The organism is Protofrankia sp. BMG5.30, from assembly GCF_001983005.1.
Classification (GTDB): domain Bacteria; phylum Actinomycetota; class Actinomycetes; order Frankiales; family Frankiaceae; genus Protofrankia; species Protofrankia coriariae.
Map to the genome: position 1 here is coordinate 115343 of NZ_MOME01000011.1, position 57671 is coordinate 173013.

Below are 57671 nucleotides of genomic sequence, written 5' to 3' on the forward strand. Positions count from 1 at the left end.
CGCTACGGCGTCGAGGTGCAGATCATGCACTCCGACGACGGTGTCGTCGCGCGGATCCCGGACGCCGACCTCGCCCCCACCGCCGACGTGGTCGTGTTCGACCCCGACGAGATCGACGCGCTCGTGCGGGCCGAGGTCGGTACCAGCGCGCTGTTCGCGAGCCGGTTCCGGGAGTGCGCGGGCCGGTCGCTGCTGCTGCCGCGGCGCACCCCCGGCCGCCGGACGCCGCTGTGGCAGCAACGGCAGCGCAGCGCCCACCTGCTGGCGGTGGCGGCCCGCTTCGACGACTTCCCCGTGGTGCTGGAGACCATGCGGGAGTGTCTGCAGGACGTCTTCGACGTCCCCGCCCTGACCGGGCTGATGCGTCAGATCGCGGCCCGCACGCTGCGCGTCGTCGAGGTGGAGACCGCGGCGCCCTCGCCGTTCGCCCGCTCGATGCTGTTCGGCTACGTCGCGGCGTTCATGTACGACGGGGACACCCCGCTGGCCGAACGCCGGGCCCAACTGCTCGCGCTGGACAGCTCCCTGCTCACCCAGCTGCTCGGCCAGGCCGACCTGCGGGAGCTGATCGACGCGGCCGTGCTCGCCCAGGTGGAGGCCGAACTGCAGCGCCTGGCACCCGACCGGCGGGCGCGTGACGTCGAGGACGTCGCCGACCTGCTGCGCGTGGTCGGCGACCTCAGCACACCGGAGGCGCTGGCCCGCGGCGCGACCCCGGCCCACCTCGCCGAACTCGCCGACACCCACCGCGCGCTGCGGGTGCGCGTCGCCGGCGAGGAACGCTGGGTGGCCGTCGAGGACGCCGGCCGGCTGCGTGACGCCCTCGGCATCCCGGTGCCGGTCGGGGTGCCCACGGCCTTCACCGAAACGGTCCGCGACCCGCTCGGTGACCTGCTCGCCCGCTACGCGCGCACGCACGGCCCGTTCGACGCCGAGGCGGTCGCCGACCGCTTCGGACTGGGTGTGGCCGTGGTGACCGCCGGCCTGGAGCGGATGCTCGCCACCGGCCGGCTCGTCCGCGGCGAACTGCGCCCGGGTGGCACCGGCGAGCAGTGGTGTGATGACACGGTGTTACGGATACTGCGCCGACGCAGCCTCGCCGCCTCCCGCCGCGACGTCGAGCCCGTCCCGGTGACGGCCCTTGCCCGTTTCCTGCCCGCCTGGCAGGGGCTGTCACGCGGCCGGGACGGCAGCCACGGTGGCAGCCACGGCGTCGACGCGGTGGTGCGGGCCGTCGAGCAGCTGCAGGGCGCGCTGATGCCGGCCAGCGCCTGGGAGCAGCTCGTCCTGCCCGCCCGGGTGGCGGACTACCAGCCGGGGATGCTCGACGAGCTGTGCGTGTCCGGTGAGGTGCTGTGGGCCGGCGCGGGCGGGCTGCCCGGCAACGACGGCTGGCTGACCCTGGTCCTCGCCGACAGCGCTCCCCTGCTGCTGCCACCGCCCGTCCCGGACGCGGCGAGCACCCCCCTGCACGCCGCCGTGCTCGAGGCCCTCGACGCGGGGGCCGCCCTGTTCTTCCGGTCCCTCTCCGACCGGGTCGGCAGCCTCGACGACACCGCGCTCGCAGCCGCGCTGTGGGATCTGGTGTGGGCGGGCCTGGTCACCAACGACAGCCTCACCCCGCTGCGGACCTCGCTGGCCGCCCGCCGCGGCAGCCATCCGACCGCTCGGCGCAGCCCCCGGCTGCGCCCGGTGCGCTACTCCCGTCCGAGCATGCCGTCGCGGACCGGCCCGCCGACGGTGGCCGGCCGCTGGTCACTGCTGCCAGCGCGGGATCCCGACCCGACGCTGCGCGCCCACGCGCAGGCCGAGATGCTGCTCGACCGGTACGGGATCGTCACCCGCGGCACAGTCGCGGCCGAGGGGATCCCGGGCGGTTTCGCCGGGGTGTACCGCCTCCTGTCCGCCTTCGAGGACAACGGACAGTGCAGACGTGGATACTTCGTGGAATCCCTCGGCGCGGCCCAGTTCGCCGTCCCCGGTGCGGTCGACCGGCTGCGGGCGATGCCGGCGACGTCCGGCGCACTCGTGCTCGCCGCGACCGACCCGGCGAACCCCTACGGCGCCGCCCTGCCCTGGCCGGCGGCCCAGCCGGCCAACTCTTCGGGACACCGGCCGGGACGCACACCGGGTGCGCTCGTCGTGCTCGTCGACGGCGAACTGGTGCTCTACGTCGAACGCGGCGGCCGGACGTTGCTGACCTGGACCGACGACCCCGAACGGGTGCAGCCGGCGGTCGACGCCCTCGCGCTCGCCGTGCGGGACGGCTGGCTGGGACAGCTGTCCGTGGAGAGGGCCGACGGCCAGGCCGTGCTCACCAGCGAACTGCGCACCAGCGAACTCGGCCAGGCCCTGGAACGCGCCGGCTTCCATCCCACACCGCGCGGCCTGCGGCTACGGGCCTGAACCATCCCGCATGAGTTCGCGCAGGCCGTCGGCGAAGCCGCGCAGGGCCGCGGTCCCGCGTTCGAGCTCACCGTCGCGCCCCGCCACCGCCCCCGCCGGCGACAGTGCCGACGACAGCGCCGACGGTGTCGAGGCGAGCAGGTCACTGGCCGCGGCCAGCATCTCGTCGAGGGCGTCCGCGGCGGTCGTCATCGAACTCACCAGGCCCGTGATCGTAGTAGTGATCTCCGCTCGACGGCCTGGGTCGACGACCGTACGCGCCGCCGACTCACAGGCCAGCGCCCGGGCGGCCTGGCCGCGCAGACCATCGACCACCTGGGCGGCCGACGCCATCGCCGCGCGGACCGCCTCGGCGGCGGCCCCGGGCGGCAACGACCGCAGCATGGCTGCGAGCGCGACCACCGCCGCCTCGCCGCGATGCAGGGGCTCCGCGGCGGCCGAGCCCCGTATCCGCAGCCGCGAGGGCAGCGGCGCCGTCGGCAGCGGCAGAGCCGCCGGCAGCGCCGGAGCCGCCCGCGCCTGACGCCAGGACAGACCGGCCCGCACGAGCGCGCCGGCGCCCACGACCAGCCAGCCCCACGTCCCGTCGAGCACCGCGACCGCCGGGGTGAGGACCGCGACCCCGGACCACGCCCGCGCGGATGCGGCCGCGCGGCGGCGCTGCCGGGCCTGGGCACGGATCAGCCGCTGCTCGCCGCGCAGCAGGTTCCGGCGTTCGATATCGGCACGCAGCCACTCCGGCAGGCGGCTGCTCGGCCCCGTCCCGCGTGCCGGCAGCATCGTCAGGCGTCCGGCCGATCAGCCTGTCCCTTGTCCAGGGACAGCGTGCCGTCGGATCCGCCCACCGCTGGCCCGGCCGACAGGGCCGTGCGGATCTCGGCGAGACGGTTGGACGCCTTCGCGTCCAACGACGCCCTACGAATCTCCAGCATCCGCGACTCCACCCCCTGCGAGGACAGTTCGTGCCGTCCCAGGGCGATCGCGTAGCGCTGCTCGACCTTGTCCCGAACCTGCCCCAGCGTCGGGGTGTCGCCTGGCGGGGTGAGCCGGGACATGCCGTCGAGCGCCTTGCTCATCTGCTCCTGCATGGCGGCGTGCTCGATCTGGGTCAGCAGCCGGGCCCGCTCGGCGAGCTGCCCCTCCAGCCGCAGCGTGTTGTCCTCCACCGCGCGGCGGGCCTGCTCGGCGGAGAGTGCGGCCTGCTGGTGCAGGGCCTTGAGGTCGTCGAAGGAGCTCTCCGCGGCGACGAGCTGGCTGGCGAACGCCTGCGCGGTCTGCTCGTAGCGGGCTGCCGCGTCCGCCTCGCCCTTCGCGCTGGCCGCGTCCGCGAGCAGGATGGCCTGGCGTGCGGAGGCGGTCAGGCTCTCGACCTCCTCGATCTGGCGCGCCATCCGCATCTCCAGCTGCCGCTGGTTGCCGACGACCGCGGCAGCCTGTTGCACGAGCGCCTGGTGTTGCCGCTGCGCCTCGGTGATCGCCTGGTCGATCTGGACGCGCGGATCCGCCTTCTCGTCCAGCTTCCGGTTCGCCGACGCGGACAGATAGCGGTAGAGCTTGCGGACGACGTTCGCCATACCCCGATCGTCGCACGTCAAGCCGGACATCGGTGCCCCCCGGCCCACTAAAACGGACGTCGGCTAGACGGCACCGCCGTCGACAGTCGGCTCAGGCGGCACRGTCGACCACGGCGGTGGTCGCGCCGCCACGGGACTGCATGGCGGGAGGCTGCATCGCGGGGGGCTGCATGGCGGCCATCGGCGGCATCCCCGCCATCGGGGCGCCCACCCGGGYCGGACCGCCGGCCGCGAGCTCGGCGAGCTCCAGATCGTCGCTCACCTCACGCAGCAGGTCGGCGAGCCGGACGCCGAGCGCGTCGCAGATCGACGCGAGCAGCTCGGAGCTGGCCTCCTTCTGTCCCCGCTCGATCTCGGAAAGGTATCCGAGCGAGACTCTCGCGTTGGAGGACACCTCACGCAGGGTCCGGTGCTGATCCTGGCGGCGGCGGCGCAATGCCTCGCCGAGCATGCGTCGGAGCAGGACCATCGTGCCTCCTCCTTCGTCCTCGGGCTGGGCCTTACCGTATACCTGCTGTCCACCGTGATGGCTGGCCGTTGATACGACTGTAACCATGTAAGCAACACGCGTCCGGCGGTTCATCCCAGTCAACAAGTATGAACAGTCAGGGTACGCCGAAGAGCGTCCAACGCCTGGACGACCGCATAGATACGGTTCGTACGACGGTCACCGGGGAGGCGCAGGGACCTCGTCAGCGTGCCGAAGGCACCAACCATACCGATGTGCAGCGTCCCGACGGGCTTGCCCTCCTGCTCGTCGGRACCGGCCACCCCGGTCACCGCCAGCCCGTTGCTCGCCCCCAGCAGGTCCCGTACGCCCGCGGCCATCGCCGCCGCCGCCTCCGGGGACACCGCGCCGGACGTCGCCAGCACGTCCGGGTCGACCCCGAGCACGTCCCGCTTGGCCTCGGTGGCGTAGGAGACCACCCCGCCGCGCAGCACCGCGCTGGCACCGGCGACGTCGGTGAGCCGGCCGGCGAGCAGCCCACCGGTCATCGACTCGGCGACGGCGAGCGTCTCACCGCGCTCGGCGAGCAGCCGCAGGACGGTCCCCTCCAGCGAATCGTCGTCGACGCCGTAGAGCGCGATCCCGAGCGCGTCGCGGGCCGCCTTCTCCACCGGCTCGATGAGCCGGTGGGCCTCGGCCCGGTCGGTGGCGCGGGCGCTGACCCGCACCCGGGTCTGCCCGCCGCTGGCCAGAAAGGCAATTGTCGGGTTTCCGACCGGGGCGAGCCGCTCGACCTCGCCGGCCAGCGCCTGGGCCACCGCCGACTCCCAGATCCCGGCGGTGCGCAGGACCCGGTGCACCACGACCGCCGGCTCCCCGGCCCGGCGCAGCAGATCCGGCAGGACCGACCCGGTGAACATCGCGTACATCTCGTTGGGGACGCCAGGCAGGGCGTACACCACGCCACCGGCTGTTTCCAGACGGACGCCGGGGGCGGTGCCGACCTCGTTCGGCAGCGGTTCGGCGCCCTCGGGAAGATCCGCCTGCCGGTAGTTCATCTCCGGCGCCCCCCGGCCCGTACCGCCCGGCGCGTCCCGCCGCAGCGCCTGGAACCAGCGGCGTAAGGACGCCTCGAGGAAGGGATCCCGGCGCAGGGCCACGCCGGCCGCCAGGGCGATCCCCTCCCGGGTCAGATCGTCCTGGGTCGGCCCGAGCCCGCCGGTGAGGATGACCGCGTCCGCGCGGCCCAGCGCCGCCCGGATCCCGGCCGCGATCGTTTCGACGTTGTCGCCCACCACCGTCGACATCGTCAGCCGCACGCCCACGTCGGCAAGCTGCCGCCCGAGCCACGCCGCGTTGCCATTGACGATGTCCCCGAACAGCAGCTCGTCACCCACTGCCAGCAGTTCAGCCCGCATCGCTCTCCTCGGAGATCGCGGGAACCGGCCGCGTCGCCTGCCGTCGCAGGGCCACCGCCCGTCCCACATAGTCAAGACCGGTGACCACCGCCACCAGCACCCCGGCGGCGAGAACGACCGCCCGCGCGGAGGCGGCGATCCCTTCCAGCGGGAGCACGTAGAGACCGATCGCGCAGTTGAGCAGCAGGGTCTTCAGCTTGCCCCCGCGGCTGGGTGCCATCACCTCGTAGCGGATCATCCGTAACCGCAGCAGGGTGACCCCGACCTCCCGGACCGCGACGACCACCGTCACCAGCCACGGTAGGTCATCGAGCAGCGACAGGGACAGCAGCGCGGCGCCGGTGAGAGCCTTGTCCGCGATCGGATCGAGGATGATCCCGAAATCCGTGACGATCCCGCGGCTGCGGGCGACATATCCGTCGACCTGGTCGGTGACCGCCGCGAGCRCGTAGACGGCGAACGCCGCCACCCGCCAGTCGGAACCGTCCTGCCCACCGGCGAACATGAACACCACGAACACCGGGACGAGYGCGACCCGCCCGACGGTGAGCGCGTTGGCAAGATTCAGCCGGCTGACGGCGGCCCCGCTCATGCCACAGGGTCGACTGTCACAGGGTCGACGATGTTGAGGAGCTCGGCGACCAGGTCCACCCCTTCGGACGCGACCACCTTCGCACTCACCAGATCGCCCACCCGCACCCGCGCGGCCTCGGCCGCTGGCAGGCGGACCGTGCACGCTCCGTCGACCTCGGGCTGCTGGTGCGCGGCCCGTCCATGTGCCAGCCCACCGTCGACCTCCTCCACCAGGACCTCGACGACCGAGGAGAGTCGCTGCTGCGCGCGGGCGGCGGTCAATTGCTCGACCAGGTCGGTCACGCGCGCCTGGCGCCGGCGTACCGTGGCCGGCGTGACCTTGCCGGGCAGGGTGGCCGCCTCGGTCCCGTCCTCGTCGGAGTATCCGAAGACCCCGACTGCGTCGAGGTCGGCGTCGGTGAGGAAGCGCTCCAGCAGCGCGACGTCCGCCCGGGTCTCGCCCGGGAAGCCGACGATCACGTTCGAGCGGGCGCCGACGTCCGGGGCCAGCGCGCGGGCCCGCGCCAGCAGATCGAGGAAGGCGTCCGCGCCACCGAAACGGCGCATCCGCCGCAGCACCGACGGACTGGCGTGCTGGAACGACAGATCGAGGTAGGGGGCGACTCCCGGAGTCGTCAGCACCGTCTCCAGCAGGGACGGGCGTACCTCGGCGGGCTGCAGGTACACCGCTCTGACCCGGACCACACCGGTGATCGCGGCCAGTTGGGGCAGCAGTTTCTCCAGCGCCCGCAGGTCCCCGAGGTCCTTGCCGTAGGAGGTCGAGTTCTCGCTGACCAGGACGAGTTCCCGCACGCCCTGGCCGGCGAGCCACTCGGCCTCGGCGAGGACGTCCTGCGGTGGCCGGGAGACGTGTGCCCCGCGGAACGTGGGGATCGCGCAGAACGCGCAGCGCCGGTCACAACCACTGGAAATCTTCAACGACGCGACAGGTCCCCCGAGCAGGCGCTGGCGCAGGACCGGCGGGCCGGAGGCGGGCCCGGTCCGCTCCGCCCGTCCCGTCCGCTCCGCCTGGCGGTCGACCGGTGTGATCGGCAGCAGGGTCCGCCGGTCACGCGGAGTGTGCGCCGCGGGTTTCTCGCCACGCAGCACCGCGTCCAGATGGCTGCCGAGCGTCGGGTAGGCGTCGAAACCGAGGACGGCGTCGGCCTCCGGCAGACTGTCGGCGAGCTGCCGGCCGTACCGCTCGGCCAGGCAGCCGACTGCGACCACGGCCTTCGGGCCCCCGGCGTCCGTGGCGGCGTCGCGCAGATCGGCGGCGGCGAGCAGCGTGTCGATCGAGTCCTTCTTGGCGACGTCGACGAAACCGCAGGTGTTGACCACCACGGCGTCGGCGGTGGCCGGATCGTCGACCACGGCCCAGCCATCCCCCCCGAGCCGCGCCGCGAGCTCCTCGGAGTCCACGTCGTTGCGGGCACAGCCCAGTGTGATCAGCGCGACACGGCGAACGGGACGATCGGGCACGACGTCAGGCTACCGGGATGCCGGGTTACCAATGGCACAGTCTCCCGACGCACCCAGACCCACACGTACGGTGAGGACCTGGCCGGGGCTGCCCCCCAGTCCCAGATCCCGCCCGTTGCAGAAGACCGCCACCGATCCGGCATTGCCGATTTTGATCTCCATGGAACGGGCCGCCTTCACCAGACGGCTGTCGCCGGGCTGCAGGAGCTGCTGCAACAGGACCCGCTGTGCCTCGTCCCGCATCTCCAGCCAGCTCGGCTCGTCCCGTACCGCCACCTCGACGTTCACCCCGCTCGGCGCGGGCGTCGCGGACCGCACGGGTGCGGCGGACGCGCCGGCTCCCGGCGTCGCCGGCGGGACCGTGGCGGCCGCCCGGACATCGGTTGGGCCGCGCAGCGCACCGCCGGAGTCGTCCGGGACAAAGACGGCGAGAGCGGCCAGGACACAGACCGCTACCAGCGCGACGATCACCGCGGGTGCCCAGGGGAACCCCCGACGGGCTACCGCCCCGTGCGGGATCAACGGATCGACCGGCCGCGACGGGAGCGGCTGCGGCCCGGTCGACCGGCCGTGCCGCCGGTCGAACTCGGAGATCAGCGGCGCGGGATCGATCCCCAGGGTGCGGGCGATGCTGCGGATGTGGCCACGCGCATACACCGAACCACCACAGCTGGTGAAATCGTCAACCTCTATCTGCTCGATCAGCGCGGCGCGCACACGGGTCCGCTCGCTGATGTCCAAGATCGACAGGCCCTGTCTGACCCGGGCGGTCGCGAGCGCCGCACCCACTCCCTCAGGAGGCGGGCTGCCTGCGGACACCGTCGGGTCAGTGGACTGCATAGCCACCCTCCGCCCGGTCGGATCGGCAGTACTGGCGAGTCTACGGTGGTTGGCCAGTCGCCGAAAGCACACTCCGATGATCGCCGTGGACGTCACTAGTCATTGCGTAGAGTTACCAGGAGTCCTTCAAGTTCGTCCGGCATGACCAGCACGTCCCGGGCCTTCGACCCCTCGCTGGGACCAACGATGCCACGRCTTTCCATCAGGTCCATCAGACGGCCAGCCTTGGCGAACCCGACTCGCAACTTGCGCTGAAGCATCGAGGTCGACCCGAACTGGGTCGACACCACCAACTCAACCGCCTGCACGAACAACTGCAGATCATCCCCGATGTCCTCGTCGATCTCCTTCCTGGACTCGGCGGCACCCTCGAACACATCCGCCCGAAACGCCGGCGCCGCCTGCTCCCGGGTATGAGCGACGATCGCGGCGATCTCCTCCTCGGAAACGAACGCCCCCTGGATCCGCGCCGGCTTCCCCGCCCCCATCGGCAGGAACAACGCATCCCCGAGACCGACGAGCTTCTCCGCCCCCGCCTGATCCAGGATCACCCGGCTGTCCGCCAACGACGACGTCGCGAACGCCAACCGCGACGGCACATTCGCCTTGATCAACCCGGTCACCACGTCCACCGACGGCCGCTGCGTCGCCAACACCAGATGAATCCCCACCGCCCGCGCCATCGCCGTGATCCGCGAGATCGAGTCCTCGACATCCCGCGGCGCCACCATCATCAGGTCCGCCAACTCGTCCACGATCGTCAGAATGTACGGATACGGCGCGTACACCCGCTCCGACCCCGCCGGCGCCACGATCTGCCCCGCCCGCACCTTGCGATTGAAGTCATCGACGTGCCGCACCCCGCACGCGGCCAGATCCTCGTAACGGTTCTCCATCTCCTTGACCACCCACTCCAACGCGTCCGCGGCCTTCTTCGGACTCGTGATGATCGGCGTGATCAGATGCGGAATCCCCTGATAGCTCGTCAACTCCACCCGCTTGGGATCCACCAGCACCAGCCGCACCTGATCCGGCGTGGCCCGCGCCAACACACTCGTGATCAGCGTGTTGATACAGGTCGACTTCCCCGCCCCGGTCGCCCCGGCGATCAGGATGTGCGGCATCTTCGCGAGGTTCGCGACCACATAGCCGCCCTCGATGTCCTTACCCAGACCGACCAGCAGCGGATGCGGGTTCCCGGTCGCCTCCTCACTGCGCAACACGTCCCCGAGCGAAACCAGCTCCCGGTCGGTGTTCGGGATCTCGATCCCGACCGCGCTCTTCCCCGGGATCGGACTGATGATCCGCACATCCGGGCTCTTCACCGCRTACGCGATGTTCTTGGTGAGCTGGATGATCCGCTCGACCTTCACCGCCGCACCCAACTCGATCTCGTACCGGGTCACCGTCGGCCCCCGAGTGAAACCCGTCACCCTGGCATCCACCCGGAACTGCGCGAAGACGTCCGTCAACGAACCGATCACCGCATCCGTCGCAGCCGACCGCACCTTCGGCGGCGTACCCTGCTGCAACAAGGTCGGCGACGGCAGAACATAGCCACTTTCCGCCATACCGCTCAGGCCGGGAGCGACGAAGTGCTCCACCTCGGACGGATCGGGCAGACGCATCTGTACCGGCTCGGACGGCGGCTCGGGCCCTGGTCCGCGTCCCCGCGTCTTCGGGACCCGCCGTCCGCCGGCCCGGGGCGCCGGCGCCGGTTCGTCCGCCACCGGCGGCCCGGCATCCCCTGTCGCGTCGATGTCGAACACATCCGGATCCGGCAGCGGATGGGAGGCAGGGATGCCGAGCAGGTCCTCCACCAGTGACCCGCGGAACCGATCCTGCGCCGGGCTGCCGGTGGCCGGCTCGTTTCGGCGACCCCGGTCCCGGTCCCGGTCCCGACCCCGGTCCCGGTCCCGGCGACCTCCACGGTCCTCCCCGCGCTGGTAACCGGCCATGACCCTGTCCCGCAGCTCGCGCAGTCGGTCGGGGATCGTGTGAATCGGGGTCTTGGTGATCACGAGTATGCCGAACACGCTCACCAGGACCAGCAGAGGCACCGCCAGGTACGCGGTGACAGCGCTGGACAGCGGCGAACTGACCAGGAACCCGGCCAGCCCCCCCGCCCGCTCGATCGCGGCGGTACCGGCGCCGAAATCAGGCACCCCGTGCGCGACGTGCACCAGCCCCAGCGCACCCRCCGCGAAAGCGGTCCAGCCGATCAGCACCCGGCCACGGCTGTCCGGATCGCTCGGGCTGCGGATCAGCCGCCAGGTCGCGCCGAGGCCGAACAGCGGAAGCGCCACCGCGCCCGCGCCGACCAGGAAGTGCAACAGGCCTGCGACAACACGGCCCACCGGCCCACCGGCATGAAACCAGACCGCAGCCAGGGTGAGCGCGGTCGCGCCAAGCGTGGCAAGCCCCGCGCCGTCCCGCCGGTGCGCCTCGTCGATACGCAGGTCACGGGCGCCCCGACCGATCCGGCGGCCCATCCCGCCCAACAGCGCGGCCGCGGCCTGCCAGGCCCGGACCACCAGCCGGATCGCGGCTTGGGCGGCGACCACGGTGAAGGGAGGGCGTGATCTGCCCGTACCGGCCTTCGCGGGGCTGGCCTTCGGCCGGGGCCTGCTCGCTGTCTGCTTTCCGCTCGACGCCTTGCCCGCGGCCGGTGGACGTCGCRCAGGCGCCGAGCGGGAGGGAGACCTCCCGCTCTGGGCACGCGTCCGCGTACCACTCGCCCGTGTGGCCACTCCAGGACGGTACCGGTCTTCGGCCACGACATCCGGCAACCCCGACCTTCCGGGCGCGTCGCCTCAGACCTCGACAACCACCGGCACGATCATCGGACGGCGCCGGTAGGTGTCACTCACCCAGCGTCCGACCGTGCGGCGCACCAGCTGCTGCAACGCGGCGACGTCCACCATGCCAGAACGCATCGACTCGRCCAACACCTCGGACACCAGGCCGCGTACCTGCTCGAATGCCYCGCGGGCGTCGGAGAACCCCCGGGCCGACAGCTCGGGGCCGCCCACGACCTTCCCCGACGCGGCGTCGACCACAACCGTGATCGTGATGAAGCCCTCATCGCCCAGGATGCGACGATCCTTCAGGCTCGACTCGCCGACATCGCCGACGGCGAGCCCGTCGACGTAGACGTAGCCGCACGGGACGACGCCGGTGATGTTCGCCTGCCCGTCGACCAGGTCGACGACCATGCCGTCGTCGGCGAGCACGATCCTGTCCGCGGGCACACCGGTCGCCTCGGCGAGCGCGCCATGCGCACGCAGATGACGCCACTCGCCGTGTACCGGCATGACGTTGGACGGGCGGGTGGCGTTGAGGACGTACAGGAGCTCGCCGGCCGGCGCGTGCCCGGAGGTGTGCACCTTGGCCACGCCCTTGTGAACGACCTTCGCCCCCCAGCGGGTCAGCCCATTGATCACCCGATGGACCGCGTTCTCGTTGCCCGGGATCAGACTGGAGGCGAGCACGACCGTGTCGCCGGCCTCGATCCGGATCGCGTGGTCACGGTTGGCCATCCGGGACAGGGCCGACAACGGCTCGCCCTGGGAACCGGTCGAGACCAGGCAGACGTTGCGATCGGGCAGCGAAGCGATGTCACGCATGTCGACCATGAGGCCCGGCGCGACCCGCAGCAGCCCCAGGTCACGGGCCACCCCCATGTTGCGCACCATCGAGCGTCCCACGAAGCACACCGAGCGACCATGAGCCTCCGCCGCGTCAAGAACCTGCTGCACACGGTGCACATGACTGGCGAAACACGCGACGATGATTCTCTTGTTCGCTCCCCGGAACACACCGTCGAGGACGGGAGCGATCTCCCGCTCCGAGGTCACGAAGCCTGGCACCTCGGCGTTGGTGGAGTCGGACAGCAGAAGATCGACACCCTCTCGGCCGAGCCGGGCGAAACCGCCCAGATCGGTCAGCCTGCCGTCGAGGGGAAGCTGGTCCATCTTGAAGTCGCCGGTGTGCAGCACCAGACCGGCCGGCGTGCGGATCGCGACAGCCAGGRCGTCCGGGATGGAATGGTTGACCGCGAAGAACTCACAGCCGAACGGGCCGAAACTGTGGACCTGCCCCTCCCGCACCTCGACGGTGACCGGGGTGATGYGGTGCTCGGCGAGCTTGGCCACGGTCAGCGCGAGCGTCAGCCGGGAGCCGACCAGCGGGATGTCGGCACGTTCGCGCAGCAGGTAGGGGATGGCGCCGATGTGGTCCTCGTGTGCGTGGGTGAGCACGACCGCCTCGATGGCGTCCAACCTGTCCCGGATGGCGGTGAAGTCGGGGAGAATGAGGTCGACGCCGGGCTGGTCACTCTCGGGGAAGAGCACTCCGCAGTCGACGACGAGCAGCCGGCCGTCGAACTCGAACACGGTCATGTTGCGCCCGATCTCGCCGAGACCCCCGAGCGCGACGATGCGCAGCCCGTCCGGCGGAAGCGGTGGCGGTGTTCCCAGCCCGGGGTGGGGATGGCTCACGCGGAACCCACCGTCGCCGTGGCCACGTCCGCGGACAGGTCGATTCCGGCCGCGGCCAGGTCGGCCCTGAGTCGCTCGCGTTCCTGCTCGGTGGCATCCACCAGCGGCGGCCGGACTCCCCCAGCGGGCAGCCCAGCTATGTGAAGAGCAGCTTTTGTCATGATCACACCTTGGTTCCTGAACATGCCTTCGTACGCCGGAAGCAGACTCAGGTGTAGTGAACGGGCACGAACGGCGTCACCTGCGTCGAAAGCATCGATCATCGAACGGATCCGGGCGGTGGCGACATGCCCGACGACGCTTACGACCCCCACGGCCCCCACCGCCAGGAGCGGGAGGTTGAGAATGTCCGTACCGGAGTAGTACGCAAGTTCTGTTCGAGCAAGGACCCACGACGACGCGCCAAGATCGTCCTTGGCGTCCTTGACAGCCACGATCCGTGGATGGTCAGCCAGATGTACCAGCGTATCCGTTGCCACCGGCACACCGGTACGGCCAGGTATATCATAGATCATGACAGGTAGGCCAGTAGCGTCCGCGACCGTACGGAAGTGCGCCGCAAGCCCGGCCTGTGGAGGCTTGCTGTAATAAGGRCTGACCACCAGCAGCCCATGCGCGCCGGCCTTCTGCGCCGCCACGGCCAGTTCCACCGTGTGCCGAGTGTCGTTGGTGCCCACACCGGCAATCACCTTCGCCCGGGTGCCGACGGACTCCACCACCGTCCTGAGCAGCTCTTCTTTTTCCGCGTCCGAGGTGGTCGGCGATTCCCCTGTCGTCCCGTTGACAACCAGACCGTCGTTGCCGACGTCTACCAGATACTCCGCGAGTGCCGCGGCACCTTTAAGATCAAGTTCACCGTCCGCGGTGAACGGAGTGATCATTGCTGTAATCATGCGACCGAAGGGCGCTCGGGACAACACTGACATGCCGGTCACCTTAGTTCTCATGGTGCCTTGTCGGGCAACGCCCGGCACGGCACGTGACGGCACCTCGGACGCACATGAGTCCGCCACACATGAGACGGCCGGAATGCCGACGACGGCCAGGAAGCTTCGACGATAGCCGCTACCCAGCGCGACCGGCATCCTGGCGACGGCGCTCCGACAGCGCGCCCGACCCCGGGGCGCCGGATGCTCGCGGCATGTTCCGGCCAAGCTGGACGAGGCATCGCGGACCACCGGGACGCCAGGAGCGGACGGCCACCCCTCGACCCTGGTTCTTCGGCATGGTGACCATCCTGTTCCTCGCTGGCCCGTTTCCTCATCGGCCCGTTCCCGGGCCGGCCGGTCCGCGCCTGCGAGCGATCAGTCTACTCCGCCAACAGAGCCAGCAGCCGACAGACGCAGCAACGTCCAGTAACGCCCGCCAGCCGCGACAGCACGCGCCAGCCGAACACAGCCGGACCTCCACCGCGTCCGCAGCCTGGCTGTCACCGGCTTCCGCCCGCCCTACCTCTCATCCGACTGYCACAACCACCTGTCGCAGCCGTGGCCGTCACTGTCGTCTCGACYGTGTTCCGCGGAACGCACCCCTCCTTCCTGAATGATCATTCCCCTGCCGAAGGCCCCACGGCACCCCGGGACGCGAACCCGACCTTCGACCCCGCGCCTGGACGTGACCGCCTCGCGCCTCGGGCTTCGGCCCCGCCGGCCCCACCTCACAATCCTGCACAGAACAGACGATTCCTTGCAGGCCAGACAATATGGGTCTAGCATCGAACCTATGTTCGATATCGATGTGGAGCATGCCCCCCTCCACCAGCTCGAAGCGGAAATCTGCTCCTGGGCCGGACGGATCTCAGCCGCGAGGTGCGCCTGGCTGTTGGCGCTGGCCGCGTTCGACCGCCGCGAGGGCTGGGCAGGGGTGGGGATCCGCTCCTGCGCACACTGGCTGTCGTGGAAGTGCGGGACCAGCCTGCGCACCGGCTATGAACACCTCCGCGTCGGGCACGCTCTCGAACAGCTCCCCGCACTGCGCGACGCCTTCGCGAGCGGTCGGTTGTCCTACGCCAAGGTCCGCGCCATCAGTCGGGTCACCGACGTCGGCAGCGAGGCCGAATGGGTCCGTCAGGCCGAACATGCCACGGCCAGTCAGCTTGACCGGCTCGTCGCCGCATACGGTCGTCTGCATGGCCGTGACGGGCTGGGTCAGGTGATCGACCGACACGCCCGCCGGTCCTGCTCGTGGCGGTGGGACGACGACGGCAGCCTGATCATCCATGCCCGGCTGACCCCCGAGGACGGCGCCCTGTTCGTCAATGCCCTCGACGCGGCCCACACCGGCCACGCGCCTGGCATGCCTCGGGACCGGGCCACGAACGCCGACGCTCTCACCGCGGTCGCCGGCGGTTTCCTCACCAGCAGGGCACCCACGCTGGCCGACCCCGCCCGCTACACCGTGAACGTCCATATCGACGCGAATCTGCTCACCGACGGCGACCGTGAGCACCAGTCCCGCAGYGACGTCGAACCGGGTGTCGCGGTACATCCGGAAACTGTTCGTCGGCTCGCCTACGACGCAGGTGTCGCCATCCCGAACGCCGGGCGCCGCCGCCGCACCGTTCCCCAGACCCTCCGGCGCCTGCTGGAGGCCCGTGACCGAGGCACCTGCCGGTACCCCGGCTGTGACCACACCCATTGGCTGCACGCTCATCACGCCGTCCACTGGGCCGACGGCGGCAGAACGGATCTCGACAACCTCGTTCTGCTCTGCTCGTTCCATCACCATGCCGTCCACGAGGCGGGACTCACCCTCGCCATCAGCCCGGACCACGGTGTCACCGTACGGCGCCCCGACGGCACCGTGATCCCCCATCAGCATCCCCTCAACGCAGGCACCGAGCCTCTGCGCCATCTGCGGAACGCGGCCGCATCCGTCGCCCCCGGTGCCATCAGCGGGCGGTGGGCCGGGGAATCACTGCGCCTCCAGGAGTCGGTCACCGCGCTCCTCAACGCGGGAGCTGCCCGGCAAGGCACACGCGGACACTCCGGGCGATCTCCAGGTCCTCGCGGGCCTCGACAACGAGCGTCCGGGCCGGCGAGCCGGCAGCGGTGATGTCATGATCGCCGTCTGCATGAGCGACGTTACGCTCCGGGTCGATGCCCACACCGAGAAAACCCAGCCTGTCCGTGGCGCCGGCTCGTACTGTCGCGGAGCGCTCTCCCACCCCACCGGTGAAGACCAGCGTGTCCAGCCCGCCGAGAGCCGCCGCCATCGCGGCGATCTGCGCGCGCAGTCGGTGGAGGTACACCGCCAGCGCCAGGGAGGATGCGGCCTCACCGGTGACGGCGCGGTTGACGACCGTACGCATGTCCGGGGTGCCGGCCAGGGCGGCCAGGCCCGAGCGGTGGAACAACGCCTCGGTGAGCTCGTCGGCGGACAGGCCGGCCGACGTCTGCAGCCACAGCAGCAGGCCCGGGTCGATCGTGCCGGAACGGGTCGCCATGACCAGCCCCTCCAGTGGGGTGAACCCCATGGTGGTGTCGATGCTGACGCCGTCGCGGACGGCTGCCAGCGACGCGCCCGAGCCCAGATGGCAGGTCACCACCCGCCGCCCGCTGGTCAGCGCAGCCGCCCGGCGGGACGCATACGCGTGGGACAGCCCGTGGAAGCCGTAGCGGCGCACGCCGAGACGGTCCCGCCAGTCGGCCGGAACCGCGTAGGTGGCCGCGGCCGGTGGTATCCGGGCATGGAAGGAGGTGTCGAAGCAGGCGACCTGGGTGATGCCGGGTGCCGCGGTCCGTACCTCGGCCAGCGCGGCCAGCGCCGCCGGCTGGTGCAGGGGAGCCAGTACGGCGAGCGAGCGTAGCTCCTTGACCACCCGGTCGGTGACGACCACCGGGTCGGTGAACGCTGTTCCACCGTGCACGATCCGGTGCCCGACCGCGCCGAGCTCGCCGAGCCGAGCCAGGTCTGTGATCGCGGCGGTGACCTCGTCCGGGTTCGGTCGGCCTTCCCGCGCGCGAAGGTCGACCGCGGCCAGCAGAGCGTCCCCCGGCCCGAGGAGACGCAGTTTCAGGCTGGACGAACCGGCGTTGACCACGAGGATGTTCACGCTGCTGGGCCGTCTAGTAGGGCCAGGTCCAGTTGGAGATCTCGGGCATGTCCGTGCCGAAGTCGCGGGTGTACGTGCGGGCCGCGATCCGGGCGTCCACCATGTCCTGCCGGACGTGCGCGGCGCGCGCACCCAGCGACGGCACCCGGTCGATCACGTCGATCACCAGGTGGAACCGGTCGAGGTTGTTCATCATCACCATGTCGAACGGCGTGGTGGTCGTGCCCTCCTCGATGTAGCCGCGGACATGGATGTTCGTGTGGTTGGTCCGCCGGTAGGTCAGCCGGTGGATCAGCCACGGGTAGCCGTGATAAGCGAAGATCACCGGTCGGTCGGCGGTGAACAACGCGTCGAAACGGGCGTTGGAGATCCCGTGTGGRTGCTCGCTGTCAGGCTGGAGGCACATCAGATCGACGATGTTGACGACGCGCACCTTCAGGTCGGGGAAGTGGCGCCGCAGGATGTCGACCGCGGCCAGGGTCTCCAGGGTCGGGATGTCGCCGGCGCAGGCCATGACCACGTCGGGCATGCCGTCGCCGGCTGCGTGCTCGGAGCGGCTGGCGGGTCCGTGGTCGTTGCTGGCCCAGTCCCAGATGCCGATGCCCCGGGTGCAGTGGGCGATCRCCGCGTCCATCGGCAGGTAGTTCAGCGCCGGCTGCTTGCCCGCCACGATGACGTTGATGTAGTGCCGGCCGCGCAGGCAGTGGTCGGYGACGGACAGCAACGTGTTCGCGTCCGGCGGGAGGTACACCCGGATTATCTCCGCCTTCTTGTTGACCACATGGTCGATGAAGCCCGGGTCCTGGTGGGAGAAGCCGTTGTGGTCCTGCCGCCAGACATGGCTGGTGAGCAGGTAGTTCAGCGACGCGATCGGACGCCGCCACGGGATGTGGCGGGTCGTCTTCAACCACTTCGCGTGCTGGTTCACCATCGAGTCGACGATGTGGATGAACGCCTCGTAGCAGGAGAAGAACCCGTGCCGGCCGGTGAGGAGATACCCCTCCAGCCAGCCCTGGCACAGATGCTCCGAGAGCACCTCCATGACCCGGCCGTTCGGCGCGAGGTCGTCGTCGCCGTCGACGATCTGCGCGTTCCAGGCCCGGGACGTCGTCTGGAACAGCGCGCCGAGACGGTTGGAGGCGGTCTCGTCCGGGCCCATGACCCGGAACGTCGTCGGGTTCRCCGTCATCACGTCCCGCAGGAAGCCGCCGAGGACCCTTGTCGCCTCACTGAACGTCGTGGCCGGGTTGGCGACCTCCACGGCGTAGTCGCGGAAGTCGGGCAGGGCGAGGTCACGCAGCAGCTCGCCGCCGTTGGYATGCGGGTTCGCGCTCATCCGCCGGTTGCCCGACGGCGCGAGGCCGGTGAGCTCGGCGACCAGGCGGCCGTCGGCGTCGAAGAGCTCCTCGGGCCGGTAGCTGTGCAGCCACCGCTCCAGCTCCGCCAGGTGCTCGGGGTTGTCGTGGATCTGCGCGACCGGCACCTGATGGGATCGCCACGTGCCCTCGACCTGTGCGCCGTCGACGACGCTCGGGCCGGTCCAGCCCTTCGGGGTACGAAGGACGATCATGGGCCACGGCGGGCGGGACGGGTCGCCGTGCGCCCGCGCCTGCCGCTGAATCCGGGCGATCTCGGCGACGACGGTGTCCAGGACGGCGGCGAGGCGCTGATGGACCTGCTCGGGATCATCCCCGGTGACGTGGAACGGCTGGTAGCCGTAGCCGCGCATCAGCTGGTCGAGCTCGGCCTGCGGGATGCGCGCGAGCACGGTCGGCTGAGCGATCTTGTAGCCGTTCAGGTGGAGGATCGGCAGCACCGCGCCGTCACGGACCGGGTCGAGGAACTTGTTCGAGTGCCAGCTCGCCGCCAGCGGGCCGGTCTCGGCCTCCCCGTCCCCGACGACCGCGCAGACCAGCAGGTCAGGGTTGTCGAACGCGGCGCCGAAGGCATGGGTGAGGGCGTAGCCGAGTTCCCCGCCCTCGTGGATCGAGCCGGGGATCTCCGGCGCCACGTGGCTGGGGATACCGCCGGGGAAGGAGAACTGGCGGAACAGCCTGCGCAGCCCGGCGGCGTCCCGGGTGATGGAGGGATAGACCTCGGAGTACGTGCCCTCCAGGTAGGCGTTCGCGACGATGCCGGGGCCACCGTGACCCGGRCCGATGACGTAGATCGCGTTCAGGTCGTTCGCCCTGATCACGCGGTTCATGTGCGCGTAGATCAGGTTGAGTCCCGGCGTGGTGCCCCAGTGGCCGAGCAGACGGGGCTTGACGTGCTCGGCCCGCAGAGGCTCCCGCAGCAGGGGGTTGTCGAGCAGGTAGATCTGACCGACCGACAGGTAGTTCGCCGCGCGCCAGTAGGCGTGGATGCGCCGCAGCTCGTCCGGTGACAGCGGCCCCGGTGACAGCGGCCCTGTGGCAGTGGTGAGAAGGCTGCTGGTCATGCATCCACCTCAGTCGGCGAGYGGGCTCGACGCAACCTCGGTTCCGTCGTCCAGAGCGGTCACCTGGAAGTCGCCGAAGACATTCGGCGCGAGTCGCTGGAGCTCACGCAGCACCGCCACCGCCAGGGCGCGGATCTCGACGTCGGCCGCCTCGCTCGCCCGCATCGCGATGAAGTGACGCCAGGCCCGGTAGTTCCCGGTCACCACGATCCGGGTCTCGGTGGCGTTGGGCAGCACCGACCGGGCGGCCTGCCGGGCGAGCTTGCGCCGGGATGTCGGTGTCGCCACGTCGGCGAACCGCTTCTCCAGCCCCTCGAGGAGCTTGCCGTAGGCCTCCAGCGAGGCGGCGGCGGCCTCGGTGAACAGTTCGTGCAACCGTGGGTCCTCAGCGATGACGTCCGGCTCGATCACGGCGGCGTCCCGCTCCGGTACGTAACGCTGGGAAAGCTGACTGTAGGAGAAGTGCCGGTGGCGCACCAGCTCGTGGGTCAGGCTCCGGGAGACCCCGGTGATGTACACGCTCACCGTCGCGTRCTCGAGCACGGACAGATGCCCGACGTCGAGGATGTGGCGCAGGTAGCCGGCATTCGTGGCCGTGGCGGGGTTCGGTTTCGACCAGCTCTGGTAACAGGCCCGGCCGGCGAACTCCGCCAGTGCCTGGCCACCGTCGGCATCGGTGCTCCAGTCGACGTCGTCCGGTGGGACGAACTGCGTCTGAGCAATGATCTGGACACGCATGCCCATACCGTAACCTGCGGCCATCTGGCCCGGACCGGACCTATGGCAACCTATGGCACCGACCCGCCGTCTCGGTAACAGTAACGCACCGCGATGATTCTGGACGGCGCCGGACCGTGATAGACCAGGATCGACGGTCATCCCCCAGTCGATCGTCCCTGGCGGTCGGGGGTTTCCCGCCCCCCGTCAACCCCCGGCCGCCCACAGGCGGGCCGACGGCGGGCAGACGCTGGCGACCAGCAGCCGCCCGCCGTCGCGCACGCAGCCGAACACCGCCAGGTGCAGCGGCCGTTCGGCCGGTACCGGGACGCCGCCATCCACGTCGTACCTGGCGTTGGTGACCTTACGGCGATGCGCCGCCGGGTCGTCCGCCGTGTGGGCCGGCGCGTCGGCGCGCCAGACGACCATCATCTCGGTGCAGCCCGGCGGCCAGGTCCAGCGCAGCAGGTCACCGGCGAGGTGCAGGCCGGCCGCGGGCGCGAGGCGGTCCGCGGCGGTCAGGACGACGGACACGGGATCGGAAGCGGGCTGGGCCGCGTCTGAGCGGGCGGGGGCTGACCACAGCCCGGACCGGCCGGCGAGCACCTCGTAGGCCGGGATCGGCGCGTCCGGGCCGACCCCGCCGTCCTCGATGCTGGTGACCTGGGTGACACCGACCGCGCGGGAGGCGCCGTCCGGCCCGATCCGCAGCACGCGGTACCTGATCGTGCCCGCCGACGGCGACGGCTGCCAGGTGACCACCACGGCGCGGCCGGCACGCCGGGCCCGTACCCGCGTCGGTGGCGCCACCCCGGTGACGGCAAGGGCGTCGCGGGCGGCCTGATGGTCGGCGACGATCTCCAGCGCCTCCAGCAGCAGGCTCTCCCGCTGCGCGCCGTGGCTGCGGCCGGCGGCGGCGACCATCTCGTCGGCGCGCACGAGCTGCTCACGGACAGTCGCGATCTCCTCGGCGACGCTGCGCCCGTCCCGGCCGGGCACGTCAGCGGCGTCGCGGGCGAGTTCGTCGAGCAGCCGGGCGGCGGTCCGCAGGTTACGGCCGGACACCGCCGCCTCGACCTGCCGCCACCGCGACCCGGCCTCGCGGATCACCTGCTCGACCTCGTCGGCGACGGCCCGGATCGCGGGCAGCAGCTCCCCGGCCCGTTCCCGGGCCTCGGCGACCTGCTCGTGGGCCTCGACCGGACGGCCCGCCCGCAGCGCGGCCCGGGCCCTGGCCAGCGGCTCCAGCCACTGCGTGGCCCGGGACGGCGCGGTTCGGGACTGCTGGGGCCGCTGGGCTGGCCGGAGCGGCTGGCTTGGCCGGGCCAACCGGGTCGGCCGGGCCCGGGCGGGGACGTCCGGCACGTCGACGCCGTGTTCGCGGGCGAGCTCGGCGAGCACGGCCTCGGCCCGACCCCGGTCGAGGCCGTGCTCCTCGGCCTCGGCGAGGAAGGCCGTGTAGTGCCGCGGGGTGAGGGCGTCCTCGACCAGCACCGCCGCGGCCACCGCCGGCCGCAGCCGGGCGGTCACGTCGGCTGCCAGGGCGTCCAGGTACAGCGCCGGGTCGGCGTCGACGAGCAGGGCGGTGACCGCGGCCAGCAGGTCGTCCACGAGTGCGCGGCGGCGGTCCGGACGGCGTTCGCGGTTGCGGGCGGCGAACTCGTCCCGGGCCTGGCGGATCTCGTCCCGTTCGGCGTCGGGCGGCAGGCCGAGCAGGGTGAGCAGGCTCGTCGGCGGGGTCTCCCCGGACAGCCGGCCGAGCTCGTCGAGGTCGGCGCGTACCTGCCGGAGCAGGTCGGGGTCGACGGCGGGACGGTCGGGACGCGCCGGCGTCCCGGCGGGCAACACCTTGTACCGGCGCACCCGCAGGGCGAAGGCGTCGGCGTCGATGCCGCGCTCGGCGGCGAGCTGCCGCAGGCCGGCGAGCTTGTCCTCGGGCAGGCCGCCGAAGCGCTGCACCAGCCGGGCCACGGCGGCGTCGAGGTCGGCGAAGCGCTGCCCGTCCCGGTCGTCGCGTTCGCGGCGGACCCGCTCGGCGAGCAGGCCGCGGCGCCGCGCGTCGAGCAGTTCCTGGCCGACCTGGCCGTGCGCGGCCAGCAGGGCGAGCACCAGGCCCCGGTACTTGGGATGGTCCCGGGACTTCTGCCAGAAGGCCCACACCTGGTCGACGCGGGCGGCGACGTCGGCGTCGGTGAGCCGGTCGACCTCCGCCAGCGGGATGTCGTACAGCTCGAAGGGGTCGGACTGCCCGACCCCACCACGGGCCTGGACGGCGGCGAGGACCCGCTTGCGGTAGTCGTTAGGCTGGAATTCCTCCACGCCCGCTCCTTCAGCCCTCCCGACGGCGCAACCGGGCCACCGCGTCCCGTTCCCGGGCGACGTCGGCCTGGCTGAGCGCCGCACTGGTCTCCACCCGCACGGTCAGGGGACGATCGGCCAGCCCCTCGTGCAGCGCGGTCACCTCCAGGATGCCGTCGAAGCCCATCCGGAAGGTGATCTCGATGGGCGTCCCGGCCGGGAAGCCCGGGGGGATCCCGGTGATGTCCGCCTGTGCGATGATCTTAACGTCGTCGACCCGGGTCGACTCGACACCACCGCCCTGTTCCACCACGTGAACCGTGACAACATCCTGATCGTCACGAACGGTGCCGAAACTACGCCTGACCGCTATCGGCAGCCGGTCGTTGCGGTGGACGAGGAACACCGCGGAGCGTTCGCCGAAACGGTCGAGCGCGAGCACGCCGAACCCGCGGGAGACCACGTTGACCACCTGCACCTCGACGGTGCGGCGGACCCTCTCGGCGGTCAGCCCGAACGCCTCCGCCAGGCGCCGGCAGGCAGCGGCGAGATCCTCGGGCGCGGCGGTGTCGGGCTGGGCGCCGTCGAGGATCTGCCCCCGGGACACCAGGTCGGCCAGCACCAGCCGCTCGATGGCCTTCTTCTCCCCGTAGAGGGCCGCGCCCTTGGCGACCGCGAGGTCGGGGTCGCGCAGCTCCACCGGTACGCCGAGTTCGGCGGCCAGCCGGCGGGCCACCGCCGGCATCCTGGACGATCCGCCGACGAGCAGCGCCCGGTCCAGCCGGGTGACCCCGCGGGCCCGGGCCGCGGCCAGGACGGAGCGGGCCAGCGTCACGGTCCGCTCCAGCAGGCCGGCGGTCAGCCGCTCCAGGTCGTCCCGGGAGAACGGCACCGTCAGCGCGTGCCCGTCGTGTTCCACCCGGACCGTTGTCCGCGTCCGGTCGCTGAGCTCGCGCTTGGCCTGTTCGGCCGCCAGCAGCAGCGCCTGGGCGGCCTCGGAGTCGTCGAGCGGGTCCTCGGCGTCGGGATGGGCGTCGAGGAACTGCCGGGACAGGTGCAGCGCGATCTTCTCGTCCCAGTCGGCCCCGCCGAGCTGGTGATCGCCGTCGACCGCGACCACCGAGACCCGGCGGTCTGCGAGCTCGACGACGGTCACGTCGAAGGTGCCACCGCCGAGATCGTAGACGAGCGCGACCTCCTCGCGCTCCTCCCGCCCGCCGAGGCCCGCGTCGGAGGGGTCGGCGTTGAACCGGGCGAAGCCGTAGGACAGCGCGGCGGCGGTCGGCTCGTTGATGACGTCCACGACCGTCAGGCCGGCGTACTGCCCGGCGAGCACCGTCGCGCGGCGCTCCTCGTCACCGAAGTAGGCCGGGACGGTGATGACGACGTCGCGGACCGACTCGCCGGCGGCGAAGGCCACGTCACTGACCAGCGCCCGCAGGATGAGGCTGCTGACCGCCGGCGCCGACCAGGCCCGGCCGGAGCTGACGAAACGCCAGTCACCGTCGCCCATCCGGCGTTTGACCAGTGCGCACACGTCGTCGGCACGGGCGCGGGCGAGGCGGCGGGCGGGCTCACCGGTGACGTAGTCGTCCGGCCCGACGAACAGCACGACGCTCGGCAGCGTGGTGGCGCCGTCGGAGAGCGGAACCACCTCCGGCTCCCCCGACCGGTCCACCCGGGCAACACAGCTGTACGTGGTTCCGAGATCGATTCCGTAGACGACGCCCGCGCTCATGTCCGAAACGTATCGAGATCACGCGGCGGAATCGGCACGTTCGAGAGCTATTGCGTAGCGCATCGCACGGCGTCCCCGACGGGTGTCCCCAGCGTCACCGTAAGCCGCCGCGAGCCGGTACCAGGCCCGCCAGTCCCGCGGGGCAGCTTCGGTCTCGGCCCGCCGGGTCTCGAAGAGCACGTCGGCGGCGGCACGGTCGATCCGGCCGGAGGGGCGTCGCGGCAGCCGCGTCGCGGCATCGGCGGAACTGACCGATTCCGCTGACAGCAGGCGGCCCAGGCGTTCGGCGGCCCGGCCGAACTGCAGCTCCCGGACGATGACGGCCGCGCCCACCACGGGCAGCAGCAGGACGCCCACGCCCATCCCACGCGCGGCCCAGCTGTCCTCGGTGAGCAGCTGGACGCCCCGCCAGCCGATCAGGGCGAGGTAGAACACCGCCGCGACGACCAGCACGACCACTACCTGACGGGCTTTCACCGCTGCGGCCTCACAGTTCGAGCAGGGCCTCGAGGCCCACGGTCAGGCCGGGCCGCCCGGGCGTGCGCCGCACGCCGAGCAGCACACCCGGCATGAAGGAGGTTCGGTCCAACGAGTCGTGACGCAGGGTCAGCGTCTCTCCGGCTCCGCCGAAGARCACCTCCTGGTGCGCGACGAGCCCGGACAGCCGGATGCTGTGGACGGGCACCCCGCCGACCCGCGCGCCGCGCGCCCCGGCCAGCGCGGACGAGGTGGCGTCCGGGCCCGCCGGGTCCAGCCCGGCCTTGGCCCGGGCCTGCGCGATCGCCTCCGCGGTGTGGGCGGCCGTCCCGCTGGGGGCGTCGAGCTTGCCCGGATGGTGCAACTCGATGATCTCCACGGACTCGAAGAAGCGAGCCGCCTGGGCGGCAAAATGGATCATAAGTACCGCCGCGACACCGAAGTTCGGGGCCACCAGCACCCCGACTCCGGGGGTGTCGGCGAGCCAGCCGCGCACGGTGGCCAGCCGCTGCGCGTCAAAGCCGGAGGTGCCCACGACGACGTGCAGGCCGGCGTCGACGCACCAGCGCAGGTTGTCCATGACGGCGTCGGGGCGGGTGAAGTCGACGACGACCTGGGCGGCGCGCAGGGCGTCGCGGTCGTCCCCGGCGTCGATCGCGGCGACCAGGGAAAGATCGTCAGCGGCCTCGACGGCGGCGCGGACCGTCGAGCCCATCCGGCCCCGGGCGCCGAGCACACCGACCCTCAGGCGGTCGGGGACAACGGGGGCGGCAGCGGCGGGGGAAACGGCGGTCATGCCGCGACCACACGCGCGAAGTCGTGATCGTCGAACGGGCCGATCACGCCCAGGGCGAGCGGACGGGTGAGCAGCTCGGCGGCGACGGCTCGGACGTCGTCGCGGGTGACCGCGTCCACCCGGGCGAGTATCTCGTCGACGGAGAGCAGCTCGCCGTGGACGAGCTCGCTCTTGCCGATCCGGCTCATCCGCGAACCGGTGTCCTCCAGACCCAGCACCAGTGAGCCTCGGCTCTGGCCCTTGGCCCGGGCCAGCTCCTCGTCGGTGATGCCCACCGTCGCCACCAGCTCGAGCTGCTCGCGGCAGAGGGCGAGCACGTCGTCGGCCCGCCGGGGCGCGCATCCCGCGTACACGCCGAACAGCCCGGCGTCGGCGAAGTGGGAGGCGAACGAGTAGACGGAGTAGGCCAGCCCGCGCTTCTCCCGAACCTCCTGGAACAGCCGGGAGCTCATCCCCCCGCCGAGGGCCGAGGACATGATCCCCAGAGCGAACCGGCGGTCGTCCTGGCGTGACATCCCGACGGTGCCGAGCACGACGTGCGCCTGCTCGGTGGGACGCCGGGTGACCACCACGCCCGCGGCGTCGGGGTAGGCGTAGGAACCGCCGCGCGCCGCCGCCGGGGCGCCCGGCCCGCCCAGCCGGTCGGCGAAGGCCGAGGTGACGAGTGCGAGCGTCCGCTCGTGGTCGATGTTGCCGGCGATCGCGACCACCATGTCCGAGGGGGTGTACCGGGAGCGGTAGTACTCGGCGATGGTGTCGCGCTCAAGGTTCTCGATGGACTCGGTCGTGCCCAGCACCGGGCGGCCCAGCTCGGTGTCACCGAGCAGCGCCGCGGAGAACACGTCGTGCACGACGTCGCTCGGGTCGTCGTCGTGCATGGCGATCTCCTCGAGGATCACGCCGCGTTCGGCCTCGACGTCGTCGGCGGTGATCAGCGAGTGGGACACCATGTCGCTGAGCACCTCGACCGCGTCGGCGAGGTCGTTGTCGAGCACCCGCACGTAGTAGCAGGTGTATTCCTTGGTCGTGAAGGCGTTGAGCTCACCGCCGACCGCCTCGATCGCCGCGCTGATCGTGAGCGCGTCCCGGGAGGGGGTGCCCTTGAACAGCAGGTGTTCGAGGTAGTGGGAGCAGCCCGCCGTCAGTGGGCTCTCGTCGCGAGAGCCCACCCCGACCCAGATCCCGATCGCGACCGAGCGGACCCCAGGGACCTTCTCCGTCAGCACCCGCAGTCCGCCGGGCAGCACCACCCGCCGGACCGTGCCGGACAGCAGCTCCTCGCCCGCCCCGATAACAGCCGTGTCGGTCACTGGCGGCGGTCAGGCCCCGACCGGGACGCCGTCGGCGTCCTCGACCACGGGACTCAGGCTGATCTTTCCGCGGCTGTCGATGTCGGTGATCTCGACCTGGAGCTTCTGGCCGACCTGTACCACCTCTTCCACCTTCTCCACCCGCTTCCCTCCGGAAAGCTGCTTGAGCTTGCTGACGTGGAGGAGCCCGTCCTTGCCCGGGGTCAGCGAGACGAACGCGCCGAAGGTCGTGATCTTGACGATCGTGCCCAGGTAGCGTTCCCCGACCTCGGGGAGCTGGGGGTTGGCGATCGCGTTGATCGCCGAACGGGCGCTCTCGGCGGAGACGCCGTCCTGCGCGCCGATGTAGATGGTGCCGTCGTCCTCGACGGTGATCTCGGCCCCGCTGTCCGCCTGGATCTGATTGATCATCTTGCCCTTCGGGCCGATGACCTCACCGATCTTGTCCACCGGAATCTTGACGGAGATGACCCGTGGCGCGTGCGTGGACATCTCGTCCGGCCCGTCGATGGCCTCGGCCATGACGTCGAGGATCGCCAGCCGCGCGGCCTTGGCCTGCTGGAGTGCGCCGGCGAGGACGGTGGCGGGAATGCCGTCCAGCTTCGTGTCGAGCTGGAGGGCCGTKACGAAGTCCCGCGTCCCGGCGACCTTGAAGTCCATGTCGCCGTAGGCGTCCTCGGCACCGAGGATGTCGGTGAGCGTGACGAAATCGTCACCCTCGTGGATCAGTCCCATCGCGATCCCGGCGACGGCGGCCTTGAGCGGAACACCGGCGTTCAGTAACGACAACGTGCTCGCGCAGACCGATCCCATACTGGTCGACCCGTTGGAGCCCAGCGCCTCGGAGACCTGCCGGATCGCGTACGGGAACTCCTCCCGGCTGGGCAGCACCGGCAGCAGCGCCCGCTCGGCCAGCGCGCCATGGCCGATCTCACGCCGCTTCGGCGAGCCCACCCGGCCGGTCTCCCCGGTGGAGTACGGCGGGAAGTTGTAGTTGTGCATGTAGCGCTTGGTGCGGTCGGGGTTGAGCGTGTCGACCGTCTGCTCCATCCTCAGCATGGCCAGGGTGGTCACGCCGAGGATCTGGGTCTCGCCCCGCTCGAACAGGGCGGAGCCGTGCACTCGGGGGATGAAGTCGACCTCCGCCGACAGCTCGCGGATCTCGGTGACCCCAYGCCCGTCGATGCGGACGCCGTCGGCGACGATGCGCTGGCGCACCAGCTTCTTGGTCAGGGCGCGGTAGGCCGCCCCGATCTCCTTCTCCCGGCCCTCGAACTGGCCCACGACCTTCTCCGCGGCCAGCAGGCGGACCCGGTCGAGCTCGGTCTCCCGCTCCTGCTTGCCGGCGATGCGCAGGGCCGCGGCCAGCTCGTCGCCGACAGCTATCGACAGCGCTTCCAGCACGTCATCGTGGTAGTCGATGAACAGCGGGAAGTCGCGGGTGGGCTTGGCCGCCCGCTCGGCCAGTTCGCGCTGGGCCCGGCACAGCTCCCGGATGGCGGGCTTGGCCGCCTCCAGGCCCGCGGCCACGACATCCTCGGTCGGCGCGGGCGAGCCCGCGGCGAGCAGCGGGATCGTGTGCGCGGTGGCCTCCGCCTCGACCATCATGATCGCGATGTCGGAGTCGTCGTCGAGGACGCGACCGGCCACGACCATGTCGAAGGTGGCCCGCTCCAGCTCCGCGTGGGTCGGGAAGGCGATCCAGGTCCCGTCCACGTAGCCGACCCGGGTGGCCCCGATCGGGCCTGAGAACGGCAGCCCGGCCAGTGTCGTGGACGCGCTGGYGGCGTTGATCGCGACCACGTCGTAGAGCGTGTCCGGGTCGAGGGCGAGCACCGTCGCCACGATCTGGATCTCGTTGCGCAGGCCCTTGACGAACGACGGCCGCAACGGGCGGTCGATCAGGCGACAGGTCAGGATCGCGTCCTCGCTGGGACGCCCCTCCCGCCGGAAGAACGAGCCGGGAATACGCCCGGCGGCGTACATCCGCTCCTCGACGTCCACCGTCAGCGGGAAGAAGTCGAGCTGCTCCTTGGGCTGCTTGCTGACCGTCGTCGCGGACAGCACCATCGTGTCGCCCAGGTAGGCGACGGCCGAGCCGGCCGCCTGGCGGGCCAGCCGGCCCGTCTCGAAACGAACGGTCCGCTGGCCAGCGGCACCGTTGTCGATGACTGCCTCGGCCGAGATCGTCTGGTCTTCTACTGGCACCATTTCTCCTCCACATCGGCCGGGTCCGTCTTGCCGAGGAGGCCGGCGCTCAGTCGAAGCCCCCGGGTTCGCCGTACGACCACCTCGTACGGCCCACCACCCGGACACCACCACCGAGGACCGACAGCTCGCACCGTCACGGACCCGGTCATATCAATGGAAGCGACATCGCCTCACATACGACATCGCTTCCCCATCACTATCCCCGCCTCCGCCGCTACCGCCGCAGCCCGAGCCGCTCGATCAGCGACCGGTACCGGTTGATGTCGGTCTTGGCGAGGTAGTTCAACAGCCGCCGCCTGCGCCCGACCAGCAGCAGCAGGCCCCGACGGCTGTGGTGGTCGTGCTTGTGCACCTTCAGGTGCTCGGTCAGGTCGCTGATCCGTCGGGTGAGCATCGCCACCTGCACCTCGGGGGAGCCGGTGTCCCGTTCGACCGTGGCGTACTCGGACAGGATCTGCTGCTTGACATCGCTCGCGAGCGGCACGCGAAACCTCTTTCGTCACCGGGCGGGATGTGCGCCCGGGGTCTTCCCCACCCGGGCTGACGGACACACCGCGCTCGTCTGGTGTCGAAGCTTACCAACCCAGCGGGTACTGCCCGACCTGCGTCTGTCGGCGTCCCGCGGCCACCGGCGTCCCGCGGCTACCGGCGCCCCGGGCCCGCCGCCGCCGTGATCTTGCGGGTGGCGGTCACGTCGGCGGCCATCTGGGTGATCAGGTCGCCCACGGAGTCGAAACGCAGGGTCGGACGCAGCCGCTCGGTGAACTCGAACGCCAGCTGGGCGCCGTAGAGATCGCCATCGAAGTCGAGCAGGTACGCCTCGACCCGGCGGTCTGCACCGTCGAACGTGGGGTTCGTCCCGATCGAGATCGCCGCCGGACAACGCTCGGCGGCGCGCAGCACGTACCCGGCGTAGACACCGTCCGCCGGTATCGCCGCATACCGGGTGGTGAGCAGGTTCGCTGTCGGATATCCGATGGTCCGCCCGCGCGCGTCGCCGTGCACCACGATCCCCTCGATCCGATGGTCACGGCCGAGCGCACGCGCCGCCGTCGCCACGTCACCCTCGGCGATACGAGCCCGGATATGGGTGGAGGAGAGCACATGGTCGTCCTCGCGCACGAGCCGGACGCCCTCCACCGCGAAGCCCTCCGTCTCGCCGGCGCGGCGCAGGCTCTCCAGGTTCCCCTCCGCCCGGTGGCCGTAGGTGAAGTTCTCACCCACCACCACCACGCTCGGCCGCAGCCGGGGCCGCAGCATGTCGTGGACGAAGTCCGCCGCCGACACCAGGCTGAACTCGGGCGTGAACGACTGCACGCACACGGCGTCGACACCCAGACGACCCAGCAGTTCAATCTTGAAATCGGGAGTGGTCAGCAACGGTGGGTGACTACCTGGACTGATGACCTCCGCCGGATGCGGATCGAAGGTCAGCACCAGCACCGGCTCGCCGGCCTGGCGCCCCCGCTCGACCGCACGCGTGATGATCTGCTGGTGGCCGCGGTGGACGCCGTCGAAAAAACCGATCGTCACGACACCGCCGGGCCAGTCGTCCGGCGTATTGCGCACTTCACGCCACCACTGCACGTTCAAAAGCCTATCGGGATCTCCGCGGGCCCAGGGGTGGAAGGCGGCGTGAAAACCACCAACGGCCGGCCGGCCCCCGCGGTGTCCCGAGCCAGGGCAAGCAGCTCACCAGCAGGGCCGAAGACACCGTAGATGTCGGGCGCTCCGAACGGCGGCAGCCGGCGGCCATGAGATATCGCACATGCTTCGTCGGCGTCGACCTGGCGACGGGGGAAAAGCGTACCGACAGYGTCGGCCAGCGGACGCAGCGCGGCCGCCCCCCGCTCGGCGAGGGCGTCGAGCGTGACCGCCCCGGCAAGGCCGAACGAGCCCACCGACGTCCGCCGCAGGGCGGTGAGGTGGGCGCCGCAGCCCAGCGCCGCGCCGAGGTCGCGGGCCAGCGCCCGCACGTAGGTGCCGCTGGAGCAGGCCACGGCCACGTCGAGATCCGTGCCGCGACGGGCCAGCAGGTCGAACCGGCTCACCGTCACCCGGCGCGCCGCCAGGATGACGTCCTGCCCGGCGCGCACCCGGGCGTAGGCTCGCACCCCGTCGACCTTCACCGCACTGACCGCGGACGGGACCTGGTCGATCTCACCGGTGAGCGCTGCCATGGCGGCGGCCAGGCGCGGCTGGTCGGCGGCCGCCGTCTGGGCGACGGCGTCGTCCGCGACGGCGAGCACCTCACCCTCGGCGTCGTCGGTGGTGGTCGAGACGCCGAGCCGCACCGTCGCCTCGTAGACCTTGTCCGTCAGCGCGAGGTGCCCGAGCAGTCGGGTGCCCCGGCCCACCCCGAGCACCAGCACGCCGGTGGCCATCGGGTCGAGCGTGCCCGCATGGCCGATCCGGCGGGTGCGCAGTATCCGGCGGGAGCGGGCGACCACGTCGTGTGAGGTCCACCCCGACGGCTTGTCGACCACGACCAGACCCTCCGTGACCGGGCCTCCCGCCCCGCCCGGGACGGTGGCGGCACCCATCAGACGGGCAGCCGGGGTGCTCGCACCAGCGCGTCGCGCAGGCTGTCCAGTGTCTGCTCAAGAGGGTTCGACGAGGTCAGCCCGGCGGCGAAGCGGTGGCCGCCGCCACCGAGTTCGGTGCACACCGCGCCGACGTCGACAGCACCCTTGGAACGTACCGACACCCGCCAGACCTCGTCGGCGCCCTGCTTGCAGACGACCGCCACCTCGGCCTCGGCGGTGGTCCGCACGATGTCGATCACCCCTTCGATCTCGTCCAGGGTGAGCCCGGCGCGGGTGAGGTCCGGGAACGCRCACCACGTCCAGACCAGGTCGTGTTCGGGCTCCAGGCGGGCCCGGCCGAGCAGTTCGCCGAGCAGCCGCAGGTAGCCGAACCGGTGGGTGTCCCACACCGTCCGGGTGATCAGGTCGTGGCGGATGCCGGTGGCCAGCAGCCGGGCGGCCAGCTGGTGGACAGCCGGCGTYGTCGCGGCGTAGCGGAACGATCCGGTGTCGGTCACCAGACCGGTGTAGATCGCCACGGCCAGGTCGTGGTCGAGCTCCACGCCGAGCGCGTCGATGACATCGGTGATCATTACGCTGGTGGACGCGGCGTCGGCGTCGATGACGTTGATGTCCCCGAACCGGGTGTTCGAGGCGTGATGGTCGATCACGACCATCCGGCGGGCCCGGGTGGCGACCCGCCCCAAGGCCCCGAGCCGGCCAAGGCTGCCGGCGTCCAGCGTCACCACCAGATCCGGGGTCGCCGGGACCAGCGCCGGCGGGACGAGGAGGTCCTGGCCGGGCAGGAAGGTCAGGGAACGCGGCACCACGAACGGGTCACTGTCGAACGACACCGACGCCCGGCTGCCGAGCGTGCGCAGGGCCAGCCCAAGCGCGATCGCCGACCCGAGGCTGTCCCCGTCCGGGTCGACGTGCGCCACCAGCAGGATGCTCTCRCCGCCCTGGACGGCGGACAGGATCGCCTCGACCGCGCGGTTTCGTTGCTCGCCGACCGCGTCCCCGGACTCCGCCTGCGTCCGAGCCGTCGCGTCCCCGGCCTCGGGTACCGGTAGCAGGGACAGGTCCGCGAGGCTCGTCACGTCGGTCATCGCAGCTCGACCCCCATCATGTCCCCATCAGGCCCTCATCAGACATCATGCCCCCAGCGGGCTCGTCGTCATCCCCACGGGGCTTACGGTACGGGTCGGCCTCACCGGCCGGTCGGGCGCCATCCCGCACGCCGGCCAGGCTCGCGTCCCGCTTCCGGGCAGTGCTGATCAGTTCCTCGAGGTGGCGGGCGTCCTCCGGCAGCCGGTCGTGGACGAAGGTCAGGGTCGGGGTGACCTTGACCCCGGTCTGCCGGCCGACCTGGCTGCGCAGCAGGCCCTTGGCCGACTCCAGCGCGCGGGCCGAGTCCGCCCGGTCCGCGTCGTCGCCGTAGACGGTGTAGAAGACGGTGGCCTCGGTCAGGTCCGGCGTCACCCGGGCGTCGGTCACGGTGACCATGCCCAGTCGCGGGTCCTTCACCTGGCGTTCCAGCGCGGCCGCAACCACTTCACGGATACGTACCGCGAGCCGGCGGGCCCGAGCAGGGTCAGCCATGGCTTCCTCCCGTCACCGTCACCGTCACCGCATCCTCGTCGGAGGAGTCGTCCTTGTCGGAGGAGTCGTCCTCGTCGGAGAAATACCGTACTCGCGCCGAAAGCAGCTCCAGTTCGGGACGCTGCGCAACCAGACGCTCACAGGCCTCGACGACTTCGACGCAGTGGGYCCGATCCGCAGCCACCACGGCCACGGCGACCTGCGCCCGACGGTGCAGATCGTGATGGCCGGTCTCCGCCGCACTCACCGCATGCCTGCGGCGGAGCTCCGCCACCACCGGTCGGACCATCGACCGTTTCTCCTTCAGCGAGCGGATGTCGCCGAGGAGAAGGTCGAACACCGCCGTTCCCGTCCACATAGCCGTGTCCTCAAGGCTGCCTGGGAAGCTCCTCAGGAACGGGGAACCTCCCGCTGCTCGAAGGTCTCGATCACGTCATCGACCTTGATGTCGTTGAACGAGCCGAGCCCCACACCACACTCGTAGCCCTCCCGGACCTCGGTCGCGTCGTCCTTGAACCGCTTGAGCGACTCGACCGTGAGGTTGTCCGCGACGACGACACCGTCGCGGACCAGGCGCGCCCTGGCGTTGCGGCGGATGAGCCCGGAGCGTACGAGGCAGCCGGCGACGTTGCCGATCCGCGGCACCCGGAACACCTCGCGGACTTCGGCGGTCCCGAGCTGGATCTCCTCGTAGACCGGCTTGAGCATGCCCTTGAGCGCGTTCTCGATGTCCTCGATCGCCTGGTAGATGACCGAGTAGTAGCGGACGTCGACGCGCTCGCGCTCGGCGAGCTCCCGCGCCTTGCCCTCGGCGCGGACGTTGAAGCCGAGGATGACCGCGTCGGACGCGCTGGCCAGGTTCACGTCGTTCTCGGTGATCGCACCGACGCCGCGTCCGATGATCCGCAACGAGACCTCGTCGCCGATATCGATCTTGAGGAGCGAGTCCTCGACCGTCTCGACCGAACCGGACACGTCGCCCTTGAGGATGAGGTTGAGCTGGGTCTTCTCGCCCTCCTTCATCCGCTCCAGGATCGTCTCCAGGGTCGGGCGGCCACGGCTGAGCGCGAGCTCGGCGTTGCGTTCGCGCGCCTGCCGCCGCTCGGCGATCTGGCGGGCGACCCGGTCCTCCGGAACGACCAGGAAGTTGTCGCCGGCGTCGGGGACGCTGGTGAACCCGAGCACCTGGACGGGACGGGCCGGGCCGGCCTCGGTCACCGGGTCGCCGTGCTCGTCGAGCATCGCCCGGACACGGCCGAAGGCCTCGCCGGCGACGATCGAGTCCCCGACCCGCAGCGTTCCGCGCTGGACGAGGACGGTGGCCACCGGGCCGCGGCCGCGGTCCAGCCGGCCTTCGATCGCCACTCCCTGGGCCTCGACGTCGGTCGGGGCACGCATGTCCAGCGCCGCGTCGGCGGTGAGGATGACCGCCTCGAGCAGCCCGTCGATGTTGGTGCGGTTGCGGGCGGAGACGTCGACAAACATGGCGTCACCGCCGTACTCCTCGGCGACCAGCCCGTACTCGGTGAGCTGCCCGCGCACCTTCTGCGGGTCCGCCCCCTCCTTGTCGATCTTGTTGACGGCGACGACGATGGGCACGTCGGCGGCCTGGGCATGGTTGAGCGCCTCGATCGTCTGCGGCTTGACGCCGTCGTCGGCGGCGACCACCAGCACCACGATGTCGGTCACCTGCGCACCACGGGCACGCATCGCGGTGAACGCCTCGTGACCAGGGGTGTCAATGAAGGTGATCTTCCGCTCTTCGCCGTCGACCTTCGCCCGGACCTGGTAGGCCCCGATGTGCTGGGTGATCCCACCGGCCTCGCCGCTGACGACGTCCGTCTGCCTGATCGCGTCGAGCAGCTTCGTCTTGCCGTGGTCGACGTGGCCCATGACTGTCACGACCGGCGGCCGCGGCCGCAGCTCGACCTCGTCGCCGTAGGCACCCCCGAAGGACAGGTCGAAGCTCTCCAGGAGCTCCTTGTCCTCGTCCTCGGGGCTGACGATCTGCACCTCGTACCCGAGCGTCACGCCGAGCAGCTGCAGGGTCTCGTCCGTGCACGACTGCGTCGCGGTCACCATCTCGCCGAGCTGGGTGAACACGACCTGGACGAGCGCGCCCTGGTTGGCGTCGATCTTGTCCGCGAAGTCGGCCAGGGAGGCGCCCCGGGGCAGTCTGATGACCTGCCCGTTGCCGCGCGGGACCATCGCCCCCATGCGGGGGGCTTCCAGCCCGCTCTCCCATTCCTGCCGCTTCGCGCGCTTGGACTTGCGCTGACGCCCTGGGCGGCCACGGCCACCGGGACCGAACGCGCCGGCCGTGGTGCCACCGCGGCCGCGCCCCCCGGAGGTGGGACGACCGCCGGGACCACCGGGACCGCCAGGACCACCGCCACCGGGACGCCCGGGGGCACCCGCGCCCCCGCCGGCCCCTGCGCCGGCCGGACGGCCAGGCGCGCCGCGACCGGCGAAGCCGCCGCCACCGCCTGGACGCCCGCCGCCGGGTCGTCCGCCGCCACCACCACCGGGAGCCGGACGGCCACCGCCGCCACCGCCGCCACCACCGCCGGGGCGCGGCCCGCCCCCGGCGGGGCGGGAGGGGAACATGCTCGGATTGGGCCGCGGGCCACCGGTACCACCGGGACGCGGCGGCATCTGGCCGGGCGACGGCCGCGGGCCACCGGTACCACCGGGACGCGGCGGCATCTGGCCGGGCGACGGCCGCGGGCCACCGGTACCACCGGGACGCGGGCCACCCGCGCCGCCCGGACGTGGGCCGCCGGGACGCCCACCGGCGCCTGGACGGTGCGACGGCGCGGCCGGCGTACCACCGGAGGCGCCGGAAGCCGGCGACTGCGGCCGTGACTGCGAGCCCGATGTCGTGTACGGGTTGTTACCAGGGCCGGCCGGCCGGGGGCCGGGACGCGGGCCGGGCGTGGGCCGCGAGCCAGAGTTCTTCACCGACGGCCCCGAGGCCGGGGCGTTCTTCACCGGCGGGGTCTGCGCCGCCGGGCCCGTGTCCGGCGGGGTCTGCGCGGGCGCGTTGTGCGCGCCGCCCGTGGAGCCCGGCCGGGAGGGCGGAGTGGGGCCCGGGCGGGGCCGCGTGTGCTGCGCGGCCGACGGGGCACCCGCCGCGGGAACCGGGCTGGCCCCGCGGGCCGCGGCGGCGTGCGGTGTCGGCGACGTGTTCGGACGCGGTGGGGCGACCGGGCCTGACGGTGTCTGGCCGGCGGGCGCGGCCGGGGCCCCGGGGCCCTGCTGACGGGCTGGTGCGCCTGGTGCGCCCGGTGCGCCCGGTGCGCCCGGACGGCCGGGTACCCGCGGACCCGGGCGGGGCGGTACCGGCCCGGGACGGGCACCGGGTACCGGCCGGGCGCCGTTGCCCGAGGCGCCGCCGCCGCGCGCGGCGGGCCGCTGCGCGCCGGCGCTCTCGGAGGGGAACGACTCCTTGAGCTTGCGGACGACCGGTGCCTCGACTGTGGATGATGCCGACTTCACGAACTCGCCGAGATCCTTCAGTTTGGCAAGCACGGTCTTGCTGTCGACGCCAAGCTCCTTGGCGAGCTCATGTACGCGGGCCTTTCCTGCCACGGTGCTCCTTCGTTCGGCCCGCGGTCCGCCCGCGTGACCCTGGTTACCTGCCGGTCGTGATCATGGCTGCGTGCTCATCGCGCGGTCATCGCTGTCTCGACCTGCTTCCGTGTCGACATCTGGTGACGTCGTTCGATCTTCCGTCAACCCCGCATCGGTGCGAGGCCTGTCCGTCCTACGCTGCTCCCCGGCCGTGCGCTGCTGGACGAGGTGCGCCCTGACATGTTCAAGTCCGAGCGGCCCCGCGACCCGCAGCGCCCGCGGAAACGCCCTGCGGCGTTCCGCGAGATCCAGGCATGCCAGATCGGGGTGCAGGTGTGCCCCCCGCCCAGGCATACGTCGGCGAACATCTGGTCTGAGCTCACCGCCAACTGCCACCGTACGCATCAGGTCCGACCGCGCCACCCGGGCACGGCATCCCACACATGTACGGACCGGCTCCGCACGGCGTGCGCCCATCAGTCTATCTCGTTGCACCTGACGAGGGGCCGCCGGTAGCGGGAGATCTCCGGGGAAGGGACGGCGACACGGCCCGCCGGGCACCCGCCTCGGCACCATCCCGTGCCACTGGGTCACCGGCGCCTTCCGTGTCCGAGTGGATGTCGATGCGCCACCCGGTCAGGCGTGCCGCCAACCGGGCGTTCTGCCCTTCCCGGCCAATGGCGAGGGAGAGCTGGTAGTCCGGCACGACCACCCGCGCCGCGCGGACGGCGGGATCCGTGACCTCGACCCGGGCCACCCGTGCCGGTGACAGTGCGTTACCGACGAACGTGGCCGGGTCAGCGGACCAGTCGACGATGTCGATCTTTTCGCCATGCAGCTCGGCCATGACGGCCCGTACCCGCGCTCCCATCGGGCCGATGCAGGCGCCCTTCGGGTTCACCCCGGCCACCGTCGACCGAACCGCGATCTTGCTGCGGTGGCCCGCCTCCCTGGCGATCGCGGCTATTTCCACCGTGCCGTCGGCCACCTCCGGCACCTCCAGCCGGAACAGGCCCTTGACCAGCTCCGGATGGGTCCGCGACAGGGTCACCGTGGGGCCGTGCACGCCCCGGGTGACGCTGACGACATAACACTTGATGCGGTCCCCGTGCTCGAAACGTTCGCCGGGAACCTGCTCGGCGGGCGGCAGCACGCCCTCGATGGTGCCGAGATCGACCAGAACGACCTTCGAGCCGGCCCGCTGCTCGTGGTGCTGGACGACGCCGGAGACGACCTCGTGCTCCCGGTCGGCATACTGCCCGTAGGTGATCTCCTGCTGGGCCTCGCGCAGCCGCTGCATGATCACCTGCTTGGCCGTCATCGTGGCGATCCGGCCGAAGTCCGCGGGGGTGTCCTCCCATTCCCGCGTCATCCCGTCCAGGGAGGTCTCGCGGGCGTACACCGCCACGTGCCCGGACGTCCGGTCGATGACCACCCGAGCGTCCGCGGCCGCCCCGTCGGTGTGCCGGTAGGCGGTCAGCAGMGCGGTCTCGATCGCCTCCACCAGGGTGTCGAAGGCGATGTCCTTCTCACGTTCGATGCCGCGCAACGCCGCCACGTCGAGTTTCATCGCTGCGCCTCCGCGTCCTGGGCCTCGCCGGCCGCGAGGACCTCGTCGCCTGCAGGATGCTCGTCGCCCGCGGGATCCTCGTCGCCGGTCACGAGATCCTCGTCGGTTGCGCGGAACTCCACCTGCACAGCGGCTCTGACCACGTCCGCAAAGGATATCCGTATCACTTCGCCGACGGCCGTGCGCCCACCCTCGGGCACCAGCTCGGCCGTCTGCTCGTCCGTGGCGCGCACCCGCCCGAGCAGCTGCCGGCCGTCCCGGGTACGCACCGACACCAGCCGCCCGCGGGCCCGGCGCCAGTGCCGCGGCGCCACCAGCGGACGATCGACACCGGGCGAGCTGACCTCGAGGACGTACGGCCCGGCCAGCGGCGGGCCACCGGCCGCCGGATCGGTCTCGGCGGCGTCGAGCACGGCCGAGGCCACCCGGCTGGCCTCGGCGACCGCGTCCAGGTCCACCCCGCCGTCGCGGTCCACGACCACCCGGACCACGCTACGGGAGCCGGCCCGGCTGACGGTGACGTCTTCCAGGTCGAACCCCCGTGCGGCAAGCTGCGGGGTGAGCAGGCGCACCAGCTCCGCCCGGGCGGAGCTGGGCCGGACGTCCGGGCTTCGGGGCCGGGTCCGGGCGCGACGTCGCCCACCCCCGGCATCGGCGGCACTGGTTGCGGCCACGGCGTCGCCCATGTCGACCCGCTCCTTTCCACGATGGTGCTCTCCGGAGATCCTGAGCCTACGTCCGACCCGACCGGCTTCTCCCCGCGGCGGCCGGGGAGTCCGGCCGCCACCGCCGTCGCTGTGACAAGCTGCTGGACCGTGAGCGTGACAGGTGCTGGCCGGCGACCGAGCCGGCGGGGTGTTCTCGGCGCGCTCCCCCTGGCCGCGACGGCTGTGCTCGCCGGCTGCAGCTGGAACCGGTCGGCGTACGGCCCGGGCGAGCCCAGCGGCCCGGACACCGTCGACAGCGCCCTGCTCGAGGCGGCGACACGGTCCGAGCAGGGCCTTCTCGTCGCCTATGATCAGGCGATCCGCACGCATCCGGCGATCGCCGCCACCCTGACGGTGCTACGCGCCCACCATGTCGAGCACGTCGGCCGTCTCGGATCGGCCGCGACCGGCGGCGGCCTCACGATCGCCACTGACCTGCCAGGGATACCCAGCGCCCCCGGGGCGTTCGGTTCCGCCACGGCCCGGCCCACCACCGCCCAGCTCGCCACGGCCGACCAGGCGACGCCCCAACGGAGCGCGGTGTCCCAACAGGTCACGGTCGCCGCGCTCGTCCAACTGGAACAACAGGCCGCGGCCCTGCTGCGCACCCGGTGCCTGACGGCGGCCGCGGCCGTCGTCCCCCTGCTGGCCAGCATCCACGCGGCCGAACTCGCCCATGCCGACCTGCTMACCCAGCTGGCTGGGTGATCGCTGATGGCGGACGACCCGGGCACCGTCCAGGCGCTGTCCGACCTGCTGGCGGTGCAGCACGCCGCCGTGTACGCCTGTGCCGCGGCCGGTGGCGCGCTGGCGCCGCTGCGGCCCGCCTCGGACCCGACCCGGCTGCTCGCCCAGACCGCCTACAGCGCCCACCGGGAGCTGCGAGACCGGCTGGTGGCCGAGGTCCTCGGCCGCGGCGGCAGCCCGCCGGCGGCCCAGCCCGCGTACCAGCTGCCGGTGCCGCCCAGCGGGCTCACCGGCGCGCTCGAACTGCTCGCCGCCGTTGAGGACCGCTGCGCGGCCGCCGCGTACGACGCGCTCGACGCGCTGGCCGGCGATCTGCGCGCGCTGGTGGTCGACGCGCTGGCGGGGACGGCCGTACGCGGCCAGCAGGCACGCCTGGCCGCGGGCCAGCCGGTGGAGCGGGCCACCCGGGCACTGCCCGGTGTCTGAAGGTGGCGGGAAACTCCGAGCGTGACGGGAAAGATCAGCGGCCGACCCAGGCGTCACGGTCCCGGCCGAGCTCGCCGACGATCGGTGGCAGGTGGCCGCTGGCGATGTCGGCCAGCGTCACCTCCTCAAGGACCCGGCGGAGGCTGACCCGCACGGCGATCCACACCTCCTGGAGGTGTTTGGCGGCGCCTTCGTACACCGCCTCCTCCGGCCGGCGGCCCCGGACGCTGGCCAGTGGGCCGTCGGTGGCCCGGATGACCATCGCCACGGTGATCTCGTTCGCCGGCCGGCAGAGCCGGTAGCCGCCGTCAGCCCCTCGCCGGCTGCGCACCAGACCGCTGCGGCGCAGGTCGGTGAGGATGTTCTCCAGGAACCGCAGCGGCAGATCCTGCGCGGTCGCCAGCGTCTCACCCTTGACGAGATCGCCGTTGGACGCGGCCAGGGTGAGCAACGCACGCAGGGCATAGTCGGCTCGCGCGGAGATCTGCATGCATCCATCTTGCCGGCCAAGGTCCCCGTACGCCCGAGCCGGGTGCCACCCGCCGCCGCGCGACCCGGATCCGCTACAACTCAGTGTGACCGAGGCGGCAGCAGCCCCCGGCGGGCGCGCATTCGGCGGTCGCCGGCGTTGAAGGCGGCGTCCACCAGCACCCCGATGACGAAGATCGYCATCATCATCGCCAGCACGCCCACCGTGTCCAGCAGCTGCCGGCTGTCCTCCAGGTCCGAGCCGATGGAGGGGTGGCCGGGGACGACGACGAGCAGTTCGCCGGCCATCAGGCTGCGCCAGGCGAACGCCCAGCCCTGCTTGAGCCCGGCCACCACCGACGGCAGGGCCGCCGGTGCCACCACCAGCCGGTAGAGCTGCAGGCCGCGCGCTCCCATGGTCCGGCCGAGCCGGGTCAGCAGGGGCGGGACGTAGTCGATGCCGCTGATGACACCGTTGGCGATCGACGGCGCGGCGCCGAGCACGACGACGAAGAGGATCGCGGACTCGGTGAGCTTGAACAGCAGGATCGCCAGCGGGAACCAGACGATGGACGGCATGGTCTGCAACGCCGTGATGAACGAGCCAACCGCGGACCGCAGCAGGGCGAACCGGGCCACGGCCACGCCGACGATTCCGCCGATGAGGATGGCCAGTGCGTATCCGGCCACGGCCCGTTGCAGGGTGCGGGCGGCGGCCGACCAGAAGTCCCCGGTGGTGACCCTGCGGCCCAGGTCCGAGAGGGCCTCACCCGGGCCGGGCAGCACGTAGGAGGGCTTCCAGCCGCTCCACACCACGACCTGCCACAGCAGCAGGAAGATGATGATCGCGCCCAGCTTCGGCCAGGTCACCGACCAGATCCTCAGCGCGAGCGGGGGACGGGGCTCGGTGGCCGTCTCAAGGGCGTCGAGCCCGGCGAGGGCGGCGTCGATGTCGGCGGCTGACCCGACCGGCGTGGCGCGCGCCGTCGCGGACGTGATCGTGACCTCAGTGGCCATGGCGGACCACCTCCTCACGCAGTCGGTCGGTGATGGCCACGGCCAGCGCGGCCACGTCGGGTGAGTCGATACGGCGGGGACGCGGCAGCCCGACGTCGAAGATCTCGGCCACCCGCCCCGGCCGGCTCGACAGCAGCACGACGCGGTCGCCGAGGCGCACCGCCTCCCGCACGTCGTGGGTGACGAACAGGATGGTCACGCCGGTCTCCCGCCAGATCCGTTCCAGCTCGTCGTGCAGCAGGTCGCGCGTCATCGCGTCGAGGGCGCCGAAGGGCTCGTCCATGCACAGCACGTCCGCCTCCTGGGCGAACGCCCTGGCGAGACTGACCCGCTGGCGCATACCGCCGGAGAGTTCGTGCGGACGCTTGTCGGCCAGGCCGGCGAGGCGGACCAGCGCGAGCAGCTGTTCGACCCGGGCCTTCCGGTCGGCCCGGGGGACACCGCGGATCTTCATCGGCAGGGCGACGTTGCCCCCGGCGGTCAGCCACGGCAGCAACGCCGAATCCTGGAACATCAGCCCGACCTGGCGGTCACCGACGTCGACCGTGCCGGACGTGGGGTTGTCGATGCCGGCGAGGATGCCCAGCAACGTCGACTTCCCACAGCCGGAGGCGCCCAGCAGACAGACGAACTCCCCCGGCCGGGCGTCGAAGGAGACGTTGTCGAGTGCGTGGACGCGGTGTGAGCCGGACCCGAAGATCCGGCTCACACCGTCGATCCGGACCGCGCTCGCGTCGATGACAGCGGTCACTGGAAACTGCTCCCTGATCCGGAACGTACAGCTACTGCGCGGACACCGACGGCTTGCCGCTCGCCGCCAGCACCGCGTTCACAGCCGTGAGATCGAAAATTCCGTTCAGATCGGCCTTGGGCAGCAGGCCGAGCTCGGTCGCGTGATCGGCCGAGGCGACCAGCGACGACGCGACCGGGTCGACCGTGAACGTCAGGCGCTTCCAGGCCGGCTCGATGACGGCGTCGGCCAACGGCTTGCCGGACAGTTTCGCCAGCCCCTGGTTGGTCACGTCCCGACCCTTGACCGGGTCGGCGTTGAGGGCGTCGATCGAGGCGGCGTTCGCCTCCACCAGACGCCTGACGATCTCAGGGTTGCTCTTGAGATAGTCGGTGCGCACCAGCAGCAACGTGGTGACAAACCTGCCGCCGGGCCATTCCGTCGCCTCGTCGACCAGCAGCTTCCCACCGTCGGAGATCAGCCGGGACAGAGTCGRCTCGGGCACCCACGCGCCGTCGATGGCGCCGGACTTGAAGGCGTCCACCGTCACCGTGTTGTCCTGCGGGCGGATCTGGACGTCGCCGCCGCCGCTCTTGTCGGTGGCCAGGCCGTGCTGCTTGAGGTAGTAGCGCAGGGCCACGTCCTGGGTGTTGCCCAGGCTCGGGGTGGCGATCGTCCTGCCCCGCAGCTGCTCGACCGAGGTGATGTCGCTCTTCACCACCAGCCCGGCACCGCCCGAGGTCACCCCTGAGACGATCCGGACAGCCTCACCCTTGGACTTGGTGAAGGTGTTGACCGCCGGGTTCGGTCCGATATAGGTGGCGTCCAGCGCACCGGAAATGAGGGCTTCGGACGCCTGGACACCCGAGTTGAACGTCGCGGTCTTCAGCTCCACGCCCGGGCCGAGCTTCTGCGCGAAGATGCCCTGATCGATGCCGTAAACGGCGGGCGCGTGGGTGAGGTTGGGGAAATAGCCGAGCCGCAGGGTGCCGGTCGGGTTGCCACCGGTGGCGTTGCCGGTCGTGACGGTGTCGTCGTCTCCCCCGCTCGAGCAGGCCGTCAGCGCCAACGCCAGCGCGCCGGCCGTGAGCAGTGGCGCGACCCGACGCCACAGCCTCCTCGAGAACATGAGCCTTCCCCTCCACCGTGGCAGCACGCAGCGCCACGCAATTCGATAGAAGTGGTTGAGAAACAGAGGATGCCAGACTCGCGACAAGGTCGCCATCCCGGCCCTTTGTTCACAAAAATGGTTAGAAAACGGCCGGTGGGCGCGCAGAAACGGACAGTCAGAACAGGATCGACGCGAAGGTCCCGGCCCGGTAGAAGCCCACCCGGTCGTAAACCCGGCGGGCGGCATGGTTGTACTCGTTGACGTAGAGGCTCACCACGGGCGCGAGGCTGGTCTGCGCCAGCGCCACGACGCTGGCCGTACCCGCCGTCCCGATCCCCGTGCCCCGCAGCTCCGGGGCCACCCAGACCCCCTGGATCTGGCAGACGTCCCCGGCGACCGCGCCGATCTCGGCCTTGAACACCACGCGCCCGTCCTCGATGCGGGCGAAGGAACGACGCTGGTTGACGAACTCGGCGACCCGGGCCCGGTAGAGCGCGCCACCGTCGTCACGGACCGGGGAGACCCCGATCTCCTCGGTGAACATCGCCACGCACGCCGGCAGCAGCACGTCCAGTTCGTCCGGCCGCACTCGGCGGACGGCCGGATCCGGGGCGACCGCAGGCGGCTTGGAGATCGCCAGCAGCGGCTGGTCCGCCCTGACCTCGCGGGCCGGCCCCCAGCCCGGTTCCAGGTGCCGCCACATCGCCAGCACCGTCTCGGCCACCCCGACGATCGAGGAACACCGGCGGCCCTGGCGACGGGCCCGTTCGGCAAACACCTTCGCCGACGCCGGACCCGCCGCCACGGGCCAGAGGTTCGCCCCCGAATAGCACAGCGCGGCCAGCTGGCCGTCGACCATGTGACCCCACATCTGCGCCCCGAGCCGCCAGGGAGCGAGTCCGCACGCCTGCACGCGGGAGGCGACGAACACGTCGGCGATCGGATTGCGCGCCAGCACCTCCCGCACCGCCGGCAGGTCGCGGTCGTCGAGCAGACGGATGGGGGCGGAACGCAGCGGCAGGCCCATGGTCACGAGTATTTGAGGTCAGCTGACCGAAACCGAGGGTTCACCGGAAACGCCGTCGGCCTCCATCTGCTCGGCCAGCCGCAGGGCCTCCTCGATGAGGGTCTCCACGATCTGGGCCTCGGGCACGGTCTTGATGACCTTGCCCCGGACGAAGATCTGCCCCTTGCCGTTGCCCGAGGCCACCCCGAGGTCGGCCTCGCGCGCCTCGCCGGGGCCGTTGACCACGCAGCCCATGACGGCGACCCGCAGCGGCACGGTCATCCCGTCCAGCCCGGCGCTGACCTCCTCTGCCAACTTGTACACGTTGACCTGGGCACGGCCGCAGGACGGGCAGGAGACGATCTCCAGGGTGCGCTGCCGCAGGCCCAGGGACTCCAGGATCCCGATGCCGACCTTGACCTCCTCGACCGGGGGCGCGGACAGCGAGACCCGCAGCGTGTCCCCGATGCCCTCGGACAGCAGGGCACCGAAGGCCACCGCCGACTTGATCGTGCCCTGGAACGCCGGGCCCGCCTCGGTGACCCCGAGGTGCAGCGGGTAGTCGCAGCGCTGCGCCAGCAGCCGGTACGCCTGGACCATCACGACCGGGTCGTGGTGCTTCACGGAGATCTTGATGTCGGTGAAGCCGTGCTCCTCGAACAGGGAGCACTCCCACAGCGCCGACTCCACCAGCGCTTCGGGGGTGGCGCGTCCGTACTTGGCCAGCAGGCGCTTGTCCAGCGAGCCGGCGTTGACCCCGATGCGGATCGGGGTGCCGGCGTCGATGGCGGCCCGGGCGATCTCGCCGACCTTGTCGTCGAACTCCTTGATGTTCCCGGGGTTGACGCGGACGGCGGCACAGCCGGCGTTGATTGCCGCGAACACGTACTTCGGCTGGAAGTGAATGTCGGCGATAACCGGGATCGGCGACTTCCTGGCAATGGCGGGCAGCGCGTCCGCGTCGTCCTGGCTGGGGACGGCCACGCGCACGATCTGGCAGCCGGAGGCGGTCAGCTGCGCGATCTGCTGCAGGGTGGCGTTGACATCGGAGGTGAGCGTCGTGGTCATGGACTGGACGGAGACGGGCGCGTCCCCGCCGACCGGCACGTTGCCGACGTGAATCTGTCGGCTGCGGCGCCGGGAGGCAATCGAGAGGGCCGGTGCCTCAGGCATGCCGAGAGTTACGGTCACGATGTCCTCACTGGCGTGTCGATGGTCACGAAGGTCAGAAACTGGACGAAAGTCACGAGGTGTTACCGCTCGCCGGTTTCCGGATATCGGCGGCGTAAAAAGTTGTGATCACGCCCTCGTCGGCCGGCTAGTTGAATCTGATCGGATTGATGATGTCGGCGAACAGGATGAGCAGGCTCAGCAAGGCGAAGGATGCGACCATTACGTACGCCGCGGGCATGAGCTTCACAAGATCGACACGCTTGGTCGGGCCCCGGTAGCCGGCGAGCCTGCGCACACCGTGGCGGGCCTGTTCGAAACCGAGCACCGCCAGGTGCCCACCGTCGAGCGGGAACAGCGGCAGCAGGTTGAACAGACCGACCGCCAGGTTGACCCCGGCCACGAGAACGACGAAGTCACCTATCCGCTGGCTCGCGGAGGTGTCCGGGGCGGACAGCAGCTCGCCACCGACGCGGGCCGCGCCGACCACACCGACCAGCCCGTTCGGGTTGCGGTCGGGGCTGAACAGGTTCGTGAGCTCGTCGAGCCRGTGCACGAGCGTGTCGTACATGCCGGTGACACCGCCGCCCAGGACGCTCAGGGTCTTCGGCACGGCCGAGATCGGGTTGTACCGGACGGTCTCGTAGCCCTGCGCGATCCCGATCGCCCCGACGGGGTCGTTGCCGGMGAGCCCGGTCTGCCGGTCACGCATGACCGAGACCAGCTCCGGGTACAGCGTGACGGTCTGGCCGTCCCGCTCCACCACCAGGGGCGCGACCCCCGCGCCGTGGGTACGGATGAGGCGGGTGAACTGGTTCCAGCTCGTGATCGGCGTGCCGTCGAAGCTGACCACCTGGTCGCCCGCGCGCACGCCCGCGCGTTCGGCCGGGCCGGCCGAGGCACCCGGGGCGCACTCGTTCGCCACCGGCACACAGACCGTCCGACCGACCGTGTTCTCACTGGGGCGTGAGGTGCCCAGCGCCAGCAGCACGCCGTAGATCAGCACCAGTGCGATGACGAAGTGCATGAACGACCCGGCCACCAGCACGACGGCCCGCTGGTACGCCGGCCGGGTGTGGAACGCCCGGGGTGCGTCGGCCGGGTCGATCTCCTCGAGCGGGGTCATCCCCTCGATCTTGACGAACCCGCCGACCGGCAGCGCCTTGATGCCGTACTCGGTCTCGCCCCTGGTCCGGGACCACAGGGTGGGGCCGAACCCGACGAAGAACTTCGACGCCTTCATACCGTAGTGACGGGCCGTCACAAAGTGGCCGGCCTCGTGCAGCAGGATCGAGACGAGCAGCGCCAGCGCGAACGCGACAATGCCGACTGCGTTGGTCATGGTGCGCTCACGCCCCGATCACAGCCCTACACGCTTCTACTGGGTACCCCTCGGTCACGAAGGCATCACGTCTCGATCAGGCTCCTTGATCGACAAGGGCGCGCACCCGGGCGCGCGCGTCCCGCTCGGTGTCCAGGACCTCGTCCAGGCTCGGACGTCGCACCACGGTATGCGCCGTGACCACCTCGGCCACCACGTCGACGATGCGCACGAAGGGCAGCCGGTGGTCGAGGAAGGCCGCCACCGCCTCTTCGTTGGCGGCGTTGAAGACGGCCGGCGCGGTCCCCCCGCGGCGGCCGGCCTCGCGGGCGAGGTCGACCGCGGGGAACACGGTGGCGTCCAGCGGCTCGAAGGTCAGCGACTGCGCCCGGCGCCAGTCCATCGGAGCCTGGGCGTGCGGCACCCGGTCGGGCCAGCCCAGCGCGAGGGCGATCGGCAGCCGCATGTCCGGCGGGGAGACCTGGGCGAGCGTGGACCCGTCGGTGAACTCGACCATCGAGTGCACCAGCGACTGCGGGTGGACGACCACGTCGATGTCGTCGTAGGGCACGCCGAAGAACAGGTGCGCCTCGATCAGCTCAAGGCCCTTGTTCACCAGGGTGGCCGAGTTGATCGTGACGAGCGGCCCCATGTCCCACGTTGGGTGCGCGAGGGCCTGCTCGGGCGTCACCTCGCCCAACTGGTCACGGGTGCGGCCACGGAACGGTCCACCACTCGCGGTCAGGACGAGCTTGCGCACCTCGTCGGCCCGGCCGCCGCGCAGGCACTGGGCGAGCGCGGAGTGCTCGGAGTCCACCGGGACGAGCCGGGACGGGTCACCACCGAGGGCGTCGAGCACCAGCGGGCCACCGGCGACGAGCGACTCCTTGTTGGCCAGGGCCACCGTGCGGCCCGCCCGCAGCGCCGCGAGCGTCGGGGCGAGGCCGACCGACCCGGTGATGCCGTTGAGAACGACGTCGGACGGCCAGGCGGCGACCTCCGTGGCGCCGTCCGGCCCGGTGAGAATCTTCGGGATGGCGTACTCGCCGCGGYGGAAGCCCCGCCGGGAGGCCTCCGCGTAGAAGGCGAGCTGGAGGTCCTGCGCGGCGGAGGCGCGGGCCACACCCACCGCCTCGACGCCCAGCTCAAGCGCTTGGGCGGCCAGCAGGTCGACCCTGCCACCACCGCCGGTGAGCGCCACCACGCGGAACCGATCGGGATTGCGTTTCACCACGTCGATGGCCTGGGTTCCGATCGAACCGGTCGAACCGAGCAGGACAACCTCACGCGGGGACGGTGACTCGACCACGTGAACCATTGTCGCAGGCGTCATCCGGCTACGACGACACCTGTTCGCATGCCGACACCCGGCCCTGCCTGGGCAGGACCATCCGCGCCCGGAAGGGGGCGGCAGTCACCGCCGATATGGCATTTGTCATAGCCACAGTCTATCGTCCCGGATATCCCGATTTGCCGAACAGAGGGTTACCAAAAGTAATCACAGGCCCGGTGCGGCGGYCGGCTACCGGCCCGCCTGGGTCGGCGTCCCGGCGGTTGGCGAGACACTGGCCGGCGCCGGCTGCGGATGCCCCCGGAAGTAGGCCAGGGCGACCTCCGTGGCGCTGAACCGCGCGCGGGCCGCTCCCGCGGGCGGGCTGGCGTCGGGGTCCGGCCAGACGTGCCCACCGCCCTGCACCGCCAGCAGGCCCACGTCACGCCCGCCCGGGCAGGCCGTGTGGATCAGCCGCTTCAGGCCGAGCGACCTGGTGTCGTCGATCCAGGGGGCAGCCGGGCCGCAGCCGACGAAGCCGGCGTAACGGCCCAGCCTGGCCTCCATCGGCTGGGCCTGGGTGCCGTCGAAGGGAGCGGGACGGTCGGCCCCGCCGCCATCCAGCGGCGTCACCGGGTCGCTCGTGCCGTGGATGGCCAGCAGACTCGGCGCCGGGGAGGCGCAGGCTGCGGGTATGACGGCGGAGGCCACCGGCACCACCGCGGCGAACACGCCGGGCAGCGCGCAGGCCGCGGTCACCGCCATGTCCGCGCCGTCCCCGAGGCCGGTGGCGAAGACCCGCTGGGCGTCCAGACACGTCCGCGCGGTCAGGTCGTTGACGAGCGCGGCCACGAAGGCCACGTCGTCCGGGCCGGCCGCGGGGCGGCGGACGAAGTTCCACTTCCCGTCCACGCCGTCCGGCGTGGCCACCGCGTAGCCGGACCTGGCGCCGACCTCGCTCAGGTGGGTGTAGCCCTCCACCGCGGCGGCGTTCTCCCCGGCGGCGTGGAAGACGACGATCAGCGGGAGTGGTCTGGCCGGGATGCTCCCGGCGGGGACCGCGAGCTGATAGCCACGGGTGTCCGCGCCGACCCGCAGCGTCTGGTGGCTCGATCCGGCCGAGATGTTCTTGCCGGAGACGCATCCGCTCACCACGGCCGGTACCGCCGACGCCCGCGGTGTACCGGCGCCGGCGGTACCACCGGTACCGCCGGTACCGCCGGCTGCCCTCGGCAGCACGCTGGCGGTGTCAGGGCCCGTCGCGGCGTCCGACTGCCCGGTCTCGGTGACCGTGCCGCCGCCGTGCCCGCCGGCATACAGGATCAGCACAACAACGATCATTATCGCCCCGACCACCGCGACGAGCGGCCCCCACAGGGGAGAGCGGCGGGGCGGGACCCGGCGGGCGGAACGGCGCTCACCTGCCGGCACGGCCACTCCCGTCCGGCCGGTCCGTACCCGGCCCGGTCAGCCCGGTCGGGGCGTCGGCGGCGAGTTGCCCGCAGGCCGCCGCGATGTCACGCCCCCTGGTGTCGCGAACAGTGGCCGTTATACCGCGTAACCGTAACCGGCGGACGAACTCGCGCTCCCGGCGCCGCTCGCTGGCCTGCCAGGACACCCCCCGGGTCGGGTTGAGCGGGATCAGGTTGACGTGGGTGAGCCTGCCGAAGAGCAGGTCCGCCAGCGCGTCGGCGCGTTCCGGCTGGTCGTTGACATCGTCGATCAGGGCGTACTCGATGCTGACCCGGCGGCCGGTCGTCTCGGCGTACTCCCACGCGGCGGTGAGCACCTCGGCCACCGGCCAGCGCCTGTTCACCGGGACCAGACTGTCACGCAGCTCGTCGTCGGGCGCGTGCAGGGAGACCGCCAGCGTCACCGGCAGACCGGCCCCGGCGAGCCGGCGGATCGCCGGCACCAGCCCCACGGTGCTCACGGTGATCGAGCGGGCGGACAGGCCGAGGCCCGCGGGTGGCGGGGCGGTCAGCACCCGCAGCGCCGCGACCACCGTGGCGTAGTTCGCCAACGGCTCCCCCATCCCCATGAACACCACGTTCGACAGCCGGGCCGGCCCACCGGCGAGCTCGCCGCGAGCGACGGCCCCGGCCGCGGCGACCACCTGCTCGACGATCTCGGCGGCGGACAGGTTGCGGGTCAGCCCACCCTGGCCGGTGGCGCAGAACGGGCAGCCCATGCCGCAGCCGGCCTGGCTGGACACGCAGACCGTGGCCCGGTCCGGATAGCGCATCAGGACGGACTCGATCAGCACTCCGTCGAAGGCCCGCCACAGCGTCTTGTGGGTGGCGCCGGCGTCGCAGGTCATGGTCTTGGCGGGGGTCAGCAGCGCGGGCAGCAACGCGTCCAGCAGCGCCGCGCGGGAGGCGGCGGGAAGATCCGTCATCGCCTCGGCGTCGCCCGCGCGCAGGTACCTGGCGAAGTAGTGCCGGGCGACCTGGTCGGCGCGGAAGGCCGGCTCGCCGAGCGAGACGGTGAGTTCCCGCCGCTGCGCGGTGGTCAGATCCGCGAGATGGCGGGGCGGACGCGGCCTGGGTGCGGCGACGAGCGGCACCGACCGGGCCGGCGCGGACGCTTCGGCGCCGCCGGCGGCGGTGGACGGGACAGCGGAGGAGACGGCCATGGCCTGTCCAGTCTGCCAGGTCATGGCGGCGGCACGAAAACAGTGATCAGTAGCCAGGCCACGGGAACGGTRCAGAGCACCGAGTCCAGCCTGTCCATGATCCCGCCGTGCCCCGGCAGCAGGTTGCCCATGTCCTTGATGCCGATGTCCCGTTTGAGCAGCGACTCACCAAGATCACCAACGGTGGCGGTGCACACCACCGCGAGTCCGAGCAGCACCCCCTGCCAGACGGCGGCGTGCAGGGTCCAGGCCATCAGCGTGCCGGCGACGACCACACAGGTGACGGTGGAGCCGRCAAAACCCTCCCAGGACTTCCCCGGGGAGACGTTCGGGGCGAGCTTGTGCCGGCCGCCGGAGAGCACGCCGGCCGCGTAGCCGCCGATGTCGCTGGCGACCACGGTGGCCAGGCAGGCGACTATCCGCCACGGCCCGTCCGACGGGCTGGTCAGCAGCGCGGCGCAGCCGGCCGGCAGGCCCACGTAGGCCGCGCAGAACGCCCCCGCGGCCACATCGTGGAGCAGATGGTCGGCCCCGTGGGCGAGACGGCACGCCGTCACCACGACGACGGTCGCGGCCAGGGCCACCACCAGCGCGGACGCACCCCCGACATAGGCGGCCACGGGCATCGCCGCCGTACCCGCCGCCAGTGGCGGCAACGCGATCCGCGCCCCGAGCTGGCGCAGCGCCCTGACCAGTTCGTACGTACCCACCACCATCGCCACACAGACGACGGCGATCCACAGCGGACGGACGGTGAACAGGGGGACGAGGATGATCAGGGCCAGCACGACCCCGACGGCGATCGCGGCCGGCAGATCCCGACCGGCCCGGATACCACGCGGGCGGGACGTGCCGACCGCCGGACCGGTGCGGGTCACGACGTCATCTCACGGTGCCGGAGAACAACGCGGGGCGATCGATGGCTGTCGATTGTCGGTCAGACCGCCAGCAGCTCCGACTCCTTGTGCCGCAGTAGTTCGTCGACCTGGCTGACGTACCGGTGCGTCGCCTCGTCCAGGTCCTTCTCCCCGCGCCGGCCCTCGTCCTCGCCGGCCTCGCCGTCACGGACGATGCGGTCGATCGCGTCCTTGCTGTGCCGGCGCACGTTGCGGATGCTGATCCTGGCCTCCTCCGCCTTCGTCCGGGCGACCTTGGCCAGGTCACGCCGACGCTGCTCGGAGAGCTCCGGGAACAGGCAGCGGATGATCGTACCGTCGTTGCTCGGGTTCACTCCCAGATCGGAGTCGCGCACGGCCTTCTCGATGGCGGCCAGCGAGCCCTTGTCGTACGGGGTGATGATCACCATTCTCGGTTCCGGAATGTGGAACGACGCGAGCTGGTTCACCGGGGTCGGCGCGCCATAGTAGTCGACGAGAACCTTCGAGAACACCGACGGGGTGATCCGCCCCGTCCGGATGTTGGCGAAGTCGTCCTTCGCTACCGCGACCGCCTTGTCCATTTTCTCCTCGGCCTCGAGGAGTACATCGTCGATCACCGTCGTCCTTCCGTCCCGCCCTCGTCCACACTGACCAGGGTGCCGATCTTCTCACCGCGGACGGCTCGCAGTATGTTCCCCTCCGTCAGCAGGTCGAAAACCACGATCGGCAGCCTGTTGTCCATGCACAGACTGATGGCCGTGGCGTCCATGACCTTCAGCCCACGAGACAGCACCTCGCCGTAAACGAGTGCATCGAAACGAACCGCATGGGGATTCGTCGTTGGGTCGGTGTCGTACACACCGTCGACCTTGGTGGCCTTGAGAACAGCCTGTGCCTTGATTTCCAGGGCGCGCTGCGCGGCCGTGGTGTCGGTGGAGAAGAACGGCGCCCCCAGCCCCGCRCCGAAGATGACGACACGGCCCTTCTCCAGATGCCGGATGGCCCGCAGCGGCAGGTAGGGCTCGGCGACCTGGCCCATGGCGATCGCCGTCTGCACCCGGGTGACGACTCCCTCGCGCTCGAGGGCGTCCTGGAGAGCCAGGCAGTTGATCACGGTGCAGAGCATGCCCATATAGTCGGCCCGGGCCCGGTCGACACCACGTTCGGCCAGCAGATGGCCACGGAACATGTTGCCGCCACCGACCACGATCGCGACCTCGATACCGGTCCGGCTCACCTCGGCGATCTGGCGAGCGATCGTCGCGAGCGTCTCCGGGTCGATGCCCAGTGGCTCGCCACCGGCGAATGCCTCACCGGAGAGCTTCAGCAACACCCGTCGCCAGTGCACCTCGGCAACGCCACTATGGGGTGTAGCCGCTTCCGCGTCCCTGATGGCGTTTTCGATCACGAGCGGCCCCCTCGCCGTCGGCTACGATCATCGGCCGGTGGATATGCACTGCGAGTAGTCTGCCCTACCCGATCGGGTCGCAGAACCTCTGACCGCCACCTCCGGTTCGTTCGACGTACACCTGGACGTACACATGACGGGCAGCAGGGACAAAACGTCTCTGAGGAGAAGCCGGGGCCAGTGCCGGGACCGCTGGCCGGAACCGGCACTGGCCCGTCAGGCCGTCAGGCCGTCTTGACGTTGAACCGGGCGAACCGGCCAACCTCGATCTTCTCGCCGAGCGAGGATCCCGCCTGCTCCAGCAGCGCGCGGATAGTGATCTTGCCGTCCCGGACCCAGGGCTGCTCAAGCAGGACGACCGCTTTCACATAGCCGTTCAGCCGCCCCTCCACGATCTTCGGGAGCGCCTGCTCGGGCTTGCCCTCCTCGCGGGCCGCGGCCTCGTAGATCTTCTTCTCCTGCTCGAGAACCTCGTTCGGGATCTGCTCCGCGGTCACGTAGAGCGGATCTGCCGCCGCGACGTGCTGCGCGATGTCCCGCGCGAGCTGCTTGAACTGGTCGGTCTTCGCGACGAAGTCGGTTTCGCACTTCAGTTCCAGCAGGACACCGATGGTGGGGGGCAGCTGCGGGTCGGTCTTGTGCAGGTAGGACTCCACCAGGCCGTTGGAGGCGCTGCGCCCAGCCCGCTTGGCGACCTGCGCCAGGCCCTTCTCCCGCAGCCAGAACCTGGCCTTCTCGAAGTCGCCGTCGTTCTCGACGAGCGCTTTCTTGACGTCGCTCATCCCGGCGCCGGTGAGTTCCCGGAGCTTACGAATGTCAGCGGCGGTGATTTCTGCCATGGTGCTCTTCTCGTTCCATCCGGCTGCTGGTGTTGGTGGGAGCCACCGGGGCCGCGGGCAGCGCGATCGTCACTTCTTCACGTTCACGCTGCCGGGCCCCGGTGCCCCCGTAGGGTCGCTACTGGATCTTGCGAGGACGTGCTGGCGGGTACCGCGCGAAGGCCGGGCAGGCCAGCGTCCGGGACGGCTGGTCAGACCCGGGCGGTCGCGGCGCCCACTGCGGAGACCGTGTCGGAGTCGGGGTGGGCCGGCACGGCCGGCGCGGCCGGCGCCTGACCGGCCGGCTGCTGCGCCTCGGAGCCGGCCGTGGCCGGCGCGTCGGCGGAGGACACCTGCCCCCGCAGCAGCTCCTGCTCCCACTCGGTCAGTGGCTCCCCGCCGCTGGGCGTCTCCGGCTTGACGTCCGCCGACGTCGCCCCACCCGCACGGGCCACCAGCCCGTCCGCCACGGCGTCGGCCACCACCCGGGTGAGCAGGGTCGCGGAGCGGATGGCGTCGTCGTTGCCGGGGATCGGGTAGTCGACCTCGTCCGGGTCGCAGTTGGTGTCCAGGATCGCGACGACCGGAATGCCGAGCTTGCGGGCCTCCCCGACGGCGATGTGCTCCTTCTTCGTGTCGACGACCCAGACCGCGCTCGGCACCCGGGTCATGTCCCGGATACCGCCAAGGGTCCGCTCGAGCTTGGCCTTCTCCCGGGACAGCACGAGCTGTTCCTTCTTCGTCCGAACCTCGGTGCCGCCGGTCAGCTCGATCTCCTCGAGCTCCTTCAGCCRCTGGAGGCGCTTGTACACCGTGGAGAAGTTGGTGAGCATGCCACCGAGCCAACGCTCCTTGACGTAGGGCATGCCGACCCGCTGCGCCTGCTCCTCGATGGCTTCCTGAGCCTGCTTCTTCGTGCCGATGAACAGGACGGTGCCACCGTGCGCGACGGTCTCCTTGACGAAGTCGTAGGCACGGTCGATGTAGGACAGGGTCTGCTGCAGGTCAATGATGTAAATGCCGTTGCGCTCCGTGAAGATGAAACGCTTCATCTTCGGGTTCCAGCGCTTCGTCTGGTGTCCGAAATGCACACCGCTTTCGAGCAACTGCTTCATGGTGACGACGGCCACGGCTCGTCGCTCCCTTCTGCGCCGGGGGTACCGACGCACCTCGGTTACCGGCCCCGGCCAGCGACCGGGACCCCTGACGCCCTGCTGGCCCCTACCGCCGCGGATGGCAGCGGACCGAGAGAGCCTTCCAGCCGCACCGGGAGGGCGGGCGGGCGGAGAAGGGCGTGTGGATTCAGCTCGACCGTTCGAGCCGTACCCCAATCCTACGCCCACCCGCGTGCCGCCCCCCAGCGGGTTGTCCACAGGCGGGTTGTCCACAGGCGGGTCGTCCACAGCGGGTACGGGCCACCCGGACGGGGGTTGTGCACGGACCGGCTCGCAACCGGCGGGTTGTCCACAGGAGCCCGTCCGGCCGTGACCGCCAGGCCCGCACCGGTCACCGTGGCAGCAGCGGGAACATGCGCGGATCACTACTACGGACGCGCCCCGGCTCCCGGGCTCGGGCGTCACGGTCGCACCTGCCGTGCCGGCGACGGTCCGCCAGCCACCCGCCCGCCCGCCGCACGCTCACGGCCCGGAAATCCGGAGGCGCCATGATCCCGCCGTCCCGACACCGTCCGTTGCTTCTCCTGCTGCTGACGGCCGCGCTGCTCGCCCTGGTGGCCACCGGATGGCCGCATCCGCTGACCGGCTACGGCACTCGGGCGGCCGTCTCCCCCGCCTCCCCCGTACAGCCGGCGCCCACGCGGCCGGCCATCGCGGCGCCGGTATCCGAGGGGCCGGTACCGCTCGGGAGCGGCACCGGCATGAACCCGGTGTCACCGGGGCGTGCCGTCACGGCGCCATCAGGCCCGCTCTGGCGCGCCCCGCTGGACGGGACGCTCATCCTCGGCCGCGCCTTCAGCCCGCCGTCGTCGCCGTACGGCCCCGGCCACCGCGGCGTCGACCTGGTGGCCGCCCCGGGGACGCAGGTGCGGGCCGCCGGCCGAGGCGTCGTCACGTTCGCCGGAACGATCGCTGGACGCGGTGTGACGACCGTCAGCCACGGATCGTTGCGGACGACCTACGAGCCGGTGGAGCCGACCGTGGCGGCCGGCCGGACGGTGGCCGCGGGCGAACCGATCGGCCGGCTGGCCGCCGGGCATCCCGGCTGCCCCGCTGCCGCCTGCCTGCACTGGGGCCTGCTCGAGGGGAGCCGCTATCTCGACCCGCTCGGCCTGCTCCGGCGCCGTTCCCCGCGGCTGCTGCCCCTCGGATGAGACCGATTGCTCCTCGTGCCCCTCGGGTGGGATCACCTGCCACTGTTGCCCGGCCGCTGGGCTCTCCCTGGCCGTCAGGCCCGCGGATGACTCTGCTCGAACGCGGCACGCAGCCGTTGCGGTGTGACATGGGTGTAGATCTGCGTCGTGGCCGGGCTGGCATGACCGAGGAACTCCTGCACCGACCGGAGATCCGCGCCGCCTGCCAGCAGATGYGTGGCCGCGGAGTGGCGGATGCCGTGCGGGCTGATCGGCCCGATCCCGTCTGCCGTGGCGGTTCGGGCGGCCAGGATGCGCCGGACCGTCCTGGGGTCGAGCCGGCGGCCCCGCACCCCCAGGAACAGCGCCCGCCCGCTGCCGGCCACGGCGAGCGTCGGACGACCGGCCGCAAGCCAGTTCCGTAGGGCCCGCTGGGCGGGCACGCCGAAGGGAACGGCACGTTCACGGCCGCCCTTGCCGCGGACCCGCACCAGCCGTCGCTCGTCGTCGACGTCGTCGATGTCGAGACCGCACAGTTCGCTGACCCGGGTGGCGGTGGCGTACAGCAGCTCGAGGACGGCGTCGTCACGGACGACGATCGCGCTCTGGCCGGCCGCGCTCTGGCCGGCCGCCAACAGCTCCCATGCCTGGGCGGCGGTCAGCACCGTCGGTAGCGACGCGGGCCGCCGGGGGCCTGCCAGCCGCTCGGCGACGTCGGCGGCCAGCCATCCCTGCCGGGCCGCGAACGCGCTGAAGCCGCGCGCCACCGAGGCCCGCCTGGCCAGCGTGGTGGCGGCGGCCCCGTGGGCCCGCATCCCGGCAAGCCATCCGCGCAGCACCCCGAGATCGACACCGGCAGGCCCGTCGAGCCCGACATCCTGGGCGTACCCGCGCAGATGGGCTAGATCGGCCCGGTAGGCGCGAACGGTTTCCGGAGATCGGTCACGTTCAGTCGCCAGATGGCGAAGGTATGCCGAAACCGCGACGTCCCAGGAAACCTCGGCCTCCCGGCAGACCCCGGCAGCCCGGAAAACCCCCGTGTCCCCACAGGCCCCCGTTTCCCCGCGGGCCGTCATGTCCCGCGGGGCGGTGCTCCGGGA

At 71.4% G+C, this 57671-nt stretch carries 50 protein-coding genes (1 of these 50 cut by a window edge); 5 read left to right on the top strand and 45 right to left on the bottom strand.

The genetic code is table 11. The features are described from left to right. Nucleotides 1–2406, top strand: partial view of a DEAD/DEAH box helicase gene (locus BL254_RS07240; RefSeq protein ID WP_076842870.1) — the 3' portion only. 2058 nt of this gene lie to the left of the window's left edge; only the last 2406 of its 4464 coding nucleotides appear in the window; its start codon lies off the left edge, out of view; it ends in the stop codon at nt 2404–2406. Here BL254_RS07240 and BL254_RS07245 read toward each other — a convergent pair. From BL254_RS07245 to dapA, 10 genes are all read right to left on the bottom strand, one after another. Then, nucleotides 2395–3186, bottom strand: a complete 792-nt coding sequence (locus BL254_RS07245; RefSeq protein WP_047221394.1) for a phage shock envelope stress response protein PspM — start codon at nt 3184–3186, stop codon at nt 2395–2397. The two genes, BL254_RS07240 and BL254_RS07245, sit on opposite strands and share 12 nt — an antisense overlap. Before the next feature lie 2 nt (nt 3187–3188). Then, nucleotides 3189–3980, bottom strand: coding sequence for a PspA/IM30 family protein (locus tag BL254_RS07250; protein ID WP_047221393.1), 792 nt, complete (start codon nt 3978–3980; stop codon nt 3189–3191). A gap of 91 nt (nt 3981–4071) precedes the next feature. Beyond that, nucleotides 4072–4449, bottom strand: coding sequence for a helix-turn-helix domain-containing protein (locus tag BL254_RS07255; protein WP_076842871.1), 378 nt, complete (start codon nt 4447–4449; stop codon nt 4072–4074). A gap of 119 nt (nt 4450–4568) precedes the next feature. Beyond that, on the bottom strand, nt 4569–5846 hold the full coding sequence (locus BL254_RS07260) for a competence/damage-inducible protein A (RefSeq protein WP_076842872.1): 1278 nt from the start codon (nt 5844–5846) through the stop codon (nt 4569–4571). Next, nucleotides 5836–6438 (bottom strand): CDP-alcohol phosphatidyltransferase family protein, encoded by a 603-nt coding sequence (locus tag BL254_RS07265; protein ID WP_076842873.1) that lies wholly within the window; start codon nt 6436–6438, stop codon nt 5836–5838. Before BL254_RS07265 ends, BL254_RS07260 begins: the two co-directional genes overlap by 11 nt. After that, entirely contained in the window at nt 6435–7901 is a 1467-nt protein-coding gene (locus BL254_RS07270) for a MiaB/RimO family radical SAM methylthiotransferase (protein WP_047221389.1), read from the bottom strand. The genes BL254_RS07265 and BL254_RS07270 overlap by 4 nt, the downstream gene beginning before the upstream one ends. A gap of 9 nt (nt 7902–7910) precedes the next feature. Further along, nucleotides 7911–8741 carry a helix-turn-helix domain-containing protein gene (locus tag BL254_RS07275; RefSeq protein ID WP_076842874.1) on the bottom strand — a complete coding sequence of 277 codons (831 nt, stop codon included), beginning with the start codon at nt 8739–8741 and terminating at the stop codon, nt 7911–7913. Between the two features lie 95 nt (nt 8742–8836). Further along, nucleotides 8837–11305 (bottom strand): DNA translocase FtsK, encoded by a 2469-nt coding sequence (locus BL254_RS07280; protein ID WP_083730906.1) that lies wholly within the window; start codon nt 11303–11305, stop codon nt 8837–8839. A gap of 249 nt (nt 11306–11554) precedes the next feature. Further along, the gene (locus BL254_RS07285; protein WP_076842876.1) at nt 11555–13240 is read right to left on the bottom strand and encodes a ribonuclease J; all 1686 of its coding nucleotides are present in this window, start codon (nt 13238–13240) and stop codon (nt 11555–11557) included. Next, nucleotides 13237–14166 carry a 4-hydroxy-tetrahydrodipicolinate synthase gene (gene dapA, locus BL254_RS07290; protein ID WP_047221386.1) on the bottom strand — a complete coding sequence of 310 codons (930 nt, stop codon included), beginning with the start codon at nt 14164–14166 and terminating at the stop codon, nt 13237–13239. The genes BL254_RS07285 and dapA overlap by 4 nt, the downstream gene beginning before the upstream one ends. A 796-nt stretch (nt 14167–14962) precedes the next feature. Here dapA and BL254_RS07295 point away from each other — a divergent pair. Continuing rightward, nucleotides 14963–16294, top strand: a complete 1332-nt coding sequence (locus BL254_RS07295) for an HNH endonuclease signature motif containing protein (protein ID WP_076842878.1) — start codon at nt 14963–14965, stop codon at nt 16292–16294. On the opposite strand, the gene BL254_RS07300 is transcribed toward BL254_RS07295, so the two are convergent. The 19 genes from BL254_RS07300 to rimP form a co-directional block, all read right to left on the bottom strand. Further along, nucleotides 16188–17294, bottom strand: coding sequence for an acetate/propionate family kinase (locus BL254_RS07300; protein ID WP_076842879.1), 1107 nt, complete (start codon nt 17292–17294; stop codon nt 16188–16190). The genes BL254_RS07295 and BL254_RS07300 overlap by 107 nt on opposite strands. A 13-nt stretch (nt 17295–17307) precedes the next feature. Next, nucleotides 17308–19734 (bottom strand): phosphoketolase, encoded by a 2427-nt coding sequence (locus BL254_RS07305; protein WP_076842880.1) that lies wholly within the window; start codon nt 19732–19734, stop codon nt 17308–17310. Nucleotides 19735–19743: 9 nt separating this feature from the next. Beyond that, nucleotides 19744–20472: an FAD-dependent thymidylate synthase gene (gene thyX / locus BL254_RS07310; RefSeq protein ID WP_076842924.1), complete on the bottom strand. Its 729-nt coding sequence runs from the start codon at nt 20470–20472 to the stop codon at nt 19744–19746. 186 nt (nt 20473–20658) lie between these two features. After that, nucleotides 20659–22770 (bottom strand): hypothetical protein, encoded by a 2112-nt coding sequence (locus BL254_RS07315; protein ID WP_047221384.1) that lies wholly within the window; start codon nt 22768–22770, stop codon nt 20659–20661. A gap of 10 nt (nt 22771–22780) precedes the next feature. Next, entirely contained in the window at nt 22781–24487 is a 1707-nt protein-coding gene (locus tag BL254_RS07320) for an Hsp70 family protein (protein ID WP_076842881.1), read from the bottom strand. Between the two features lie 18 nt (nt 24488–24505). After that, a complete protein-coding gene (locus BL254_RS07325) occupies nt 24506–24964 on the bottom strand; it encodes a hypothetical protein (protein ID WP_013874791.1) in 459 nt (152 codons plus the stop codon). A gap of 10 nt (nt 24965–24974) precedes the next feature. After that, a complete protein-coding gene (dapB, locus tag BL254_RS07330) occupies nt 24975–25760 on the bottom strand; it encodes a 4-hydroxy-tetrahydrodipicolinate reductase (RefSeq protein ID WP_076842882.1) in 786 nt (261 codons plus the stop codon). Beyond that, nucleotides 25757–27070, bottom strand: a complete 1314-nt coding sequence (locus BL254_RS07335) for a pitrilysin family protein (protein WP_047221382.1) — start codon at nt 27068–27070, stop codon at nt 25757–25759. Before BL254_RS07335 ends, dapB begins: the two co-directional genes overlap by 4 nt. A gap of 9 nt (nt 27071–27079) precedes the next feature. Then, nucleotides 27080–29281 carry a polyribonucleotide nucleotidyltransferase gene (locus BL254_RS07340; RefSeq protein ID WP_076842883.1) on the bottom strand — a complete coding sequence of 734 codons (2202 nt, stop codon included), beginning with the start codon at nt 29279–29281 and terminating at the stop codon, nt 27080–27082. A 214-nt stretch (nt 29282–29495) separates the two neighbouring features. Then, entirely contained in the window at nt 29496–29765 is a 270-nt protein-coding gene (gene rpsO, locus BL254_RS07345; RefSeq protein WP_013874795.1) for a 30S ribosomal protein S15, read from the bottom strand. A 158-nt stretch (nt 29766–29923) separates the two neighbouring features. Then, entirely contained in the window at nt 29924–30868 is a 945-nt protein-coding gene (locus BL254_RS07350; protein WP_076842884.1) for a bifunctional riboflavin kinase/FAD synthetase, read from the bottom strand. A gap of 2 nt (nt 30869–30870) precedes the next feature. After that, nucleotides 30871–31824 carry a tRNA pseudouridine(55) synthase TruB gene (gene truB, locus BL254_RS07355; RefSeq protein WP_076842885.1) on the bottom strand — a complete coding sequence of 318 codons (954 nt, stop codon included), beginning with the start codon at nt 31822–31824 and terminating at the stop codon, nt 30871–30873. After that, on the bottom strand, nt 31824–32915 hold the full coding sequence (locus tag BL254_RS07360; protein ID WP_047221380.1) for a bifunctional oligoribonuclease/PAP phosphatase NrnA: 1092 nt from the start codon (nt 32913–32915) through the stop codon (nt 31824–31826). Before BL254_RS07360 ends, truB begins: the two co-directional genes overlap by 1 nt. A gap of 16 nt (nt 32916–32931) precedes the next feature. Beyond that, entirely contained in the window at nt 32932–33408 is a 477-nt protein-coding gene (gene rbfA, locus BL254_RS07365; RefSeq protein WP_013874799.1) for a 30S ribosome-binding factor RbfA, read from the bottom strand. Next, entirely contained in the window at nt 33401–33766 is a 366-nt protein-coding gene (locus tag BL254_RS07370; protein WP_076842886.1) for a DUF503 domain-containing protein, read from the bottom strand. Before BL254_RS07370 ends, rbfA begins: the two co-directional genes overlap by 8 nt. A 32-nt stretch (nt 33767–33798) precedes the next feature. After that, nucleotides 33799–36999 carry a translation initiation factor IF-2 gene (gene infB / locus BL254_RS07375; RefSeq protein WP_076842887.1) on the bottom strand — a complete coding sequence of 1067 codons (3201 nt, stop codon included), beginning with the start codon at nt 36997–36999 and terminating at the stop codon, nt 33799–33801. Nucleotides 37000–37059: 60 nt separating this feature from the next. Beyond that, nucleotides 37060–37557 (bottom strand): YlxR family protein, encoded by a 498-nt coding sequence (locus tag BL254_RS07380; protein WP_371390169.1) that lies wholly within the window; start codon nt 37555–37557, stop codon nt 37060–37062. After that, nucleotides 37463–38551, bottom strand: a complete 1089-nt coding sequence (gene nusA, locus BL254_RS07385; protein ID WP_047221378.1) for a transcription termination factor NusA — start codon at nt 38549–38551, stop codon at nt 37463–37465. The genes BL254_RS07380 and nusA overlap by 95 nt, the downstream gene beginning before the upstream one ends. Continuing rightward, entirely contained in the window at nt 38548–39237 is a 690-nt protein-coding gene (gene rimP / locus BL254_RS07390; RefSeq protein WP_076842888.1) for a ribosome maturation factor RimP, read from the bottom strand. Before rimP ends, nusA begins: the two co-directional genes overlap by 4 nt. A 129-nt stretch (nt 39238–39366) precedes the next feature. On the opposite strand from rimP, the gene BL254_RS07395 reads away from it, so the two are divergent. Continuing rightward, nucleotides 39367–39966, top strand: a complete 600-nt coding sequence (locus BL254_RS07395) for a hypothetical protein (protein ID WP_076842889.1) — start codon at nt 39367–39369, stop codon at nt 39964–39966. Between the two features lie 6 nt (nt 39967–39972). Further along, the gene (locus BL254_RS07400) at nt 39973–40431 is read left to right on the top strand and encodes a DUF4439 domain-containing protein (protein ID WP_175648314.1); all 459 of its coding nucleotides are present in this window, start codon (nt 39973–39975) and stop codon (nt 40429–40431) included. A gap of 34 nt (nt 40432–40465) precedes the next feature. Here BL254_RS07400 and BL254_RS07405 read toward each other — a convergent pair whose 3' ends face one another. From BL254_RS07405 to rpsB, 15 genes are all read right to left on the bottom strand, one after another. Further along, a complete protein-coding gene (locus tag BL254_RS07405; protein ID WP_047221376.1) occupies nt 40466–40921 on the bottom strand; it encodes an Rrf2 family transcriptional regulator in 456 nt (151 codons plus the stop codon). Between the two features lie 80 nt (nt 40922–41001). Then, on the bottom strand, nt 41002–41916 hold the full coding sequence (locus BL254_RS07410; RefSeq protein WP_076842891.1) for an ABC transporter permease: 915 nt from the start codon (nt 41914–41916) through the stop codon (nt 41002–41004). Beyond that, entirely contained in the window at nt 41906–42667 is a 762-nt protein-coding gene (locus tag BL254_RS07415; protein WP_047221374.1) for an ABC transporter ATP-binding protein, read from the bottom strand. Before BL254_RS07415 ends, BL254_RS07410 begins: the two co-directional genes overlap by 11 nt. A 31-nt stretch (nt 42668–42698) precedes the next feature. Continuing rightward, on the bottom strand, nt 42699–43775 hold the full coding sequence (locus BL254_RS07420; protein ID WP_076842892.1) for an ABC transporter substrate-binding protein: 1077 nt from the start codon (nt 43773–43775) through the stop codon (nt 42699–42701). A 157-nt stretch (nt 43776–43932) separates the two neighbouring features. Continuing rightward, nucleotides 43933–44784, bottom strand: coding sequence for a GNAT family N-acetyltransferase (locus BL254_RS07425; RefSeq protein ID WP_047221475.1), 852 nt, complete (start codon nt 44782–44784; stop codon nt 43933–43935). 18 nt (nt 44785–44802) lie between these two features. Further along, nucleotides 44803–45954 (bottom strand): flavodoxin-dependent (E)-4-hydroxy-3-methylbut-2-enyl-diphosphate synthase, encoded by a 1152-nt coding sequence (gene ispG / locus BL254_RS07430; RefSeq protein WP_013874813.1) that lies wholly within the window; start codon nt 45952–45954, stop codon nt 44803–44805. Nucleotides 45955–46081: 127 nt separating this feature from the next. Further along, entirely contained in the window at nt 46082–47275 is a 1194-nt protein-coding gene (locus BL254_RS07435) for an RIP metalloprotease (RefSeq protein ID WP_076842893.1), read from the bottom strand. Nucleotides 47276–47351: 76 nt separating this feature from the next. Next, on the bottom strand, nt 47352–48587 hold the full coding sequence (gene dxr, locus BL254_RS07440) for a 1-deoxy-D-xylulose-5-phosphate reductoisomerase (protein WP_254857881.1): 1236 nt from the start codon (nt 48585–48587) through the stop codon (nt 47352–47354). Nucleotides 48588–48776: 189 nt separating this feature from the next. Then, entirely contained in the window at nt 48777–49955 is a 1179-nt protein-coding gene (locus tag BL254_RS07445) for a PHB depolymerase family esterase (RefSeq protein ID WP_139342214.1), read from the bottom strand. Continuing rightward, nucleotides 49942–51183 (bottom strand): 23S rRNA (adenine(2503)-C(2))-methyltransferase RlmN, encoded by a 1242-nt coding sequence (gene rlmN, locus BL254_RS07450; RefSeq protein WP_254857883.1) that lies wholly within the window; start codon nt 51181–51183, stop codon nt 49942–49944. The genes BL254_RS07445 and rlmN overlap by 14 nt, the downstream gene beginning before the upstream one ends. Then, a complete protein-coding gene (locus BL254_RS07455; protein ID WP_076842895.1) occupies nt 51180–52037 on the bottom strand; it encodes a phosphatidate cytidylyltransferase in 858 nt (285 codons plus the stop codon). Before BL254_RS07455 ends, rlmN begins: the two co-directional genes overlap by 4 nt. 59 nt (nt 52038–52096) lie before the next feature. Beyond that, on the bottom strand, nt 52097–52654 hold the full coding sequence (gene frr, locus BL254_RS07460) for a ribosome recycling factor (RefSeq protein WP_047221370.1): 558 nt from the start codon (nt 52652–52654) through the stop codon (nt 52097–52099). Beyond that, entirely contained in the window at nt 52651–53430 is a 780-nt protein-coding gene (gene pyrH / locus BL254_RS07465; protein ID WP_043606998.1) for a UMP kinase, read from the bottom strand. Before pyrH ends, frr begins: the two co-directional genes overlap by 4 nt. 239 nt (nt 53431–53669) lie before the next feature. Further along, nucleotides 53670–54284 (bottom strand): translation elongation factor Ts, encoded by a 615-nt coding sequence (locus tag BL254_RS07470; RefSeq protein ID WP_047221369.1) that lies wholly within the window; start codon nt 54282–54284, stop codon nt 53670–53672. Nucleotides 54285–54475: 191 nt separating this feature from the next. Further along, nucleotides 54476–55393 carry a 30S ribosomal protein S2 gene (gene rpsB, locus BL254_RS07475; RefSeq protein ID WP_076842896.1) on the bottom strand — a complete coding sequence of 306 codons (918 nt, stop codon included), beginning with the start codon at nt 55391–55393 and terminating at the stop codon, nt 54476–54478. A gap of 536 nt (nt 55394–55929) precedes the next feature. Between rpsB and BL254_RS07480 the strand changes: the two genes are divergently transcribed. Continuing rightward, on the top strand, nt 55930–56592 hold the full coding sequence (locus tag BL254_RS07480) for a murein hydrolase activator EnvC (protein ID WP_076842926.1): 663 nt from the start codon (nt 55930–55932) through the stop codon (nt 56590–56592). Nucleotides 56593–56666: 74 nt separating this feature from the next. Here the strand turns inward: BL254_RS07480 and BL254_RS07485 are convergent, their stop codons facing one another. After that, nucleotides 56667–57647 carry a tyrosine recombinase XerC gene (locus tag BL254_RS07485; RefSeq protein ID WP_275452038.1) on the bottom strand — a complete coding sequence of 327 codons (981 nt, stop codon included), beginning with the start codon at nt 57645–57647 and terminating at the stop codon, nt 56667–56669. Between the last annotated feature and the right edge of the window lie 24 nt (nt 57648–57671).

Bases quoted from the DNA above. Each gene is read 5' to 3' on its own strand.
- BL254_RS07425 (WP_047221475.1), bottom strand. From the start codon at position 44,784: ATGGGCCTGCCGCTGCGTTCCGCCCCCATCCGTCTGCTCGACGACCGC.
- BL254_RS07400 (WP_175648314.1), top strand. From the start codon at position 39,973: ATGGCGGACGACCCGGGCACCGTCCAGGCGCTGTCCGACCTGCTGGCG.
- BL254_RS07405 (WP_047221376.1), bottom strand. From the start codon at position 40,921: ATGCAGATCTCCGCGCGAGCCGACTATGCCCTGCGTGCGTTGCTCACC.
- BL254_RS07320 (WP_076842881.1), bottom strand. From the start codon at position 24,487: ATGAGCGCGGGCGTCGTCTACGGAATCGATCTCGGAACCACGTACAGC.
- rlmN (WP_254857883.1), bottom strand. From the start codon at position 51,183: ATGACCTGGCAGACTGGACAGGCCATGGCCGTCTCCTCCGCTGTCCCG.
- BL254_RS07470 (WP_047221369.1), bottom strand. From the start codon at position 54,284: ATGGCAGAAATCACCGCCGCTGACATTCGTAAGCTCCGGGAACTCACC.
- BL254_RS07245 (WP_047221394.1), bottom strand. From the start codon at position 3,186: ATGCTGCCGGCACGCGGGACGGGGCCGAGCAGCCGCCTGCCGGAGTGG.
- rimP (WP_076842888.1), bottom strand. From the start codon at position 39,237: ATGGGCGACGCCGTGGCCGCAACCAGTGCCGCCGATGCCGGGGGTGGG.
- BL254_RS07275 (WP_076842874.1), bottom strand. From the start codon at position 8,741: ATGCAGTCCACTGACCCGACGGTGTCCGCAGGCAGCCCGCCTCCTGAG.
- BL254_RS07380 (WP_371390169.1), bottom strand. From the start codon at position 37,557: ATGGTGCCGAGGCGGGTGCCCGGCGGGCCGTGTCGCCGTCCCTTCCCC.
- rbfA (WP_013874799.1), bottom strand. From the start codon at position 33,408: ATGGCTGACCCTGCTCGGGCCCGCCGGCTCGCGGTACGTATCCGTGAA.
- BL254_RS07250 (WP_047221393.1), bottom strand. From the start codon at position 3,980: ATGGCGAACGTCGTCCGCAAGCTCTACCGCTATCTGTCCGCGTCGGCG.